42 protein-coding genes are annotated in these 47,424 nt (G+C 68.9%); 16 read left to right on the top strand and 26 right to left on the bottom strand.

Features of this window, described 5'->3' with window-relative positions; all coding sequences use genetic code 11:
- Positions 1–127 precede the first annotated feature (127 nt).
- From B0W80_RS23385 to B0W80_RS23360, 6 genes are all read right to left on the bottom strand, one after another.
- Positions 128–616: a tripartite tricarboxylate transporter TctB family protein gene (locus B0W80_RS23385; RefSeq protein WP_077001558.1), complete on the bottom strand. Its 489-nt coding sequence runs from the start codon at positions 614–616 to the stop codon at positions 128–130.
- A gap of 122 nt (positions 617–738) precedes the next feature.
- Positions 739–2,526, bottom strand: a complete 1,788-nt coding sequence (locus B0W80_RS23380) for a GspE/PulE family protein (protein WP_077001557.1) — start codon at positions 2,524–2,526, stop codon at positions 739–741.
- Between the two features lie 10 nt (positions 2,527–2,536).
- Positions 2,537–3,286, bottom strand: a complete 750-nt coding sequence (locus B0W80_RS23375) for a spermidine synthase (protein ID WP_077001556.1) — start codon at positions 3,284–3,286, stop codon at positions 2,537–2,539.
- Positions 3,283–3,864 (bottom strand): DNA-deoxyinosine glycosylase, encoded by a 582-nt coding sequence (locus tag B0W80_RS23370; RefSeq protein ID WP_077001555.1) that lies wholly within the window; start codon positions 3,862–3,864, stop codon positions 3,283–3,285. Before B0W80_RS23370 ends, B0W80_RS23375 begins: the two co-directional genes overlap by 4 nt.
- Before the next feature lie 73 nt (positions 3,865–3,937).
- Positions 3,938–4,417 carry a hypothetical protein gene (locus B0W80_RS23365; RefSeq protein ID WP_077001554.1) on the bottom strand — a complete coding sequence of 160 codons (480 nt, stop codon included), beginning with the start codon at positions 4,415–4,417 and terminating at the stop codon, positions 3,938–3,940.
- A 149-nt stretch (positions 4,418–4,566) separates the two neighbouring features.
- On the bottom strand, positions 4,567–5,403 hold the full coding sequence (locus tag B0W80_RS23360; RefSeq protein WP_077001565.1) for a TatD family hydrolase: 837 nt from the start codon (positions 5,401–5,403) through the stop codon (positions 4,567–4,569).
- An 87-nt stretch (positions 5,404–5,490) separates the two neighbouring features.
- Between B0W80_RS23360 and B0W80_RS23355 the strand changes: the two genes are divergently transcribed.
- The 4 genes from B0W80_RS23355 to B0W80_RS23340 are packed head-to-tail and all read left to right on the top strand — an operon-like array spanning position 5,491 to position 9,554.
- A complete protein-coding gene (locus B0W80_RS23355) occupies positions 5,491–6,477 on the top strand; it encodes a S1C family serine protease (RefSeq protein WP_077001553.1) in 987 nt (328 codons plus the stop codon).
- 29 nt (positions 6,478–6,506) lie between these two features.
- The gene (locus tag B0W80_RS23350) at positions 6,507–7,532 is read left to right on the top strand and encodes a MoxR family ATPase (RefSeq protein ID WP_077001564.1); all 1,026 of its coding nucleotides are present in this window, start codon (positions 6,507–6,509) and stop codon (positions 7,530–7,532) included.
- Positions 7,513–8,514 carry a DUF58 domain-containing protein gene (locus B0W80_RS23345; protein WP_077001552.1) on the top strand — a complete coding sequence of 334 codons (1,002 nt, stop codon included), beginning with the start codon at positions 7,513–7,515 and terminating at the stop codon, positions 8,512–8,514. The genes B0W80_RS23350 and B0W80_RS23345 overlap by 20 nt, the downstream gene beginning before the upstream one ends.
- A complete protein-coding gene (locus B0W80_RS23340; protein WP_077001551.1) occupies positions 8,511–9,554 on the top strand; it encodes a VWA domain-containing protein in 1,044 nt (347 codons plus the stop codon). The genes B0W80_RS23345 and B0W80_RS23340 overlap by 4 nt, the downstream gene beginning before the upstream one ends.
- A 69-nt stretch (positions 9,555–9,623) precedes the next feature.
- Here the strand turns inward: B0W80_RS23340 and B0W80_RS23335 are convergent, their stop codons facing one another.
- The gene (locus tag B0W80_RS23335; RefSeq protein ID WP_256856669.1) at positions 9,624–10,655 is read right to left on the bottom strand and encodes a DUF2272 domain-containing protein; all 1,032 of its coding nucleotides are present in this window, start codon (positions 10,653–10,655) and stop codon (positions 9,624–9,626) included.
- On the bottom strand, positions 10,652–10,864 hold the full coding sequence (locus tag B0W80_RS23330; RefSeq protein WP_077001550.1) for a molybdopterin-binding protein: 213 nt from the start codon (positions 10,862–10,864) through the stop codon (positions 10,652–10,654). Before B0W80_RS23330 ends, B0W80_RS23335 begins: the two co-directional genes overlap by 4 nt.
- Positions 10,865–11,049: 185 nt before the next feature.
- Here B0W80_RS23330 and B0W80_RS23325 point away from each other — a divergent pair, with 185 nt between their 5' ends.
- On the top strand, positions 11,050–12,111 hold the full coding sequence (locus B0W80_RS23325; RefSeq protein WP_077001562.1) for a YeiH family protein: 1,062 nt from the start codon (positions 11,050–11,052) through the stop codon (positions 12,109–12,111).
- A gap of 24 nt (positions 12,112–12,135) precedes the next feature.
- On the opposite strand, the gene B0W80_RS23320 is transcribed toward B0W80_RS23325, so the two are convergent.
- Positions 12,136–13,152: a molybdopterin-binding oxidoreductase gene (locus B0W80_RS23320; RefSeq protein ID WP_077001549.1), complete on the bottom strand. Its 1,017-nt coding sequence runs from the start codon at positions 13,150–13,152 to the stop codon at positions 12,136–12,138.
- A 179-nt stretch (positions 13,153–13,331) separates the two neighbouring features.
- Between B0W80_RS23320 and B0W80_RS23315 the strand changes: the two genes are divergently transcribed.
- Together B0W80_RS23315 and B0W80_RS23310 are read left to right on the top strand one after the other, a co-directional pair.
- A complete protein-coding gene (locus tag B0W80_RS23315) occupies positions 13,332–14,624 on the top strand; it encodes a DUF2325 domain-containing protein (RefSeq protein WP_077001548.1) in 1,293 nt (430 codons plus the stop codon).
- Positions 14,625–14,743: 119 nt separating this feature from the next.
- Positions 14,744–15,235 (top strand): molybdopterin-dependent oxidoreductase, encoded by a 492-nt coding sequence (locus B0W80_RS23310; protein ID WP_143684750.1) that lies wholly within the window; start codon positions 14,744–14,746, stop codon positions 15,233–15,235.
- Positions 15,236–15,276: 41 nt separating this feature from the next.
- Here B0W80_RS23310 and B0W80_RS23305 read toward each other — a convergent pair whose 3' ends face one another.
- The 8 genes from B0W80_RS23305 to B0W80_RS23270 all read right to left on the bottom strand — a co-directional run bounded on the left by B0W80_RS23305 (position 15,277) and on the right by B0W80_RS23270 (position 24,769).
- On the bottom strand, positions 15,277–16,815 hold the full coding sequence (locus tag B0W80_RS23305; protein ID WP_083745570.1) for an amidohydrolase family protein: 1,539 nt from the start codon (positions 16,813–16,815) through the stop codon (positions 15,277–15,279).
- Entirely contained in the window at positions 16,808–17,707 is a 900-nt protein-coding gene (locus B0W80_RS23300; protein WP_077001561.1) for a MurR/RpiR family transcriptional regulator, read from the bottom strand. Before B0W80_RS23300 ends, B0W80_RS23305 begins: the two co-directional genes overlap by 8 nt.
- 25 nt (positions 17,708–17,732) lie before the next feature.
- On the bottom strand, positions 17,733–19,031 hold the full coding sequence (locus B0W80_RS23295; RefSeq protein WP_077001545.1) for an amino acid deaminase: 1,299 nt from the start codon (positions 19,029–19,031) through the stop codon (positions 17,733–17,735).
- Positions 19,028–19,996, bottom strand: a complete 969-nt coding sequence (locus tag B0W80_RS23290; protein ID WP_077001544.1) for an ABC transporter ATP-binding protein — start codon at positions 19,994–19,996, stop codon at positions 19,028–19,030. The genes B0W80_RS23295 and B0W80_RS23290 overlap by 4 nt, the downstream gene beginning before the upstream one ends.
- 17 nt (positions 19,997–20,013) lie before the next feature.
- Positions 20,014–21,048, bottom strand: a complete 1,035-nt coding sequence (locus B0W80_RS23285) for an ABC transporter ATP-binding protein (RefSeq protein ID WP_077001543.1) — start codon at positions 21,046–21,048, stop codon at positions 20,014–20,016.
- Positions 21,049–21,266: 218 nt separating this feature from the next.
- A complete protein-coding gene (locus tag B0W80_RS23280) occupies positions 21,267–22,106 on the bottom strand; it encodes an ABC transporter permease (RefSeq protein ID WP_077001542.1) in 840 nt (279 codons plus the stop codon).
- Positions 22,107–22,110: 4 nt separating this feature from the next.
- Positions 22,111–23,052: an ABC transporter permease gene (locus B0W80_RS23275; protein ID WP_077001541.1), complete on the bottom strand. Its 942-nt coding sequence runs from the start codon at positions 23,050–23,052 to the stop codon at positions 22,111–22,113.
- A 139-nt stretch (positions 23,053–23,191) separates the two neighbouring features.
- A complete protein-coding gene (locus B0W80_RS23270) occupies positions 23,192–24,769 on the bottom strand; it encodes an ABC transporter substrate-binding protein (protein ID WP_077001540.1) in 1,578 nt (525 codons plus the stop codon).
- Between the two features lie 196 nt (positions 24,770–24,965).
- Between B0W80_RS23270 and B0W80_RS23265 the strand changes: the two genes are divergently transcribed.
- Positions 24,966–25,358, top strand: a complete 393-nt coding sequence (locus tag B0W80_RS23265) for a RidA family protein (protein ID WP_077001539.1) — start codon at positions 24,966–24,968, stop codon at positions 25,356–25,358.
- The gene (locus B0W80_RS23260) at positions 25,355–26,266 is read left to right on the top strand and encodes a M23 family metallopeptidase (RefSeq protein WP_077001538.1); all 912 of its coding nucleotides are present in this window, start codon (positions 25,355–25,357) and stop codon (positions 26,264–26,266) included. Before B0W80_RS23265 ends, B0W80_RS23260 begins: the two co-directional genes overlap by 4 nt.
- A 9-nt stretch (positions 26,267–26,275) precedes the next feature.
- Here B0W80_RS23260 and B0W80_RS23255 read toward each other — a convergent pair whose 3' ends face one another.
- Genes B0W80_RS23255 through B0W80_RS23245 form a run of 3 tightly spaced genes read right to left on the bottom strand, consistent with a single transcriptional unit; the run spans position 26,276 to position 30,053 of the window.
- Positions 26,276–27,511 carry an FAD-dependent oxidoreductase gene (locus tag B0W80_RS23255; protein WP_077001537.1) on the bottom strand — a complete coding sequence of 412 codons (1,236 nt, stop codon included), beginning with the start codon at positions 27,509–27,511 and terminating at the stop codon, positions 26,276–26,278.
- A gap of 4 nt (positions 27,512–27,515) precedes the next feature.
- Positions 27,516–29,033: an amidase gene (locus tag B0W80_RS23250; RefSeq protein WP_077001536.1), complete on the bottom strand. Its 1,518-nt coding sequence runs from the start codon at positions 29,031–29,033 to the stop codon at positions 27,516–27,518.
- 30 nt (positions 29,034–29,063) lie between these two features.
- Positions 29,064–30,053 (bottom strand): tripartite tricarboxylate transporter substrate binding protein, encoded by a 990-nt coding sequence (locus B0W80_RS23245; protein ID WP_083745569.1) that lies wholly within the window; start codon positions 30,051–30,053, stop codon positions 29,064–29,066.
- 74 nt (positions 30,054–30,127) lie between these two features.
- Between B0W80_RS23245 and B0W80_RS23240 the strand changes: the two genes are divergently transcribed.
- Positions 30,128–30,745, top strand: coding sequence for a helix-turn-helix domain-containing protein (locus tag B0W80_RS23240; RefSeq protein WP_077001535.1), 618 nt, complete (start codon positions 30,128–30,130; stop codon positions 30,743–30,745).
- A 345-nt stretch (positions 30,746–31,090) separates the two neighbouring features.
- Positions 31,091–31,927 carry a hypothetical protein gene (locus tag B0W80_RS35115; RefSeq protein ID WP_143684749.1) on the top strand — a complete coding sequence of 279 codons (837 nt, stop codon included), beginning with the start codon at positions 31,091–31,093 and terminating at the stop codon, positions 31,925–31,927.
- A gap of 34 nt (positions 31,928–31,961) precedes the next feature.
- Here B0W80_RS35115 and B0W80_RS23235 read toward each other — a convergent pair whose 3' ends face one another.
- Genes B0W80_RS23235 through B0W80_RS23225 form a run of 3 tightly spaced genes read right to left on the bottom strand, consistent with a single transcriptional unit; the run spans position 31,962 to position 36,820 of the window.
- Positions 31,962–34,784 carry an ATP-binding protein gene (locus tag B0W80_RS23235; protein ID WP_077001534.1) on the bottom strand — a complete coding sequence of 941 codons (2,823 nt, stop codon included), beginning with the start codon at positions 34,782–34,784 and terminating at the stop codon, positions 31,962–31,964.
- A gap of 49 nt (positions 34,785–34,833) precedes the next feature.
- On the bottom strand, positions 34,834–35,571 hold the full coding sequence (gene lolD, locus B0W80_RS23230; protein WP_083745567.1) for a lipoprotein-releasing ABC transporter ATP-binding protein LolD: 738 nt from the start codon (positions 35,569–35,571) through the stop codon (positions 34,834–34,836).
- A complete protein-coding gene (locus B0W80_RS23225) occupies positions 35,564–36,820 on the bottom strand; it encodes a lipoprotein-releasing ABC transporter permease subunit (RefSeq protein ID WP_077001532.1) in 1,257 nt (418 codons plus the stop codon). The genes lolD and B0W80_RS23225 overlap by 8 nt, the downstream gene beginning before the upstream one ends.
- Positions 36,821–36,942: 122 nt before the next feature.
- Here B0W80_RS23225 and B0W80_RS23220 point away from each other — a divergent pair, with 122 nt between their 5' ends.
- From B0W80_RS23220 to B0W80_RS23200, 5 genes are all read left to right on the top strand, one after another.
- The gene (locus tag B0W80_RS23220; protein ID WP_077001531.1) at positions 36,943–37,905 is read left to right on the top strand and encodes a hypothetical protein; all 963 of its coding nucleotides are present in this window, start codon (positions 36,943–36,945) and stop codon (positions 37,903–37,905) included.
- Positions 37,905–39,695, top strand: coding sequence for a single-stranded-DNA-specific exonuclease RecJ (gene recJ, locus B0W80_RS23215; RefSeq protein WP_077001530.1), 1,791 nt, complete (start codon positions 37,905–37,907; stop codon positions 39,693–39,695). The genes B0W80_RS23220 and recJ overlap by 1 nt, the downstream gene beginning before the upstream one ends.
- Before the next feature lie 2 nt (positions 39,696–39,697).
- Positions 39,698–40,594 (top strand): NUDIX domain-containing protein, encoded by an 897-nt coding sequence (locus B0W80_RS23210; RefSeq protein ID WP_077001529.1) that lies wholly within the window; start codon positions 39,698–39,700, stop codon positions 40,592–40,594.
- Between the two features lie 16 nt (positions 40,595–40,610).
- Positions 40,611–41,213, top strand: coding sequence for a hypothetical protein (locus tag B0W80_RS23205; protein WP_077001528.1), 603 nt, complete (start codon positions 40,611–40,613; stop codon positions 41,211–41,213).
- A gap of 605 nt (positions 41,214–41,818) precedes the next feature.
- The gene (locus tag B0W80_RS23200) at positions 41,819–42,106 is read left to right on the top strand and encodes a hypothetical protein (protein ID WP_077001527.1); all 288 of its coding nucleotides are present in this window, start codon (positions 41,819–41,821) and stop codon (positions 42,104–42,106) included.
- Between the two features lie 66 nt (positions 42,107–42,172).
- Here B0W80_RS23200 and B0W80_RS23195 read toward each other — a convergent pair whose 3' ends face one another.
- The 3 genes from B0W80_RS23195 to B0W80_RS23185 all read right to left on the bottom strand — a co-directional run.
- A complete protein-coding gene (locus B0W80_RS23195) occupies positions 42,173–42,844 on the bottom strand; it encodes a hypothetical protein (RefSeq protein WP_179107004.1) in 672 nt (223 codons plus the stop codon).
- 52 nt (positions 42,845–42,896) lie between these two features.
- A complete protein-coding gene (locus tag B0W80_RS23190; protein ID WP_077001526.1) occupies positions 42,897–43,928 on the bottom strand; it encodes a response regulator transcription factor in 1,032 nt (343 codons plus the stop codon).
- A partial coding sequence (locus B0W80_RS23185; RefSeq protein ID WP_077001525.1) for an ATP-binding protein occupies positions 43,925–47,424 on the bottom strand: 3,500 nt, incomplete at its 5' end. The genes B0W80_RS23190 and B0W80_RS23185, both read right to left, overlap by 4 nt.

Raw genomic sequence — 47,424 nt, 5'->3', positions numbered from 1 at the left:
GCCGGGGAGCACGCCGATCAGCGTGCCCAGCAGGCAGCCGACGAAGGCGTAGATGAGGTTCTGCACCGTGAAGGCCGCAGTGAACCCGATGGAAAGGTTGTTGATGAGTTCCATGGCGCGGTCGTTCTCAGCCGGTGATGAAGGTAGGCCAGACCTGGAACTGCAGCTTGAGCGCGACCACGAAGGCCCCGTAGCTGCCGACCGCCAGGATGGTGGCGAGGATCAGGCTCGACTTGAAGTTGTAGTGCTCGCCCGCGAGGCCCGCGATCAGCACCAGCGCGTAGATGGCGGCGATGAGGCCCATGGCCGGTAGGCCGATGCTGGGCAGGCCGCCCAGCAGGATGCCGAAGATCACGTTGGCGCCGATGATGAAGGCCAGCGGACGCCAGGCGATGCCGCCGACCGGTTCGCCGTCGACCGTCTCGATGCTGAGCGCCGTGAAGATCACGATCGCACCCAGGATGGCCAGCAGGATGCCGAGCATCAGCGGGAAGTAGCCGGGGCCCATGCGCGCGCCGGTACCCACGTTGTAGGCCGTTGCTCCCCAGCCGAAGGCGATGCCGACGACCGTGAACATCAGGCCCGCGAAAAAGTCCTTCTGACTTTTGATTTTCACGAACTGTCCCCTAGGAATTTAGAACAGCGGGATTGTGGGGTCAGCTTCCGGTCAGGTTCGATGTGGATACCACCTAGCGAGGGGCTAGGGTTTCCCCGAGGCGCGAAGGTGCGCGCGAGGCCTTATTCGAGCGGCGGCGTGGCGCTCAGGACTTCATCGACCGTGGTCAACCCTTCGGCCACGCGCAGGGCGCCGGCCAGCCGCAGCGGCCGCATGCCGTCCTGCACGCCCTGGCGTCGCAGCGCGCCCGCGTTGGGCTCTTTGTTGACGAGGGTCTTGAAGGACTCCGTGACGCTGAGCAGTTCGTAGAGGCCCATGCGGCCGCGGTAGCCCGTCATGCGGCAGTCGACGCAGCCCACCGGCTTGTAAGCGCGCACCGAGCCGGTGATGTTCCAGGGCTTGACGAACTCGCCGAGCTGCTCGCGCGTGACGGTGTCGTCGGGTGCCTTGCAATGCGGGCACAAGGTGCGCACCAGGCGCTGCGCCAGCACGCCCAGCATGACGGCGTTGATCAGGTAGTTGGGCACGCCGAGTTCCATCAGCCGCGTGATGGCGCTCGGCGCGTCGTTGGTGTGCAGGGTGCTGAACACCAGGTGGCCGGTAAGCGCGGCCTGCACCGCCATCTCGGCGGTGGCCAGGTCGCGGATTTCGCCGACCATGATGATGTCCGGGTCCTGCCGCATCAGCGCGCGCAGGCCCTCGGTGAAGCCGAAGTCGAGCTGGGGTTGCACCTGCGTCTGGTTGAAGGAAGGCTCGATCATTTCGATCGGGTCTTCGACCGTGCTGACGTTGACCTCTTCCGTCGCCACCCGCTTGAGGGTGGAATAGAGCGTGGTGGTCTTGCCCGAGCCGGTGGGCCCGGTCACGAGGATGATGCCGTGCGGCCGGGTCACCAGCCGCTCCCAGCGCTGCGCGTCGTGCTGCGCGAAGCCCAGCGCATCGAGGTCCTTGACTGCCGTGTCGGGGTCGAAGATGCGCATGACCATCTTCTCGCCGAAAGCCGTGGGCAAGGTCGACAGGCGCATCTCGACCTCGTCGCCGCGGATGTTGCGGGTCTTGATGCGGCCGTCGAGCGGACGGCGCTTCTCGACCACGTCCATGCGGCCCAGCAGCTTGATGCGCGACACCATCGCGTTCATCACGCCCATCGGCATCTGGTAGGCCGGGTGCAGCACGCCGTCGATGCGGAAGCGGATCACGCCCTGGTCGCGCCGCGGCTCCAGGTGGATGTCGCTGGCGCGCTGGTCGAAGGCGTACTGCCACAGCCAGTCGACCACCTGCACCACGCTCTGGTCGTTGGCGTCGAGCTGCTTGGTGCTCTTGCCGAGTTCGACCAGCTGCTCGAAGCTGGTGCCGCCGGCACTGCCGCCGGCCTTCTGCGCCGCGCGCACCGACTTGGCCAGCGAGAAGAATTCGGCCGTGTAGCGCTGGATGTCCAACGGGTTGGCCACCACGCGCCGCACCGAGCGACGGGCCTGGCGCTCCACCTCGGCCATCCAGTCGGTCAGGAAGGGCTCGGCCGTGGCCACCACCACTTCGGTGGGGGTGACCTGCACCGGCAGCACCTTGTGGCGCTCGGCGTAGGCGGCACTCATGGTGTCGGCCACCTTGCCCACGTCCACGCGCAAAGGGTCGATGCGCAAGTACGACAGGCCGGCCCGTCCGGCCAGCCATTCGGTGAGCATCTCCAGGTCGAGCGGCTTGCTGTCGGACTGGCGCGTCATGGCGACGTTGGCCAGGCGCACGAGCGGGGGCTGGCGGCTCTCGGCCTGCGCACAGCGCGCGAGGGTTCGCTTGGCTTCTTCGGGCGAGATCACGCCGTCGCGGGCGAGCCATTCGATCAACAGCCGCAACTGCAGCGGACCTTCGTGGCGTGGTGGCTTGGATGCGGGCGACGTGACTGCGCTCATGCGACTGCGCTCATGATTCTGCGAGGTACTTGAACACCCGCAGCCACTTCGGCGCAGGCAGGCTCCAGCGAGTCTGGATGCTTTGCGCCCGCTCGGCAAGCACGGCGCGCTTGGGCCGCGACGGGCTGCGCTGGGCCAGCACGATGGTGTTGCCCTCGCGCGTCGGACGGAAGGCCCACAGCGCGTCGCTGCCGAAAGCGGCGCCGATCTTTTCGAGGCTGCGCTCGAAGCTGGAGGAGCGGCCGAAGAGGTTGACCGTCATGCAACCGTCCTCGGTGAGCAGGCGCCGGCAGTCGGCGTAGAAGTCCTCGCTGTCGAGCACCGGTGCGGCAGCCTCGTGGTCGTACAGGTCGACCTGCAGCGCATCGACCGAGCCCTGCCACACGGGCTTGCGAATCTCGGCCTGCGCATCGGCGACGACCACGCGCAGCTTGGCATCGTCGGCCGGCAGCTTGAACCAGCCGCGGCAGGCCGCCACCACCTGCGGATTGAGCTCGATCGCGGTGGTGCGCATGCGCAGCGCCTTGCGGCTGAACTTGGTGAGGCTGGCCGCGCCGAGGCCCAACTGCATGGCGTGGCGCTTGGGCACCTCGGCGGGGTCGACGAAGAGCAGCCAGGCCATCATGCGCTGCACGTACTCCAGCTCGATCTCGAAGGGCGCGTCGAGCTTCATCGAGCCCTGGACCCATTCGGTGCCCAGGTGCAGGTAGCGCACGTCGCCGTAATCGGAGAAGTTGACCTCGGGCAAGCCAGGCTTCATGGCGCGGGCGGCTGCGCCGGCAGCTGTGCCGGCAACTGCACTGGCAGGTACTGCGCGATCACCTCGCGCCACGCAGCCGTCTTGCGTTCGAGGTTCCACGATGCGTGGGCCGGGCTGGTCGAGGGCAGGCGGTGCACCGGAACGCCCAGGCCGCGGGTGTGCTTCGCATGCTTGAAGCTTTCACCGCCGTTGTGGGCGACGGCGGCCAGGGCCGGCAGGTGCAGGCCGGCAATGTCGTTGGGCACCGCGTCGCGGATGGCCGAGTCCAGGCTGCCGGTACGCGTGCATCGCCCGTAGACGTCCCAAACTCCCAGGCCATGGGCCAGCAGCCATTCGCTCCGCTTTCGATAGCTGTCGGGCCCCGTGGGGAGCGGATCATGGGGCCAGAGTCTTTGCAAGATCTTCCAGAACTGGTTTTGCGGGTGCGCATAATACTGCCGCTCCGCGAGCGACCTCGCACCCGGAAAGCTGCCGAGGATCAGCACGACGGTGGCGCCGGACACCACGGGCGGCAGCCCGGTCAGCACGAGCGGCGGCTCGGCCCGCGTTGGTGATGATGATGCGTCGTCTCGTTCCATCCAGGGCGCGAATTCTGGCCTGAAAGAAAAAACCCGCCGGCGGCGGGTTTCCTCAAGGTCTGCAGCAATCTGATCAAGGCTTCTTCGCGGCTTCGTTCTGCGCGGTGCCGGGGATCTTCTCGCCGATCTTGTCGCCGACCTGGCGGGTCTTGTCGGCCGCTGCCGTGGCGGTGTTGCTCACCGCGCCGCCGGCCCTGCTCGCCACGTTCTCGGTCTTGTCGACGGCCGTGGCGGTGCCCTTCTTGGTGGAGTTCCAGGCCTTCTTGCTGGTGTTCTTGGTCGACTTCCACGCCTTCTTGCTGCCGTTCTCCGTGGCGTTCACGGCCTTTTTGGTGCCGCTCTTGGTGGCATCCCAGGCCTTCTCGCCAGCGTTCTCGGTCGCGTTCACCGCCTTCTTCGTGCCGCTCTTGGTGGCGTCCCAAGCCCGTTCGCCGGCGTTCTCGGCCTTCTGGGTCATGGTGGGCTCTGCGGGCTGGGTCTGGGCGGCTGCCGGCAGTGCGGCGGCGAATGCCAGGACGAGTGCGGCGGGGAGGATGCGAATGGATTTGTTCATGGATAAAGCTCCTTTGCGATGTTGGAGTGACGAACTTGCCACGAGGCCAGAACGGCCGTCCGGAGTGCAAGGATGACAGCAAACATGGCCTGCAGAGCACCCTCCGCGCATGTCGCGAACTCGGCCTACGCGGGCTGCAGCGTCCGCGACTACAGCGGCATCAGCGAAGACAGACGTGGCAGGGCCGCGACCGCATTTCGCGTGGTCGCCTCGGCCAAGGCCTCGACCGTGATGCCGCGCAGGTCGGCCACCACCTCGGCGATGCGGGGCAGTTCGCCCGGATCGTTGCGCCCCTGCGGCTCGCCCGCCGCTCGCTGCGCCTGGGTGCGATAGAGCCAGTGCGGCGGGATGTCGGGCGCGTCGGTTTCGAGCACGATCGCATCGAGCGGCAGTTCAGCCGCCAGACGGCGCAGTTGAAGCGCGCGATCGAAGGTCACCGCACCACCGAAGCCCAGCTTCAGGCCCAGGTCGAGGCAGGCCCGCGCCTGCTGCATGCTGCCGTTGAACGCATGGGCGATGCCGCGCCACCCATCGGCCGGCGCGGTGTCGCGCAGGTGCCGCAGCACCTTGTCCACCGAGCGGCGCACGTGGATGACCACGGGCAGGCCGTGCCGCCTCGCGAGTTGCAACTGGTTGCGAAACACGTGCGTCTGCTTCTCGTCGTCGAGGCCGTCCACGAAGTAGTCGAGCCCGATCTCGCCCACCGCCACGAGCCTCGGGTCGTCACGCCGGGCCTCGAGTTCGGCGTCGAGCACGGCCAGGTCGCCCTCGCCGGCGCCGGGCGTGCACAGTGGATGGATCCCCAGCGCATAGGCGTCGTCCTGCGCATGCGCGAGTTCGCGAACGATCGCGAAATTGCTGGTCGCCACGGCGGGAATCACGCAAAGCCCCACGCCGCGTCGGGCCGCCCGGGCCCGGATGGCGGGCATCTCGTCGCCGAACTCCGGGGCGTCGAGGTGACAGTGCGTATCGATCAAGGGCTTCATCGAAAGATGATGCCCGAACGCAAGCATTGGCGCGGAAAGCGTGCTACCGTGACTCCATCTCGCGTGGACTTTTTCGGAGGTGTCCCGATGCGCAGGCCTGCTTTCTACAGCCGCTCGCCCGGCACGCCGCTGCAGGCGGCCGCCGACGACGAGGCGCCTCAGGCGGCGCCTGGCGCGCCGACACCCGCGGCAGCCGAATCGACGTCGCCCAAGGCGCGCTGGCACCCCGGCCGCCGCAGCTTCGCGCTGCTGCTGGCCGTCGTCGTCGGAGCCTCGGCCACCGCCATCGCGACCTGGCCGCGCCAGAACTTCCGGCAGTACACGCAGAAGGACATCGACGCCGCCGTGCTGCGCACCTTGCAGACGGCCAGCATCCCCTCGCAATATGCCCGCGCCGCGGAGATCATCCGCCCCTCGGTGGTGCGCGTGGTCGGCTACGGCCCCGAGAAGAAGACCCCCGAAGCACAGACCCAGAAGCAGGGCCGCAACCTCGCCAAGGGCAAGGCGCCCGAGGCCGACGAGCCCCCGGGCGAGGTCGAACGCGGTGTCGGCACCGGCGTGGTGATCGTCGACAAGGGTGTCATCCTGACCAACCTGCACGTGGTCGCGGGCGCCGAGAAGATCAAGGTCACCTTCGCCGATGGCCTGGAAGCACCGGCCGTCATCACCGGCGTTCAGCCCGAGAACGACCTGGCCGTGCTGCAGGCCCAGAAGCTACCCGACGACCTGATCCCCGCCACCATGCGCTCCACCGCCGACCTGATGCCGGGCGACCAGGTGGCCGCGGTCGGCTTCCCGTTCGGCATCGGCCCCTCGGTGTCGGGCGGCGTGGTGTCGGGCCTCAAGCGCTCCTTCCGCTCGCCCGAGGGCAAGCAGGAGCTGGGCAACCTGATCCAGTTCGACGCGGCCGCCAACCCCGGCAATTCGGGCGGGCCGCTGGTCAACATGAACGGCGAGGTGCTCGGCATCGTCACCGCCATCCTCAACCCGACGCAGCAGCGCACCTTCATTGGCATCGGTTTTGCAGTGCCGATCGAGAACGCCGCCTCGGCCGCCGGTTCGCCACCCTTCTGACTCAACGACGACGAAAGCAACGCATGAGCATGGAACCCGAAGCGACACCCTCCGTCCCCTCTGCGCCCGCCGGCAGCACCGCCGAGCTGATGGAGCAGATCCTCTACCAGGTCAAGCGCGTGGTCGTCGGCCAGGACCGCTTCCTGGAACGGGTGATGGTGGCGGTGCTGGCGGGCGGCCACCTGCTGGTGGAAGGCGTGCCCGGACTGGCCAAGACGCTGACGGTGAAGACGCTGGCCGACGCGATCCGCGGACAGTTCAAGCGCATCCAGTTCACGCCCGACCTGGTGCCCGCCGACCTGGTCGGCACGCGCATCTACAACCAGAAGACCGGCGACTTCAGCACGTCCCTGGGCCCGGTGTTCGCCAACCTGCTGCTGGCCGACGAAATCAACCGCGCACCTGCCAAGGTGCAGAGCGCCCTGCTCGAAGTGATGCAGGAGCGCCAGGTCACCATCGCCGGCGAAACGCACCGCGTGCCGCGCCCCTTCCTGGTGATGGCGACGCAGAACCCGATCGAGACCGAAGGCACCTACCCGCTGCCCGAAGCCCAGGTCGACCGCTTCATGATGAAGGTGCTGGTCGACTACCCGACCGACGAGGAAGAGTTCGTGATCGTCCAGCGCGTCATCGGCCCGGCGCTCGAAGCCACGCCGGTCGCCACCATCGACCAGCTCGCCGCATTGCAGGCCGAGGCGCGGCAGGTGTACGTCGACCCGTCGCTCATCCAGTACGCGGTGCGGCTGGTGTCGGCCACGCGCACGCCCGACCGCCACGGGCTGAAGGACATGCGCCGATTCATCACCTACGGCGCCAGCCCGCGCGCCAGCATCAACCTGACCGAAGGCGCGCGCGCGCTGGCCCTGCTGCGCGGCCGCAGCTACGCGCTGCCGGAAGACATGACCGACCTGGTGCCCGACGTGCTGCGGCATCGTGTCACGCTCTCGTACGAAGGCCTGTCCGAGGGCCTGACCCCCGACAGCCTGGTCGAACGCATCATGCGGGCCGTGCCCCCGCCGGCCAAACCGCTCGAGCATGAAAAGCTGGTGGCCTAGCCGCCGCGCGGCGGCGAACGACGCGAAGCTCGCGGCCGTCGAGGCCGCGGCCGGCGGCGCCGAGCGTGCGCTGCGCCGGCTCGAATGGACGGTGATCCGCCGCCTCGACGGCCTGCTGCAGGGCGACTACCGCACGCTGATGCGCGGTACCGGCCTCGACTTGGCCGACCTGCGCGAGTACCAGCACCACGACGACGTGCGCCACATCGACTGGAACGTCACTGCCCGCCTGCAGACGCCGCACGTACGCGTGTTCACCGAAGACCGCGAGATGGCCGCCTGGTTCGTGCTCGACCTGAGCCGTTCGGTCGATTTCGGCTCCGGCGTGAAGGCCAAGCGCGAGATCTCGGCCGGCTTCGTCGGCGTGATCGCGCGCCTGCTCACGCGCCACGGCAACCGGGTCGGCGCGCTGGTCTACGGCAACGACGTCGAAGCCGTGATCCCGCCACGATCGGGCCGGCGCCACGTGCTGCACCTGCTCGACGCGATGGAACGGCGCTCCGACAAGAAGGAACGGCAGCCGGCGCAAAAAGGCATGACCCGCCTGGCCGACCTGCTGAAGTCGGCCGCGGTGCTGATGCCGCGCCGCTCCACCGTGTTCGTGGTGTCAGACTTCCTTTCCGAGCCCGGCTGGGACCGCCCGCTCGCCCAGCTCGTGCAGCGCCACGAGGTGGTGGCCGTGCGCCTGTTCGACCCGCTCGAACTGGAGATCCCCGACCTCGGCCTGGTACCGCTCACCGACGCCGAAACCGGCGAGCAGCTGTGGGTCGACACCCACGACGGCGGCTTCCGCAAGCGCTTCGCACGCCTCGCCGCGGAGCGCGAAACCACATTGCGCGAGACGCTGGCCAAGGCCGGCGTCGACACGCTCGAACTCTCCACTCAGGACGACCTGGTGCAAGCCATCGTGCGCTTCGCCGACATGCGCAAGCGCCGCGTGCGCGCCACCGGTGCGTCCCTTTCCAAGGCGGTGGCAGCATGACCTTTCTCTGGCCCCAGTTCCTGTGGTTCATGGCCGCGGTGCCCCTGCTGGTGCTGCTCTACGTGTGGCTCCTGCGCCGCAAGAAGAAGCTGGCGCTGCGCTATGCCAGCCTGTCGATCGTGCGCGAAGCCATGGGCGCGCGCCAGAGCGTGCGTCGCCATCTGCCGCCCTTCCTGTTCCTGCTGGCGATGGTGGCCATGCTGATCGCAGCCGCCCGGCCGATGGCGGTGGTGGTGCTGCCCTCCAACCAGCAGACCATCATCCTGGCGATGGACGTGTCGGGCAGCATGCGCGCGGCCGACGTGCTGCCCAACCGGCTGGTGGCGGCGCAGGACGCGGCCAAGGCCTTCCTGAAGGACCTGCCGCGCCATGTGAAGGTCGGCATCGTCGCCTTCGCCGGCAGCGCCAACGTGGCGCAACTGCCCACCACCAACCGCGAAGACCTGGTGCAGGCGATCGACTCGTTCCAGCTCCAGCGCGCCACCGCCACCGGCAACGCCATCGTGGTGTCGCTCGCCACGTTGTTCCCCGACCAGGGCATCGACGTCTCCAACTTCGGCCCGCAGGCGCCGCGCCAGCGCGGCGTGCCGCTGGACCAGGCCGGCAAGGCGGCCCCGAAGGAGTTCGTGCCGGTCGCGCCGGGCTCGTACACCTCGGCCGCGATCATCATGCTGACGGACGGCCAGCGCACCACCGGCGTCGACCCGCTGGACGCGGCCAAGGCGGCCTCGGAGCGCGGCGTGCGCGTGTACACGGTGGGCATCGGCACGGTCGACGGCGAGACCATCGGCTTCGAAGGCTGGTCGATGCGCGTGCGGCTGGACGAGGAAACGCTCAAGTCCATCGCCAACAAGACGCAGGCCGAGTACTACTACGCCGGCACCGCCGCCGACCTGACCAAGGTCTACAACACGTTGAGTTCGCGGCTCACCGTCGAGAAGAAGGAAACCGAGATCTCGGCGCTCTTCGCGCTCGGTGCCGCGGCGCTGGCGCTTCTGTCGGCGGGTCTGTCGCTGCTCTGGTTCAACCGCATCCTCTGAGATCGGCGCCGCTTCGACCGCCGGGTGCGCCCACCCCAGCCCTCCCCCAGCGGGGGAGGGAGCGAGAAGTCAGCGCCATTGGAGCAGCAGCGACCAGGGGGCGCGGCTCATGTGGCGATCGACGCAGCCGGCCGTGCCCGCTTCGCAGCCCACGTAGCTCGGGTCGATGCGCCGCGTGCCGGGCACGAAATCCAAGCGCCGCAAGGTGACCGACTGCAGCACGTTGCCGCCCACTGCGTCCAGACCGCCGTCGTCGACCGACACCACCACGTCGCAGTGCATGGGCAGCGCCGCACCGCCGGTGGCGCGCGAGGCCAGCAGGCGGCCGATGGATGCGAAGTCGGCCACCCGCGCGTCGTCGCTGCGGGCATGGCAGACGAGGTCGCCGACGCGCGGTGGCGTGCGCATCGCGTCGCAAGCGCGCATCGCATAGGCGGTGGCCTGGCCCGACGCTTCCGCGGCGCCGGCCTGCCAGGCAGCGCCGGCATAGTCGGCATGCGCCTCGGAGAACGCGAACTCGTCCGGTCCCAGCCCCGCTTCGCGCGCGAGCCAGCTCACGAAGGCGGCCGACCACGGCGTGTCGATCACCGCGACGCGGTCGACCGCGATGCGCAGGGCGCGCAGTTCCTGTGACGTCAGGCCCTGGTCCGGCCCGACACCGAGGCCTTGCAGATGCTCGGCGCTGGCCTGGTTGAGGGCTTGCTGGAGCAAGCTGCGATCGGCCGGCCGCCAGCCGCCGTAGGCCACCTGCGAAGGCAGCCGGCCGCCGTGGGTGCCCACGGCCTGCCAGTAGCCGATGACGCGCTGCCAGGGCGCCGGACGCAGCGAGGGACCTCGCAGCGCTTCGGCTTCGGACGCGCCCGACGCGGTGAGCCGGCCCTCGGCATCGAGCGTCTGGCCGCCGAAGGCCCGGTGCTCCTGCCGCGCGGCGCCCGCCAAGGCCAGGGCGCGTGGCGGTGACGGTGTGCCGGTGCCCGTCTGCAGGCAGACCGGGCCGGGCTGGGCATGGCCGGTGCCATGGACGATCGCACCGGCGAGCATCGCGGCCGCCACGACCGATCGCTGCAGCGCCCGCGGGATCGAGACCCCGTCGATCTTCAATCGTCGGTCGCGATCATCACGCTCGACGCCTTGATCACGCCGTAAACCTTGCCGCCTTCCTTGATGCCGAGCGACTGCGCGGATGCGCTGGTGATGGTGGAGGTGATCTGGACACCCGGCGCGATTTCGAGGGTGACTTCGGTCGTCACGGGGCCGCGGACGATGGCCGTGACCTTGCCTGGCAGGACGTTTCTGGCGCTGATTTTCATGGGATACCTTTCGAGTCGGTGCGATTGCCGGATGGCGCGGCCCGACGAAACCGCTGCAGCAGTATGCCAACGAAAAGCCGTCGTCAGGGATCGCTGGTCCACTACGGATGCTGACCCATTTTTTCGATCACTTCCTCCAGAACAATTCGTTGGACCGATCAGCGACCACTTCCTACGATCGCCGCATGACTTCTCCATCGGCCCCCTCGCTGTCATCGAAGGCTTCGCCCGCGGCATTGAACCGCGCGCTGACCCTGCTGCCCGGCTCCGCGCTGTCGGCCGTCGTCGCCGCCGCTGCGGCCCTGGTCGCGTCGCGGCACGGCGGCCCGGTGTTTCTCTATGCCTTGATGATCGGCGTCGCCCTGCACCATCTGAGCCACGAGCCGCGAAGCACGCCCGGCATCAAGTTCTGCGCGCGAGCCTGCCTGCGCCTGGGCGTGGGACTGCTGGGCGCACGGATCACCGCGCAGCAGGTCATGCACCTGGGATGGAGCACGGCGCTGCTGGTCGCCGCCGGGGTCGTGTCGACGATCGTGCTGGGCCTGGCGATCGGGCGGCGCCTGGGCTTCACGTCCGCGCAAGGCGTGCTGGCGGGCGGGGCCGTGGCGATCTGCGGCGCCTCCGCGGCGCTCGCCATTTCGGCGGTGCTGCCGCGCGACAAGAACGCAGAGCGGCACACGCTCATGGTCGTGGTGGCCGTCACGCTGCTGTCGACCGTGGCGATGGTGGCGTATCCGCTGATCGCGAGCGCCGTGGGCCTGCCGGCGCGGGAGGCGGGCATCTTCATCGGCGCCACCATCCACGACGTGGCGCAGGTGATCGGCGCCGGCTACACGCTGGGGCCGGAAGCCGGCGACATCGCGACCATCGTCAAGCTGTTCCGGGTGGCGATGCTGACCGTGGTCGTGTTCGCGATCTCGCTCGCGTTCAAGCGCGCGCGGGCGGCGGCGCAGCCGCACGCCGAGGGGGGTCGCGCCGTCCGCAGTGCGCCGCTCGTCCCCTGGTTCCTGGTGCTGTTCGTGGCGATGGTGGCCGTCAATTCGAGCGGCGTGCTGCCGCCGGCGGCCGTGCGCGGCCTGGGCGAGACCTCGCAGGTGTTGCTGGTGGTGGCGGTCGCGGCCCTGGGCATGAAGACCTCGTTCCGCGACCTGGCCAAGGCGGGCTGGCGGCCCGTGGCGCTCATCCTGGTCGAGACGGCGTGGCTCGCGGCGCTGGTGCTGGCCTGCCTGGTCGGCGCGCGGGCCTGAGCGCTGGCGAGCGCCGAACGGTCCTCAGGGGCCGGTCGCCGCAAGCACCTCGATCGCGATCAGGTTCGATACCAGCCGTCCCTGCTTCACCTCGCCCGGGATGACGAGCCGCGCCATGCCGTTGGCGCCGAGCCCCGCGCCGTTAATTTCATACGCCACCATCGCGCCGTTGTTGCCGAAGCCCGGGTCGATCTCGCCCAGCGACACCAGCGCGCGGTAACCGTCGCTGCCGGTGGCCACGGCGTACATCGCCAGCGTCGGGTTCTTGCCGGCCGGCGGCTTGAGGCCGATGGTGTTGAGCAGCGTCCACAGGCTGACGCCGGTATACGCAGTGCCGGCGACGGTCTGCGTGACGGCCGGCAGGCCCTTCAGCGCAGCGATGTCGTAGGTGGCGGCGGTGGCGACCTGGCCCGACACCCTGAACGAAGCGGAAGTGCCGCCGCCGACGCCTGCCGTGAGCGCCGCGGAAGGCTGGACCTGCAGCTTGACCAGGCTGGACACGTAGCGGCCGCCCTTGATGTCGGTGGGCGCGGTCACGCGGAAGGGGCCGTCGACCTCGTCGAGCGGCGCGCTGCTTCCGCCGGTGACCGCGGCGTAGGCGACGATGCTGGCGCGGTTGCCGAACTCGGGGTGGATCTCGCCGAGCGAGAAGATGGACCGGTACCCGTCTGCGCCGGTCGCGACCACGTAGCGGCCCAGCACGTCGTTCTTGCGCGAGGCGTCCAGCTGGATGCCGGCGTCGGCGAGCAGCGACCACAGGTTGGCGCCGGTGTAGATCTTCGTCTGGCTGCCGCTGCCGCTGCCGCTGGTATAGGTGACGGTCTGTGTCACCGGCGCACGGGCCGCGAGGTCGGCCGCGGTGTAGGACCGCGGCAGGTCGATCGAGCCTTCGAGCTTGAGCGACGTAGCCGGCGCGGGGGCAGGCGCCGGTGCGGGCGGAAGAACCGGCCAGCCGTTGCCGCCGCCTCCTCCGCCGCAGCCGGCGACCAGGAACGCGAGCAAGGCCGCGGCACGGGGCGGCAGGATGAAGGCTTCGGACATGGTTCGCCTCTTCGTTGTGTCGTAGACGACATAACGATATTCGAGAAACGAGCGATTCCAAGCTTCTCGACCCATACAATCTTCCTTATCAGGAGTAGACCCACATCCATCTCATGGATCGCGTCTTTGCGTGTTGCTATATTCACCCGTATATTTCGCGCAAACGTTCGGAACCCGTCATGACCTTGCCTACCGAGCCCGCGCCAGCCTTTCGGCTCAAGTACCCCACGGCACAGCAGGCGCCCTGGCCCGCAATGCCGGACGACGCTGCGCCGCCGCCCGGCGCAACGCGCGTGCGCCTCGGCGACCTCGAAACCCACCTGCATTGCTCGGTGGTCGGCACCTGCCTGACCGACGCCGAACTGCGCCGCGTGATCGCGCGCTTCGTCGACGTGCAAGGTGCGAGCGAACTCGACGTGCACCACGATGCCGTGCGCCTGTGCAGCAAGGAGCCGCTGGCGGCCAAGGCGCTGCACAAGGCACTGGACCGTCTGCACGACCCGGCGGTGCGGCGCTTTGCCAAGGCCCGCGACGCGGCCGAGGTCGAGGCGCTGTGGCGCGAGTTCGTGCAGCGCGGCGAAGTGCCAGGCGCCTACTGGGCCGTGCTCTCGCATCGACACACGCCGGAAGCCCTGCGCCAGCAGGTGTTCGGCGAAGTGCACATGCTGTCGCACCTGATGGGCGCCTCGACCCGCGCTGACCTGCGGCAGCGGGTGTTTTTGCAGGCGGAGAACGAGCAGCTCCGTGCCCAGCTCGCGCAGTTGCAGGACCGCCACCAACGCCTGGTCGAAACGCACGATCGAGCCGAGCAGGAGCACCGCCACACGGCCGCCCAGCTCAAGGCGACCCGCACGCAGGTCGAGCAAGCCAAACCGGCTCCCGCCACCGGCGAGCCGTTGCCCGCCGGCAAGGACGCCGACTGGGTGACCCTGCAGGTGCAGCGCCGCGAGCGTGCCGAGCTGCAGGCTCAGCGGGCGGTCGACGAGATCCGCCGCCTGCAGGAAGAAAGCGACGGCTTGCGCTCGAACCTGGGCGTGCTCGCGCGCGAACTGCATGCCGCGGAATCGCAGCTGCACCGATGGCTGGCCGACGACGAAGCATCGACGGCGGCCGACCTGGACACGCTGAAAGGCACACGGCTGCTCTATGTCGGCGGCCGCCCGAGTTCGTCGCAGGCCATTCGCGAATGGGTGGAGCGCGGCGGCGGGGAGCTGCGGCGGCACGACGGCGGGCTCGAAGACCGAAAGGGCCAGCTCGTCGCCTCGATCGGCTGGGCCGACCGCGTGCTGTTTCCGGTCGATTGCATCGACCACGACTCGGCCAACAGCATCAAGCGCCAATGCCTGCGCCTGGGCATTCCATTCCTGCCGCTGCGCACGGCCAGCCTGGCCAGCTTCGTGGCTGCGCTGTCGCAGGCCGATGCGCCGCCTCGACCCCAGCACGGCTCGCACCTCTGCCTGCGGCACGCGTAGGCGCTCGTCTCGTTTCGCTATATCCGCCTCGATATGGTGATCATCCATCCGCCGGCGTGCCGCGCTCCCGAAGGCTCACCACAATGAGTCATCCCCAGGCTGAACTTCGAGGCGAACCGATGCTGGATGCAACCCTAGAGATGGACCAGGCGCAAGCGCCGACGACCGAGGCGCCGGCGACGCTGACCGTGCGCGGCCACCTGCCCCATCCGCGCACGCTGGGCCTGGAAGCACTCGCCGCGCTGCCGCGGCGGGAGATGGGCCCGACGCAGATCAACTGCTTCACCGGCCGGCCGGTGACCCGCGTGCACAGCCTGGCCGGCGTGCGCCTCATCGACGTGCTGGACGCTTCGGGCTTTTCCACGCAGCCGCGATCGCAACTCAAGCGCTGCGTGATCGCAGCCCTCGGCGGGGACGGCTACCGGGCCTTGTTCAGCTGGTGCGAGCTGTACAACGCCGACATCGGCGGCGGCGTTCTGGTGCTCTACGAGCGTGACGGACGGCCGCTGCCGTCCGGCCTGGGGCCGCTGTCGCTGATCTCCGCCAACGACCGGCAGTTGGGCCCGCGCCATCTGCGGCACCTGCGCGGGATTCAGGTCGAGATGCTCTAGCGGCCGGCACGGCCCGCCGAGATCGCGGGCGAGCGCGCAGGCTACCCGCCCCGGTGCAGCATGCGCCCGGCGCGCGCGCGGACCGCCGGCTCCTGCTCGCCGCCAAGGTAGGCACACACGCCGTTGACGTACACACGTTCGATCCCAACGCTCGCGCTCTTCGGCCGGTCGTAGGTGGCGGTGTCGGCGACGGTGCGCGGGTCGAACACCACCACGTCAGCCATCGCGCCGGCGCGCAACAGGCCGCGGTCGGCGATGCGCATGTTGCGTGCGGTCATGCCGGTCATCTTGTGCACCGCCTGCTCCAGCGTGAAGAGCTGGCGGTCGCGCCAGTAGCGCGCGAACACGCGCGGAAAGGCGCCCCACAGGCGCGGATGCGGATGCCGGTCGTGCGGCAGGCCGTCGCTGCCGATCATCGTGCGCGGGTGCGCGATGACGCGTTCCACGTCTTCTTCCTGCATCTGGAAGTAGCAGGCGCCGCCGGGCTGCAGGCGGCGGCAGGCTTCGCGCTGGTCCACGCCCCACTCGCGCGCGATGTCGGCCAGCATGCGGCCGGTCGTGCCCGGATGTGGGTCCGACCAGGTGATGAGCACGTCGATCACGCCATCGATGAGGTCTTCGCGCAGCACGGTGGAGCCGGCCACGTAGGGGTACACGTCGAGCGCGATCTCCTGGCGCTCCGCCAACGTGTCGACCAGCGGCAGCGTCTGCTTCGTGCGGCCCCAGTTGGCCGGGCCGGCGCATTTGTGGTGCGAGATCACCAGCGGCGCGCCGGCCGTGAACGCGGTGTCGCCGGCCTCGTGCATGGCCTCGATGATGCTTTCCATCTCGCTGCGCAGATGCGTCGCGTAGACGCCGCCATGGCGCGCGACGACGCGCGCCAGCGCCGTCACTTCGTCGGCCGGCGCGGCGAAGGCCTGCTCGTAGAAGAGGCCCGAGGACAGGCCGTGCGCACCCTCGGCCATGCAGGCATCGAGCAGTGCGGCCATGCGCGCACGTTCGTCGTCGGTGGCCGCGCGGTCGAGCGCGTCCATGGTGGCGAAGCGCAGGGTGGTGTGGCCGACCAGCGCCGCGACGTTGAGCGCCGGTTGCGCCGCCTCGACGGCTGCGCGGTAGTCGGCCATGGTCGCGTGGCGGAAGGAATCGGCGCCCAGCAGCGTGAGCGGCGGCAGCGCCTCGGGCGTGCGGTAGGGCGCGAGCGAGATGCCGCAGTTGCCGGTGACGACGGTGGTGATGCCCTGCGACACCTTGGGCAGGCACAGCGGGTCGCGCAGCACGATCGCGTCGTCGTGCGTGTGCACGTCGATGAAGCCGGGCGAGACGACCTTGGCGCGGCAGTCGACGACATGGAGCGCCTCGGGCGCGATGCCATCGGGCAGACGATGGCGCAGGCCCTCGCCCAGGGCCAGGATGCGGTCGCCGACGAGCAGCACGTCGCCCATCCAGCCGGGGCCGCCGGAGCCGTCGACGATGAGGCCGGCTTCGAGCAAGGTGACGGTGTCGGCCTCACCTCCCGCTTTCTCCCGAGAGCGCGAGAGGGAGACGGAGTGGTTCGATGGATCGGATGTCTGTTCAGCCATGCTTCACTCCTCCACCATCCCAGCTCTGCAGCGGATGCGTGCTGGCATCGATGCCGTGGCGCTGAAAGGCCTCGCGCGCGCGCTGAAGCCGTTGAACTGCCGGTTCGCCGCGGCGCTGCGCCACCAGCACGGTCAGGATCTCGATCACCGTCAGGTGGGCGAGGTAGGCGTCGATGCCCACGTGCATCACCGCATCGTCGGGCACCGACAGGCCGATCAGGAAGTCGGCCTTCTCGGCCAAGGCCGTGCCGGGCCGCGTGATCGCCACCACCTGGGCGCCCTGCCCGCGTGCGATGTCGACGGCGTCGAGCAGCGAAGGCATGCCGCCCACGTGCGAGATGGCGATCACCACGCCACCGGGCCGCTGGGCCGCGCCGGCCACCTGCTGCAGGTGGTAGTCCGACCAGGCGTTGGCCGACAGGCCCAGGCGGAACAGCCGCGCCTGCAGGTCGTTGGCCATGAACCACGAGGTGGCGCCGGCGCCGTACAGGTCGACGTGCGGCGCGGCCGCGATGGCGGCTACTGCGGCATCGAGCACCGCCATGTCGAGCTGGTTGCGCACGCCCGACACCGACGCCGCGGCACTGCGAGCGATCTTGCCGACCACCTCGTCGGCCGCATCGGCGATGTTGACGCGCCGGTGCAGCGGCGAGCCGCCGAGCGCCAGCTCCTGCGCCAGTGCCAGCTTGAACTCGCGCAGGCCCGCGAAGCCCAGGTCGCGGCAGGTACGCATGATGGTGGGCACCGAGCTGCGCGAGCGCTCGGCCAGCGATTCGAAGCTTTCCTCGAGCACGCGGTCGGGGTCTTCGAGAATCAGGTCGAGGATGGCGCGGCGCGTGGTGGGCGCGCCGTCGCGCGTCGCGGCCATGCGCTGGAGCAGGGAACCGGTCATGGGCGGCATCGGTGGCACTTGGGCATCAGAAGTGCATGCACACCGCGTCGCTCACGCGGTAGTCGTCTTCCACCACCGGCATCCAGTGCCATTTGTCGAAGGTGGTACACGGGTGCGAGATGCCGAGGCCGATGCGCTCGCCGACCACCGGCGCCTGCGGCTCGTCGGCGGCATCCCAGCGCAGGTAGGCATGCTGGTCGTTGAGTGCCGAGATCGCCCAGCCCGGCGGCACCGCCGACGTCGACCGGCTGCCGAGCGCGGCGCGCGCGATGGGCACCGGCATGGAGAGGTCGAAGGAGATGTCGCGCTTGCCCACGGCCAGGATCGCCAGCCCGGGCTCCGGCCGCGACTGCACCAGGGCCCAGACCTCCATGGCCGGACGCAGGCTGTCGCCGCATTCGCAGTCCATGCGCTGGTCGATGGAAACTTGCAGGCGCTGGTAGTTGCCATGGTCGTGCGTGACGTAGCAGCCCGAGCGCAGCACGCCGCGCACTGGACGGCCGAGCTTCGGCTTCAGGCGCAGCGCGACCAGGTCGTAGAGCGCGGAACCGCCGGCCGAGACCAGCACCTCGTCGGCCGCGAACCATCCGTGCTCGTCGCAGTGCTGCGCCACGGCGACGACGCGGTCCATCAAGGTGTTGGTGTAGTCCGTGTCGGGGCCGCTGTCGCCGGTCGCGCCTTGTCCTTCGTAGCACTCGATGCCGACCAGGCGCACCGCTTCGCTCTCGTGCAACCGTGCGGCGAGCGCGATCGCTTCGTCGTGCGTGCGACAGCCGGTTCGCGCGCCCTGCACGCCGATTTCGAGCATCACGTCGAAGGGCACGCTGTCGACGTGGCGCACGGACCAGGCCTCGATCAATGCGAGCTGCGCGGGCGAGTCGACAAGGAAGGCCACGCGCAGGCCAGCGTGTTGCTCCAGCAGCTTCTGGATGCCGGCCAGGTCTTCGTCGCTGACGACCTGGTTGGCGATCAGCGTGTGCCGCGCGCCGGCCGCCACACCCACCGCGAGCTGCGTGACGGTCGCGAATGTCAGACCCCAGGCACCCGCATCGAGCTGGCGGCGGAAGAGCTGTGGCGACATGGTGGTCTTGCCGTGCGGCGCGAGGTCGATGCCCCAGCGGCGCACCTGCGTCTGCATCCAGGCGACGTTGTGCTCCAGCGCCTCGCGCTTGAGCACGGCCAGCGGCAGCGGCAGGTCGCCGGCCAGCACGTGCCAGCCGGCCTGCCCGATCTGGCTGCGGCGCCTGGGAGGCTGGGTGCGCGGATAGCCCTTGAAGCGGGTGTCGAGGAGCGGGTCGAAGATGTCTTTTTCCGTGGTGGTCATTGCGTCATCAGCTCCGTGCGGATGCAGGCCGAATGATGGCCCGGCGAGAGTTCGTTGAGCGGCGGCACCGTCTGGCTGCAGGCCTCGATGGCATGCGGGCAGCGGGTGCGAAATACACAGCCCGAGGGCGGCGCCACCGGGCTCGGGATGTCGCCCTTGAGCGGCACCCGATCGCTCGCCACCAGCGGATCGGGCTTGGGGCTGGCGGCCAGCAGCGCCCGGGTGTAGGGGTGCTGCGGGCGTTCGAAGAGTTCGCGGGTCTCGGCCACTTCCATCACCTTGCCCAGGTAGAGCACGACCACGCGGTCGCAGAGGTATTCCACCACGTCCAGGTCGTGCGAGATGAATAGCATGGTCAGCGACAGGCGTTCCCGCAGGTCGGCCAGCAGGTTGATGACCTGCGCCTGGATTGAAACGTCGAGCGCCGAGAGCGGCTCGTCGGCCACGATGAACTCGGGCTCGACCGCCAGCGCGCGCGCCACGCCGATGCGCTGGCGCTGGCCGCCGGAGAACTCGTGCGGAAAGCGGCTCGCATGCTCGGGGCGCAGGCCCACGGTTTCGAGCAGTTCGGCGATGCGGCGCTCGCGCTCGCCAGGCCCTTTGGCGAGGCCGTGCGTGGCCAGCGCCTCGCCGAGGATGGCGCTGATGCGCATCTTGGGGTTGAGGCTGGCGTAGGGGTCTTGAAAAATGATCTGCAGCTTGCTGCGCAGCCGGCGCATCGCACCGGCCGCGAGCTGTCCGATGTCGTCGCCGCGGTAGAGCACCTGGCCTTCGGTACGCTCGATGAGCCGCAGCACGGTGCGGCCGATGGTGCTCTTGCCGGAGCCGGACTCGCCGACCAGGCCCAGGGTCTCGCCGGGCCGGATGGCGAAGGACACGTCGTCGACGGCACGCACGGGGCGCTCGCCGGTGCCGAAGTATTTCTTGAGGTGGCGAACCTCGATGAGGGGTGTGGCGGTCGTCATTGGGCTGATCCTGAAATTCACGCGGCCTTCGCCAGCGGTGGGGCCACCGGCACGCGGATGCAGCGCGCCTGGCGGCCGCCGTGGGTGTCGAGCAAGGCCGGCATGGCCTGGCGGCAGGCATCGATGGCCAGATCGCAGCGCGGCTCGAAGGCGCAGCCGGGTGGCGGGGACAAGGGGCTGGAAACTTGCCCACGGATCGCGAAGAGGCGCTTGGGCCGGCCCTCCCCGCGCGCCTGTGCCTTGCCGGGCAGGCAGGCCAGCAGGCCTTGCGTGTAAGGATGCTCGGGCGATGCGAAGAGCGGCAGCACGGGAGCACGCTCGACCACGCGGCCCGCGTACATCACGACGACGTCGTCGGCATGGTGTGCGACGACGCCGAGGTTGTGGGTGATGAACAAAATGCTCATGCCGGTTTCGGCCTGCAGCTTGCGCATCAGTTCGAGGATTTGCGCCTGGATGGTGACGTCGAGCGCGGTGGTGGGCTCGTCCGCTATCAGCAGCGTGGGGTCGCAGGCCATGGCCAGCGCGATCATCCCGCGCTGGCGCATGCCGCCCGACAGTTGGTGCGGATACTCGTGCAACCGACGCGCCGCGGCCGGAATCTCGACCAGCTCGAGCATGCGCAGCGCGTGGGCCAGGGCGGCCTTGCGGTCCAGGCCCTTGTGCAGGCGCACGCTCTCGGCGATCTGTTCGCCGATGGTGAACACCGGGTTGAGGCTGGTCATCGGCTCCTGAAAAATCATCGCGAGCTCGTTGCCGCGCAAACGGCGCAGTTCGCGGTCGGGCAAGCCGAGCAGGTCGACGGTGCGGCCGTCGCGGGTGCAGAACGCGGTCTGGCCGCTGACCTGGGCGTTGGCGGTCTTGGGCAGCAGGCCCATCAGCGTGAGGCTCGTCACGGATTTGCCGGAGCCGGATTCGCCGACCAGGGCGGTGGTGTTGCCGGGCTGGATCGAGAAGCTCACGTCGGCTACGGAGCGGACCAGGCCGTCTTCTGTGGGGAAGGTGGTGCTCAGGTTTTTTACCGTGAGGCGGGGGGTTTTTGGTGTCGTCATGTCATTGGCTCCGCTTCGCGTTCGCTCTGGCTGTTTTTACGGGCGGGGGCGCGTGCCGAGGCCACGGGGTGTCCCCCTCCGCGAATGTCCCCCGGCTTCGCCTCCTCCTTTATTTCGCTGCGGGGGACACCCCATGCCCTCGGCACGGGAGCATGCGTGTTGTGCGGGCCGATCCGCGACCGACTTGATGGATCACGCCCCGAAAGGTCCACCTTCATTCAGCCCGCCTTCTTGAGCTTGGGATCGAGCAAGTCACGCACACCATCACCCAGCAATTGCAAAGACAGCGCCGTGAAGATGATCGCGAGACCGGGAAACAGCACGACCCAGAAGGCTCGATCCGCATACTGCTGACTGCTCGCGACCATCGTTCCCCAGGTAGGAATCTCAGGCGGCACACCGACACCGAGAAACGACAACCCCGCCTCAGCCAGGATTGCATAGGCGAAGATGAAAGACACCTGCACCAGGATCGGCGACATCAGGTTCGGCAGGATGTGGCGCCACAAGATGCGCGAGGTGCGCACGCCCAGCGCTCGCACGGCTTCGACGAAGAGCAGTTCTCGCACCACCAGCGTGGAGGCGCGCACCACCCGTGCCACACGCGGCGTGTAGACCAGCACCAGCGCCAACACCACGTTGACCAACGAAGGGCCGAGGATGGCCACCAGCGCGATGGCCAACAGGATGTCAGGGAAGGACATCATCGCGTCCACCACGCGCATCAGCGGCGCGTCGAGCCGGCGGAAGAAGCCGGCCACCAGGCCCAGGATGGTGCCGGCGATCACCGCGCCCAAGGCGGTCAGCGCGGCGATGGCCAGCGAATAGCGCGCGCCGTGGACGATGCGGGCATACATATCGCGGCCCAGTTCGTCGGTGCCCATCAGGTGGGCGGCGCTCGGAGGCTTGAGGCGATCGAGCACCGCGGTGTCGTTGGGGTCGGCCGAGGCGAACCAGGGCGCGCCCATTGCCAGCACTGCGATCACCAGCAGCACCAGGGCGGAGACCAGCACGATACGGCGATGCATCAGCTGGCGCAGCATGCGAGGCATTTGCACGATGTCAGACCTTCACGCGGGGATCGACCACTGCGTAGAGCAGGTCGATCGAAAAGTTGATGAGCACGTAGATCGCGGCGATCACGAGCAGAGCGCCCTGGATCACCGGGTAGTCGCGGCGCAGCACCGCGTTGACCACCAGGTTGCCGACACCCGGCAGGCCGAACACCGTTTCGGTGACGACGGCGCCGCCGATCATCAGCGCGATGGTCAGGCCCAGCACCGTGACGATGGGCACCAGCGCATTGCGCAACGCGTGCTTCAACACCACCGTGCCTTCGGACAGCCCCTTGGAACGTGCGGTGCGCACGTAGTCCTCGCCCAGCACGTCGAGCATCGAGGCACGGGTGAAGCGGATGATCAGCGCCGAGTTCAGCAGGCCCAGCACCGTGGCCGGCAACACCAGCGCGTGCAGGCGTTCTGCCAGCGGCGCGTCGGGTGCGCCGTAGCCTGACGCCGGAAACCAGCCCAGCGACACCGCGAAGAGCTGGATCAGCACGATGCCCAGCCAGAAGCTCGGGATGCTGGCGCCCAGCATCGCGATGCCGGTGAAAAGCTGGTCGACGACGCGCCCCCGGAACACGGCCGACACGATGCCGCAGGGCAGCCCGATCAGCGCCGCGATCGCGACCGCCATCAGCGCCAGCAGCGTGGTCGGCTCGGCACGTTCCCACAGCGCCTGCGTGACCGGGCGCTGCAGAAAGATCGACTGGCCCAGATTGCCCTGCACCACTTCGCGCAGCCAGTAACCGAACTGCACCGGCAGGGGCTTGTCGAGCCCGTACTCTTTCTGCACGCGGGCGATGTCGGCGGCAGTGGCCTGGTCGCCCAGCAGCACCGATACCGGATCGCCCGACGCGGCGCGCGTGAGTACGAAGACCAGCACCGCGACGATGGCGAGCACGACCAGCATCCCCGCCAGGCGGGATGAGAGATAGCGCAGCATCTGATTGGCTCCTTTGCAGCCGGCAAGGCGAACGACGGTGACCGATTCCAGAAACACCGCGGAACCGGCTCTGCCGGGCCGCTGGTGTTGCCCCCGGCAGGGGGGTGTGCGGCCACACGAAGTGGGCAAGCCTGGGGGGTTACTTGATTCGGGTGTTCCAGAAGTACGGCCAGGTCATGGGCGTGTAGTTGTCGAGCGCCGGGCTCTTCGCCGACAGCCCGTTGAACTTGCCGACGTTGACGTACGGCACCTCGTCGTACACCACCTGCTGCACCTTGCCCCAGAGCTGGCCGCGCTTGGCCGGATCGCTCTCGGTGTTGAAGGCCGCGAGCGCCGCCTTCTTTGCCGGCGTGTCCCACCAGCCCGGTGCGCCGTCGCCCAACTGCGGCGGCGAGAGCATGGGCTCGGGGAATTGGCCCGAGTGGGTGACGTAGATGTCCCACAGCTTCGGGTCGTTGCGGCGTTGCACCAGCGTGGCCCAGTCGACCACGTTCAGGTCGACCTTGAAGCCGGCGCGCTTGAGCTGCTCGGCCATCAGCAGCGACATGTTGTAGTGAAAGTCGTACTGCCGGCTGGTCAGCACGCGGATCGGGTCGCCCTTGTAGCCGGCCTTGGCCGCGGCCTCCTTGGACTTGGGCGCGTTGCGCTGGTTGTAGAGCTCGGCGCCGCCGGTGGCATAGAACGGCGAGCCCTTCGGGAAATGATTGCCCTCGGCCACGAAGAAGCGCGTGTCGCCGAAGCCGGCCGCGAGCATTTCGCCCTCACCCAGCGCCACCTGCACCGCCTGGCGCACGGGCTGGCTGGCCATCACGCCTTCCTTGGTGTTGAACACCAGGTAGGGGAAGCCGAAGGCCGGCGTCATGATCGGCTGCGTCTTGCCCGCCGCCTTCTCGAGCCGCGACAGTGCCTCGGTGGGCAGCAGGTCGGCAAAGTCGAACTGCCCGGCCAGGGCGCCTTCGACCCGCGTGTTGGCGTTGGGCACCGGCACGAAGCGCAACTCTTCGATGGCCGCCTCGCGCTTGCCGCCGTAGCCGTTGGGCGCTTCCTTGCGGGCGCTGTACTTGTCGAACTTCGTGAGCAGCACGTACTGGTCGGGCCGGCGCTCCTTGAACTTGTAGGGGCCGGTGCCGACGAAGTCCTTCAGCGGCTGCGCGATCGAGTCCTTGGCCATGATCGCGGCCATGCCGCTGGGCAGCGCGAACTGGGCCAGCAGCGGCGCGTACGGCTGCTTGAGCACGATCTCGATGGCCAGCGGGCCCTTTGCCTTCAGGCTCTCGATTTCCTTGCCCACCGCCTTTCCGCGCGGCGACTGGTCCATCCAGCGCTGCAGGCTCGCGATCACATCGTCGGAGTTCAGCTCGCGGCCGTTGTGCAGCATCACGCCCTTGCGCAGGGCGATGGCGTAGGTCTTGCCGTCGGCCGAGATCTTGGGCATGGCCTCGGCCAGCATCGGCACCACGTTCCACTTGGCGTCGAAGGTGTAGAGCGGCTCGTACACGTGCTGCATGATCGTGCCGACCAGGTCGGCGGTGGAGGCCATCGGATCCAGCGTCTGTGGCTCGGCCACCATCGCCAGCGTGGCGAAGTTGCGTGCGCCCTGGGCCTGCGCCGGTGGTGCGCCGAGCGTGGCCACGGTCACGGCCGCAAGCAGGCAGGTGCCGAGCAGGCTGCGCTTCGAGACGAGGGTCAGGCCGCTTCTGGATCCTGTGGTCTGCATGTGAAACTCCTTCGTGGGGTCGTTGGAATGAAAAAAACTTTCTGTTCGGCCCGCACTTTGAAGCAACACTACGGCTATTGCATGAGTGTTAACCCCAGAGATGCCCGACTGAAGTGAAATAGAATTTCAATCCTGCGGGCGACCTGCCCTTGCCCGCTTGCCTTCGCACCTTCTTCGTCAACCCACAGGAGCCCCCATGCCGCTCGAATTCCTCGGCGTCTCGCCCAATGCCTCGGACCGTCAGGTCCGCCCTCTTTCGCCGGCCGTGCGCGCAGGCGACTTCGTCTACGTGTCGGGCCAGGTGCCGGTCGATGCCAAGACGGGCGAACTGGTGGTCGGCGGCATCGAGGCCCAGACGCGGCAGGTGATGGAGAACGTCAAGTCGGCGCTGGCGCTGGCCGGCGCCACGCTGGCCGACGTGTGCAAGACCACCGTGTGGCTGCAGGACGCACGCGACTTCGGTGCGTTCAACCGCGTCTACATGGGCTTCTTCGAAGGCAACTTCCCGGCGCGCTCGACCACCGAGGCGCGGCTGATGATCGACGCGCGGGTCGAGATCGACGTGGTGGCGTATAAGCCCAAGGCGTGACACCCACTTCCAGACCTCGACTTCCCCTTTCCCTGCCACCGCACCCGCAGCCGCCCCTGCAACGCCGCAACGCCTTGCTGGGCGCGATCGCCCTGCTTGCCCTGCCCTCCGCGCGCGCCGCCCGGCCAGCGCCGGAGGCCTCCGTGCCGTGGCCCCATGCGTCGTCGGTGCCGGGCGGCATCGCGCGGCTCTCGCTGGGGCCGGCCGCACAGAGGCCCCAGGCGCGCACCGCCGACGACCTGCCGCTGCTGGTGGTCGGCGATCCCATCGAATGGACGGCGCTGGTCGGAATTCCGCTGGCCGCCGAACCCGGTGAAGCCCGCATCCGCGTGCTGCGCGACAACGGCCAGGCGCGCGAGCTGCCCTACGCCATAGAGGCCAAGCGCTATCAGGAGCAGCACCTCAAGGTGAAGCCCGGCCAGGTCGACCTCTCGGCCGAGGACATGGCGCGCTACGAGCGCGAGCGCGACCACCAGAAGCAGGTGGCCGCCACTTTCAGCGAACCCATCCCCCGCGGCGAACTGCGCATGCGGGTGCCGGTGCCGGGGCGGCGCTCCAGCTCCTTCGGCCTGCGCCGCGTGTTCAACGGCGAGAAGCGCAATCCCCACAGCGGCATGGACATCGCGGCCGCCACCGGCACGCCGGTCGTCGCGCCGCTGGCCGGCCGGGTCATCGACACGGGCGACTATTTCTTCAACGGCGGCACCGTATGGCTCGACCACGGCGGCGGGTTGCTCAGCATGTATTGCCACCTGAGCCGCATCGACGTGAAGACGGGCGACGTGCTGAAGCCCGGCGAGCGCTTCTGCGCCGTCGGCGCCACCGGCCGGGTGACCGGGCCGCACCTGCATTGGTCGGTGATGCTGAATCGTGCCATGGTCGACCCGGCACTCTTCATTGCAGGCTGAACGCCCCGTTCAGAACCGCGTGGCCGCGAATGGTGTTGGATCGACGTAGGGCGTGCGCCCGTCGATCAGGTCGGCGATGAGCCGCCCGCTCGCCGGGCCCAGCGTGAAGCCCTGGTGCGCGTGGCCGAAATCGAACCACAGGCCGGTATGCCGCGGCGCCGGGCCGATGACCGGCTTCATGTCGACCGTGCAGGGGCGGCAGCCCATCCAGGGCTGCGCCTCGACGGGCGTCGGCAGGTCGAGCAGTTCGCGCGCGATTCGCTCGGCCTTGTCCAGCTGCACCGGCGTGGGCGGTGCATCGTCCGCGGCGAACTCGGCGCCGGTGGTCAGGCGCATGCCTTGTGCCGCGGGCACGAGCACGTAGCCCCGCTCCGCATCGAGCATCGGCATCGACAGCGTCGGCCCGCCCGTGTAATGCCGGTGGTAGCCGCGCTTCACGAACAAGGGCAGCCGATAGCCCAGGGGCTCGATGAAGCGGCCGGCCCACGGCCCGAGTGCCACTACCACGTGCTGCGCGTCGATGGGCGCTTCGGCCGTGCGCACGCGCCAACCGCCGGCATGCGGCGCCAGCCCGCGCACCTCGCTGCGCAGCACGCGGCCACCGCGGCGCTGCAGGAGCCGGGCGTAGCGCGCGACCAGTTCGCCGGGATCGTCGACGCACCACGGGTCGAGCCAATGCAATGCGCCGGCCAGGCGTTGGCGCAAGGCCGGCTCGGCCTGCGCGAGGCCCGCGCCATCCAGCACGGCATGCCGCACGCCGTACTCGCGTTCGATGCGCTGTGCGCGCTGCACGTTGTCGTCGAGCGCCTCCTCGGTGCGAAACGCCAGGCGAAAGCCCTTCTTCGCCACCAGGTCCCAGGCGTCGGCCGCCTCGATCAGGCTCGCATGCTCGCTCAGGCAATGCGCGATGAGCCGGCTGTACTCGGCCGCGATGCGCGCATGGCTGGTTGGCGACGAGGCACGCCAATACGCGGCCAGCCGCGGTGCGACCGCCGGCATCGCGGCCAGGTGGTAGTTGACGTCGGCGCCGCGCTTGAGCGCCACGTCCAGCAGCACGCGCCAGTCGCGCGGAAAGGCATAGGGCTCGACCGCTTCGCGCTGGATGATGCCGGCATTGCCGTACGAGGTTTCGCGGCCCGGCGCGACGCGGTCGAGCAGCGTGACGGCGTGGCCGCGCTCCGCCAGATGCAGCGCGGCGCTGACGCCGACCATGCCGGCGCCGAGGACGACGATGTCGGACGCCACGGGCTCAGACGGCCGTCATGCCCGGTCCCGCGTCGGCCGCTGCCGCGCCGGGCGGGTGGGTGACGATTGACCTGAGCGCTTCGTTGGGCGTCGCGAGCCGCGACAGGTCCGGCCGCGTCCGGGCACCCTCGGCGGTGGCCGCGAAGGCGCGCTCCACCTCGGCCGCGATGCGCAGCAGTTCGGCATCGCCGCGCAGGCGTCCGATCATCTGCAGGCCGAAGGGCATGCCGTGCTCGTCGCTGCCGCAAGGCAGCGACAGCGCCGGGTTGGTGGCCAGCGTGACGACGTAGGTCAGCGCCAGCCAGTGGTAGTAGTTACGCATCGCCTGGCCGTCGATCTGCTGCGCGTAGAGCTCGGTCCACGGGAAGGGCGTGACGGGCGTCGTGGGCGCAATGATCAGGTCGAAGCGCTCGAAAGCCTGCGCGAACCTGCGGGCCACGCGGGTCTGCTCGAGGTGGGCCCAGGCCCGGTCGGCCAGCGTGATGGCGGCAGCCATCTCGACGTTGGCGCGCACGTTGGGGCCGAGCGTCTCCGGCGCATCGCGGTAGGTATCGGCGAAGGCGGCGACGAAGGCTTCGGCGCGCAGCACGTCGAAGGCGCGGTCGGCATCGCCGAGGCCCAGGTCGACCGGCTCGCACGAAGCGAGCAGCGGCCGCAGCATCTCGACGCGGTGCCGGAACACGCGGCGGATTTCGGGGTCGACGATGCACAGGCCGAAGTCCTCGGTGTAGCCCACGCGCACGGTCGACAGGTCGATGCCCGGGAGCGGCCAGAACGCACCACCGTCGACGGGGTACGACAGCGGATCGCGCGGGTCGTGCCCCACGCTCGCCGCGAGCTGCAGCGCCACGTCGTCGACGGTGCGGCCCATCGGCCCGAGCACCGAGATGGCCGACCAGCCCAGCGGCCGCGCATCGTTGGCCACCAGCCCCGGCGAGGGCCGCAGGCCGACCACACCGCACAGTGCAGCCGGAATGCGCAGCGAGCCGCCGGTGTCGGAGCCGGTCGCGATCGGCAGCATGTCGACTGCCAGCGCGGCCGCCGAGCCGCCCGACGATCCGCCCGCGTTGCGCGTGGTGTCGAAGGGGTTGCCGGTCGCGCCCCAGACGTTGTTGCGCGTGTTGGCGCCGGCGCCCATGTCGGGCACGTTGGTCTTGGCCGTGACGATGGCGCCGGCCGCCCGCAGGCGCGCGACCAGGCCGTTGTCGGCCTTGGGCACGTTGGCGCGCAGGCGCACGTTGCCGTAGGTGGTGAGCAGTCCGGCGGTGTCCTGCAGGTCCTTCACGCCCAGCGGCAGGCCATGGAGCAGGCCCAGCGATTCGCCGTGCATGACTTGCGCCTCGGCCCGGCGGGCGGCGTCGAGCGCACGCTCGAAGTCGGTGGCGGCGATGGCGTTGATGGCCGGATTCAGTCGCTCGATGCGGGCGATGCAGGCCTGCATCAACTCCACCGGCGACAGGCGACGGCTGCCGATGAGGCGGCGCAGCGCGACGGCGGATTGTTCGAGAAGCGAATCGTCCATGTGCTGTCTCTGGTGTGTTGGCGAGAACCGCTACTCTGCCTTGATCTGAGCCTGCTCGGCCACGGTGCGCATACGGCCGATTTCTGCCGAGACGACGCCCTTCCAGTCCTTGATGGGGTGGTAGTCGGGCTCGAAGCCGGCTGCCTTCATCTTGTCTTGCGTGTCGGGGAGCGCCATGGCGGCGGCCAGCGCCTTCTCGAGTTTGCTCTTCACATCGGCCGGCAGCCCGCGCGGCGCGACCAGCGCGATCCAGGCATTGAGCTCGTAGCTCGGGTAGCCGCTCTCGGCCATGGTCGGCACCTGCGGCAGCAGCGAGGAACGCTTGGCGGTCGAGACGGCCAGCACTTTGATCTTGCCCGTCTTGAGCTGCGGCGCCGCGGCGACCACCGTGTCGAAGGACAACGGCACCTGCCCGCCGATCAGGTCCGTCATCAGCGGCCCGCTGCCCTTGTACGGCACCTGGTTCAGCTTGAGTCCGGTGGCGGCGTTGAACATCGCGCCCGCGAAGTTGGAACTGGTGCCACTGCCGAAGCTGCCGTACACGAACTTGTCGGGATCGGCCTTGACCGCCGCGACCAGCGCCTGCACGTTGTCGGCGCGCACCGAGGGATGCGCGAGCACTGCCAGCGCCACCGAGCCCACCATGCCGATCGCCTCGAAGCCCCCGGCCGGGTCGTAGCTGAGCTTGGGCTGGATGGCCGGGTTGAGCGTGAAGGTCGAGCTGGAGCTGATCAGCAGCGTGTGCCCATCGGGCTTGGCGTTCGCCACGAAGGCCGCGCCGATGGCCGTGCCCGCACCGGGCTTGTTGTCGACGATGACCGGTTGGCCCAGTTGCTCCTCGAGCTTGCGGGCCAGCAGGCGCGACAGCACGTCGGCCGCGCCGCCTGCCGAATAAGGCGCGACCAGGGTGACGGGACGTTCGGGAAAGCCGGCCGCCATCGAAGGCATGGCGAGGCAGGCGGAAACGACGATGGGCAAGGCGCGCAGCACGCGCCGCAGGGCGAGAAACGGGAGGGACATGAAAATTTCTCCGATGTGAGAATTCTCACATGCGAGAATTGTGCCCACCTCAGGGATTACGCCAAGGAGGCGGTTTGGCCACCCATTCGACGAGCAACAAAGTTCCATCCCACGCCTTCGACCGCGTTCGCGTGGGGGCGCACCTGCGCCAGGCGCGCAAGGAACGCGGCCTGACCCTGCAGGCCTTGTCGAAGCGCTCGGGCGTGGCGCTGTCGACGCTGTCGAAGATCGAGCTGGGCCAGATCTCGGTCAGCTACGACAAGCTCGGCGCGGTGGCGCATGCGCTGGGGATCGACATTGCGCGGCTGTTCAATCCGGGGCTCGGCAGCAGTTCGTCCACCGGCCGAAAGGCGCCCGTCGTCGTGCGCTCGACGCTGGAGGATGCGCCGGGCTACGCGGGCCAGAACTACGACTACCTGATGCTCGCGACCGAGTTTCCGGACCGGCGGATGACGCCGCTGTACGGCCGGATCACCGCGCGCAAGGTGGCCGACTTCCCCGACTTCGTGCGCCACGCGGGGCAGGAGTTCGTGCTGGTGCTTGCCGGCAGCGTGCGCATCCATTTCGAAACGGGTGAGGAGATCGCGCTCAAGGCACAGGAGTCGGCGTACTTCGACAGCGGCGTGGGGCACGTGTATCTGTCAACGAGCCGGGTGGATGCGCGGGTGATGATCGTGATGAGCGAGGGGTAGCTTGAATCAGCGCCGTGACGCTGAAGCATTGTCAACATTTTGACTATTTCAAAGATTGCTGGAACTTGCGGATCGAGCCTGGCCACATAGCTTCGTGCAAAGCAACAGCGCAGATTCAAATCTACGTTGATGTGGTGACGCACATTTCAATCGCGACGTCCGAGCACTGGAAAATTGACATTATCGTGGCACTACGATCATGTTGATTAGCCATCGTCGCCGTTAAAAAACTTCAGATACCCATTCGTCATGATAAACCGCAATATTCCGTTGTACGACCGAGACCTATCGCCCCCCAATTCACTTTCAAAAATCGATGCAAACTCGAACGATAGGAAAAGCCCTTTGTCTCTGGCTCTTCCTCAAAAGCCGGCACAGTCGTCAAAGATTGCACGTGAGTCACCGCGATCTTCTGATTCGCCAACTTCTTCGGCCGAACTGAAGCAGGAAGGTAACGTGTTGAAAGCGGATTCGGGCGTTCCTCAAAACAATATCGATCGCGCGCCTACGTTTTCATATCTGGATGGCTTGCACAACCAGATCACCAAAAAATGGGACTATGTGGCATCTGGAGCGAAGCACGAGCGCGAACAGGAGCAACGCATACACGACAAAGCTTTGCGCGCGAAGTCGAGCCGTCAAACAAACCGCATACTCAAGAAAGCACAAGCAAAATCTGATCTCCGAGAACTGATTCCGCGGAGAACCTCGACCGCCGAAAAACAAACGCTAGAGAAAATTTACACACCTCAGAAAATCCACAAAAACTACAAAAACCACAATAACAAACTATTTCAAAAAACAAAAACAATTTATAGCAATTTATTTCCCCAGCTTTTCGAAGGTGCATCAAAGATTCATCTGGAAAACCTCAACGACGACTACGAGAAACTCAGGTTTCCTGCTGGCCCAGACACCAGTGAAGTTCAATGCGAGGCGGAAGATGTCGAATACATGTTCAGAAAATTCTGCATTTCAAGCGTAGTTCAATCAGAGGGCAAACACCAAGCGATCGACCCGACCCTTTGGCCGGCGATTCTCGCTTCGACGCAAGACGTTTTCAAAGGCTACTACGAATTGATGCAATTGGCCAGAACTCAACATTCCAAGGAAGACCTAATGATGGCACCACGACTGTTCGAATATGAAATCAACAAGGCAGTGAACGGCATCACTCTTTGATGCCTCCCGCTTGGAATTTGGCCGAGCGCTAGCATCACTGTTCAGTGCCAAGACGCTCGACTCGGTGCTGTCTGCATGCGTCGGTGAGACGTTCGAGAAGAATCTCCACCTGCGCGGGCTTCGCGAAGTGATCGTCGAAGCCCGCCTCCAGTGCTTTTTGTCGATCCGCATCGCGGCCATAGCCGGTGAGCGCGATCAACGCCATTCGACACGTGGCCTCGTCACTGCGCAATCGGGTGGCCAGCTCGTAGCCATTCATCCCCGGCAAGCCGATGTCGATCACCGCGCCATCGCAGGGCTTGTCGCTCAACAGGTCCAGCGCTTGCTCGGCCGACAGCGCCACCCGCACCGTGTGTCCTTCCAGCTCCAGCCAGCTCGCCAGCCCCTCCGCGGCGTCGCGGTTGTCGTCCACGACCAGCAGTGAAAGCGGTTGGGCGACGGCCGCGGTAGGCGCCACGGCGCTCGCGGGCTCATGCGGCGCTTCGACGTTCAGCGGCAGCCGCACTTCGAAACTCGTGCCCTGCCCCGGCCCGTCGCTGTCCACCGTGATGCCGCCGCCGTGCAACTTCGCCAGGCTCTGCGCAATCGGCAAGCCCAGCCCCAGCCCGCCGGCTGCGCGGTGCAATGCCTGCTCGCCCTGCACGAAGCGCTCGAACACGCGCGGCAGCAGCTCGGGGGTGATGCCGATGCCATCGTCCTCCACGCGAAGCACCGCCTGCGGCGCAGCCGCCGCGGCATCGGAAGTGGTCAGCACGACGCGGATCGAACCCTCGGGCGTCGTGAATTTGGCCGCGTTGCTCAACAGGTTGCCGACGATCTGCGCCAGGCGCAGCGGGTCGCCGCGCACCGGCACCGGCGTCGAGGGCATCTGCACGTCCGGCATGCGCTCGCGCTGCTGAAGCGCCGGCAGCGTGAGCTCGAGGGCGCGGGCCACCACGTCGCGCAGGTCCACCGGCTCGGCTTTCAGCGCGATCTTTCCGGTGACGATGCGGGAGACATCCAGCAGGTCGTCGACCAGCCGCGACAGGTGCTTGACCTGCCGCTCGATGATCTGGCGCTCGCGCGCGAAGGCCTGCGGGTCGCGCCGCGCGATGAGCTGCAGCGCCAGCGAGATCGGCGCGAGCGGGTTGCGCAGCTCGTGCCCGAGCATCGCGAGGAACTCGTCCTTGGACTGGTTGGCCTGCTCGGCCAGTTGCTGGGCGCTGCGCGCTTCCTGCAGCAGCCGGACGTTGTCGAGCGCCAATGCGACGCGCTGCGCCAGCTCGACGATCAACGCACCGTCCTCGGCGCTGAAGCGGCGCTGCGACTCGGCCTGCAGCACCGCCATCACGCCGATGGTGCGGCCGCGGGCGACCAGCGGCACGATGCAGCCCGCCGTCAGGCCGAGTACGCGCGCGAATTCCTGCAGCTCGGGGTTGAGGCCGGCGACGGTCTCGACATCGTCGAGGTTGAGCAGGAAGACCTTTCCGCTCGAAATCGCGTAGGGAAAGGAGCCCGGCGCGTCGCTGGGCGCCGTGCGGTTGCTCACCATCTGCGCGATGAAGGCGCTGCGCGCGGGGTCGGAATGGTGCGTGAGCTTGCGCTGCAGCACGCCGTTCTCGTCGAGCAGGTCGATGCGGCACAGGTCGGCGATGGCGGGCACGATCACCTGGGCGATGGCCGCCAGCGTCGATGACTCCTCGAGCGACTGAGACAGGGCGGTGCTGGCATCGCCAAGGCGGGCCAGCCGCTGCTGCGCCGCCTGCGCGGTTGCATGCGCCAGGCGTTCGGCCTCCAGCAATTCCTGGCGCTCGGCCTCGCTGCGGCGCCGCTGCTCGGACGCGGTGGCCAACGCCTCGGCGACCGCATCCACTTCGGTCACGCCCGACTTCTGCGCCGGCAGGGTGTCGCCGCGCCCCATGGCGTCGGCCTGGGCGCGCAGCAGCGCCATGGGCCGCGTCACGCCGCGCGAGATCCACCAGGCGGCCAGCCCGCCGAACAGCAGCGAGATCAGCAGGCCGCCGCCATAGGCGAGGAACAGGCGGCGCGATGCGGCTTCTGACGAAGCGACCGAGGCGCCGACCACGACCATCCACGGCGCCGCGTCCATGCGCGCGATGGCTGTCTGCGAGCGCACGCCCTCCACGTTGGTGGTGGCGCCCACGCCTTCGCGCCGCGGGCCCAGCTTCGTCAACAAATTGAGCAGGGTCTGGCTCGGCAAGGTGCCGCGCAGGCGGTCGTCGTCCACGTTGCGTGCGACGCGGCGCTGACGGCCGTCGAACACCGAGACGGTCCAGCCCTGCGGCACGCTTTGCCGCTGCAGCACGGCCGTGATGGCTTCGGGATCGACGGCCGCGGTCAGCACGTGCCGCACCTCGCCGTCGCGCAGGATCGGCACGCGCACCGGAAAAGCCATGCGACCGTTCGGGCCGGGCGTCATCGGGCCGATGACGGGCTCGCGCGCCTGCACCGTCTCGGCCAGGCTCGCAGCCTCGATCACTTTGGCGTCACCCAGGTCGAGCCCGCGCTCGGTGCTGAAGCGGATGGTGCCGTCCGCGGCAGCCAGCAGCAGGTCGCGCCATTCCGGGTGCGAGACGCGCACCGCAGCCGCGAGCTCGTAGGCTTCGGCCAGGCCCTCCGGCGTGGTCGCGCCCAGGGGCTCGGTGAGCGACAGCGCTTGCAGGGCGGCGACGGTCATGCGCAGTTCGCTGTCGACCGTGGTGGCCACCGCCCGGGCCACGCCCAGGATGGACGCCTGGGTCTGCACGCGCTGGGCGTGCAGCAGCGCATCGAGCGCGAGGCCGCAGACGATCGCGAGCGGCAGGATCGCGGCCGTGACGATCAGCAACAAGCGCCGTTGCAGCTTGATGGTGCGCATGCGTCCGGTCTTCGGTCCTTCTTGGTCGTCGCTGCCAGCCAGCCTCGCCTCAGCCCAGCCGCCCGGCGGCCAGGCGCAGCACGCGGTCGCAACGCTTGGCCAGCCCGTCGTCGTGCGTGACCACCACGAAGGCGGTGCGACGCTCGTGCGCGAGCTTGAGCATCAGCGCGAACACGCCGTCGGCGGTGCCGCGGTCGAGGTTGCCGGTGGGCTCGTCGGCCAGCACGCAGTCGGGCTGCGTGACCAGGGCCCGCGCAATGGCGACGCGCTGCCGCTCGCCACCGGACAGTTCGGCCGGACGATGGTGCACGCGCTCGGCCAGCCCCACCGATGCCAGCATGTGTGCGGCGGCCTCGGCGGCCTGCTGCGGCGGCATGCGGCGGATCTTGAGCGGCATGGCGACGTTGTCGAGCGCGCTGAATTCCGGCAGCAGGTGATGAAACTGGTAGACGAAGCCCAGGTGCGCATTGCGCAGCCGGCCCTGCTCGGCGGGGTCGGAATGGGCGATGTTCTTGCCGTGCAGTTCGACGCTGCCACCCGTGGGCGCATCCAGGCCGCCCATCAGGTGCAGCAGCGTGCTCTTGCCCGAGCCCGAGGCGCCGACGATGGCCAGCGTTTCGCCGGCGCGCACGTCGAGGTCGACGCCGTGCAGGATGGTCAGGTCGATGCGGCCTTCGTGGAAGCGCTTGGTCAGGCCCCTGACCTTCAGCACCACGCCGTTGGCCTGAGGGACTGCTCTGTCGGCTGGCTGGGCCGCCGCGTCGACCGGTAACACGGTGCTATTCATAACGCAGCGCCTCCGCCGGGTTCACGCGGCTCGCGCGCCAGCTCGGATACAGCGTGGCCACGAAAGACAGCGCCAGCGAAATCAGCGTGATCGGCACGATGTCGCCCTGCTGCGGATCGCTCGGCATGCGGCTGATGAGGTAGATGTCCTGCGGCAGGAAGCGCGCATTGAAGAGCCGCTCGAGCGCCGGCACGATCACGTCGATGTTGTAGGCGATGCCCAGCCCCAGCAGCAGCCCGCCGAGCGTGCCAATGACGCCCACCATCGCGCCCTGCACCACGAAGATGCCCATGATGCTCTTGGGACTCGAACCCAGGGTGCGCAGGATCGCGATGTCGGCGCGCTTGTCGGTCACCGTCATCACCAGCGTGGACACCAGGTTGAAGGCAGCGACCGCCACGATCAGCGTGAGGATGATGAACATCATGCGTTTCTCGACCTGCACGGCCGCGAACCAGGTGCGGTTCTGGCGCGTCCAGTCGCGGATCAGGAACGAGCCCGGCAGCGTGACGGCCAGTTCCTCGGCCACCTCGCGCGCCTGGTGCAGGTCCTTGAGCTTGATGCGCAGGCCGCTCGGGCCTTCGAGGCGGAACACGCGTGCCGCGTCCTGCTCGTGGATCATGGCCAGCGCGGAGTCGTACTCGTAGTGGCCCGAATCGAAGGTGCCGACCACGGTGAACTGCTTGAGCCGCGGCACCACGCCGGCCGGCGTGACCTGGCCGCCCGGCGCGATCAGCGTGACCTGGTCGCCCGGCCGCACGAAGAGCGAGCGCGCCAGCTCCACGCCCAGCACGATGCCGAATTCGCCGGGCACGAGCTTCTCGAGCGCGCCCTTCTGAGCGGTCGTGGAGATATCGGTGACCTGCGGCTCCAGCGAGGGCTCGATGCCGCGCACCAGCGTGCCCTTCATGTCCTCGCCGCGCGCGACGAGCGCCTGCGCGGCGATGAAGGGGGCGACGCCGATCACGTTGGGGTTCTTGCGCGCGGCCGCCGCGATGGCGTCGATGTCGCCCAGCGCCTGGCCGTCGCGCGACAGGATCTCGATGTGCGAGATCACGGCGAGCATGCGGTCGGTGACTTCTTTCTGGAAGCCGTTCATGACCGACAGCACGATGATGAGCGCCGCCACGCCCAGCGCGATGCCGAGCATCGAGACGCCGGAGATGAAGTTGATGAAGCCGTTGCGCCGCGTCGCCCGGCCTGCGCGCGTGTAGCGCCAGCCCAGCTGCAGTTCATAGGGGAATCGCATCAGGCCTCCCGCCGGGCCGCCCCGTGGGGGGCCTGCTTCCCCTCGGGGGTCAGCGGATGCGCGAAGTGATGGGCGTGGGGGTCCTGCATGCCGGGGATTGTGGCATCCCGGACAATAGGCCCATGCCTGTGCCGCCCTCTCCGTCCCACCTGTTGATTCCCTTTGCCGGCCGTGGCACGCCGGCTTGCCGCGAGGCGATGAAATCGCTGCGCCTGCCCAAACTCGAAAGCCTGCTTTCGCGACTGGCACAAGTCGGCGAAGACATGCAGGACGACGGCACCCTGTCCCCGCCCCATGAACGCGCCCTGGCCGCGGCCCTGGGTATCGCCGCCGGCGACGGGCAGATCCCGTGGGCCGCGATGGAAGCACGACGCGCCGGCCTCGACGGCACGGCCGTCGGCTGGGGGATCGCCACCCTGTGCCACTGGCAGGTGGGCATCGACGACGTGGTGCTCGGCGACCCGGGCGCGATCGGCATCGACACGGCCGAGTCGGATGCGCTGCTCGCCATCGCCAAGCCTTATTTCGAGGAAGACGGGATCGCGCTGCATGCGTCCTCGGTGCCGGGACGTTGGCTGGCGCAGGGCGCGCTGTTCGACGGGCTCGCCACCGCCTCGCTCGACCGCGCGATCGGCCATCCGATCGCCCAATGGTCGCCCCTCACCGACGCCGCGCGGCCCTTGCGCCGGCTGCAGAACGAGATGCAGATGCTGCTCTACACCGAACGGGTGAACGACGAGCGCACCGCGCGCGGCGTGCCGCCCATCAATTCCTTCTGGCTCAGCGGCACGGGCCGCCTGGCCGCGGGCGCTTCGGCGCAGGAGGCAGGCCCCACCGTGGCCGATGGGCTTCGCGAGGCCGCCTTGCGCGACGACGGCCCCGCCTGGGCGCAGGCCTGGGCCGCACTCGACGCGGGCGCGGTCGCCGAACTGCTGGCGTCGTACCACGCGGGCGCGCAGGTGACGCTCACGCTCTGCGGCGACCGCTGCGCGCGGCGCTTCGGCGTGCAGCCGCGCGGCTTCACGGCCTGGGCCAGATCGCTGGTGCAGCGCGTGAATGCGCCGGCCGTGCTGGAGGCGCTCTGATGAAGATCGTCGCCCGCGCCATTCCGCCGCGCAGCGCCTGGGCGCTGGAGCAGGCCGGCATCCACCCGCTGCTGGCGCGCCTTTATGCCGCACGCGGCGTGCAGAACCGCGACGAGCTTGACGACGGTCTGGCGCGGCTGCTGGCGCCCGACGGCCTGCGCGGCGTGCGCGAGGCCGCCGTGCTGCTGGCCGATGCGATACGCGACCACAAGCGCCTGTGCATCGTGGCCGACTACGACTGCGACGGCGCCACCGCATGCGCCGTGGCCGTGCGCGGGCTGCGCCTGCTGGGCGCCGAGCACGTGAGCTACCTGGTGCCCGATCGCGTGGTCGACGGCTACGGCCTGACGCCGCCGATCGCCGAGCGCGTGGCCGCCAGCGGCGCCGACATGCTGATCACGGTGGACAACGGCATCGCCAGCGTCGAGGGCGTGGCCGCCGCCAAGGCACGCGGCCTGGCGGTGCTGGTAACGGACCACCACCTGCCCGGCCCGGCGCTGCCGGCGGCCGACGTGCTGGTGAACCCCAATCAGCCTGAATGCGGCTTCGGCAGCAAGTGCATCGCAGGTGTGGGGGTGATGTTCTACGTGCTGCTCGCGCTGCGCTCGGAGCTTCGCACGCGCGGGGTGTTCGACGCCCCGCCTGCCGCCGGGTCGCTTCCGGGCGATCAATCCTCAAATGAAGCGGCCCACCTGGCGGCCAGCAAGCGACAACCAAAACTGGACGTTCTGCTCCCCCTGGTCGCCCTCGGCACCGTGGCCGACGTCGTCAAGCTCGACGCCAACAACCGCCGCCTGGTCGCGCAGGGCCTGCGCCGCATCCGCGCCGGTGCCATGCCCGTGGGCCTGTCCGCGCTGTTCAAGGCCGCTGGCCGCAACGCGCTGGCCGCTACCACCTTCGACTTCGGCTTCGCGCTGGGGCCGCGCATCAACGCCGCCGGGCGCCTGGCCGACATGACATTGGGCATCGAATGCCTGCTCACCGACGACAGCGCACGTGCCGAAGAACTCGCGCGCCTGCTCGACGGCATCAACCGCGAGCGACGCGACATCGAAGGCGGCATGCGCGAGCAGGCACTGCTGCTGGCCGAGTCGCTGTTCGATGCCCCCGGCGACGGCAGCGAGGGCGTGCCCGCCGCCATCAGCGTGTTCGACCCGGACTTCCACGAAGGCGTGGTCGGCATCGTGGCCTCGCGCATCAAGGACCGCTACCACCGCCCGACTTTCGTCTTCGCCGCCAGCGGCGCGCCCGGCAAGGAGCACGAGCTCAAGGGCTCGGGCCGCTCCATTCCGGGCTTTCACCTGCGCGATGCGCTGGACCTGGTGGCCAAGCGGCACCCCGGCGTGCTGCTGCGCTTCGGCGGCCATGCGATGGCGGCCGGCTGCACGGTCGCCAGGGAACAGTCCCAAACCTTCGAGCGCGCACTGGCCCAGGTCGCGGCCGAGTGGCTCGATGCCGCCTCGCTCACCCGCCGGCTCGACACCGACGGCCCGCTGGCGCCCGAGTACCTGCGCGTCGAGCTGGTCGACACGCTGCACCGCGAGGTGTGGGGCCAGGGTTTCGCGCCGCCCACCTTCAGCGAGGAGGTCGAAGTGGTGTCGCAACGGCTGGTGGGTGAAAAGCACCTGTCGCTCAAACTCAAGCACCAGGGCAAGCCGGTGGACGGCATCTGGTTCGGCCACACCGAGCCGCTGCCGCCGCGCGTGCTGATCGCCTTTCGCCTCGATGCCGACGAATGGCAGGGCGTGCGGCGCGTGCGCTTTCTGGTCGAAGGCGCGGAGACTCGATAACCATGCAGTACGCTCATCCCGAATCGACGCCTGAACCCTCGCCCCCCGTACCGATCCGTCACGCCGCCACCGTACTGGTGTGCCGCGACAGCGACGCCGGGCCCGAGGTGCTGATGATCCAGCGCCACGCGCTGTCGGACGTTCATGCCGGCTCCTACGTCTTCCCCGGCGGCAAGCTCGATGCGGCCGATGCCCGGCTCGACGCCGGCCTGCACCTGGACCAGGAACACGCGCAGCTCCATGCGCTGCTGCACGAGCCCGAGACCGATGCCGCCACCGCCGCGGCCCTGCACGTGGCGGCGGTGCGCGAAGCCTTCGAGGAAAGCGGACTGCTGCTCGCGCAAGGGCTCGATGCCGAAGGCGCGCGCCGCGCCTCGGCGCTGGCGGCGGAGCGCGTGCCTTTCAACGACATGCTCGGGCAGATGGGCCTGCGCCTCGACACGCAGGCGATGCGCCCTTGGTCGCGCTGGATCACGCCGCCGCAGCCGCTGCATTCGCCGGGCAAGCGCTTCGACACGCGCTTCTTCGTCGCCCAGGCGCCCGAAGGCCAGGAGGCTTGCCACGACGACCACGAGGCCGTGCTTTGCGCCTGGCTGCGGCCGCGCGCAGCGCTGGAGCGCTACTGGGCCGGCGAGATCGCGCTGGCCGGGCCGCAGGTGATGAGCCTGGCGCACCTCGCGCGGCATGCCAGCGTCGAATCGATCCTCGCCGAGGCGCAGGGACGCGCGCCCTGCCTGGTGCGGCCGGTCACCTTCGACGTCGACGGCGGACGCGCCGCGGCCTACCCTGGCGACGAGCGTCACCCCGAGCGACAACGCGTGATGCCGGGGCCGCTGCGCCTGGTGCTGCGCGGTCGCCGGCTCGAACCGCCCGGCGGCTTCGACGAGTTCTGGGCTTGAAGCACCGCGGTTCGACATGGACACCCTCATCCTGGCCGCACTGGTCTTCCTGGCCGCCTACCTGTTCAAGGCCCATGCGCAGAAGAAGCGCATCGCCCTCCTCGCCAGCCACCTGGTGCGCTACGACATCGAGAAGCTGATGGAGAACCTGACCAGCGGCTACCTGCGCTGCCTGGGGGAGGACGACGCGGAACGCCGCCAGCAGATCTGGAACCTGCTCGACGACACCGCGAGCCGGCTCGCAGGCCAGTTCGAGCGCTTCGCCGCCGAATTCGCACGCGTCGACGAATCGGAAGCGCGCGTGAGCAAGCTGCCGCTCGCCCTGCCGCTGGCGCAGGCGCTGCCGGGTGCCAGCTTCGACATGCGCCGCGCGCTGGCGATCCATGCACGCGGCATTGCCGACGCGGCCGCCAACACGCAGCAGCTCACGGCCAAGAGCAAGGCCTACCTGATGTCGGCCGAGCTGTTCCTGATGCAGCACACCTGCCACTGGTATTGCCGCTCGAAGGCGGTCGCCTCGGCACGCATGCTGGCGCGCCACAAGACCTCGTACGCGCAGCTGATCGATTCGGTGGCGCCGAAGACACGGAACGACTACCTGGCACTGGTCGGTTCCTGAGCCGGGCGCCATTCAGCCGCCTGCTTCGTGCATTTGTTTGCGACTGCCGCGTTGGCGGTTGAGTTAACCCATTGGTTCTCATCCGCTTGCCTTCCAAAATCTCGCAAAACAACTCGGAAGGCCTGTGCGCCATGGAAGCATCACTTTTTTTCGGCACGCTTCGACGTCTGCGCTTCGGCCTGTTCGGCCTGTTCGGTGGACGGCATCGCGCGCATCCTGCACGCCCTGCGCGCGCTGCACATACCCGGCCCTTCGAGCAGAGCACCCCACCGTCTGCGCCTCGCAGCGTGATCGCGGCATTCGAGGGGCCTCGCACGCTGGCGCCGATGCACGCGCCAGTGCACGCGGCTCCCCAGGCCCCGGTTCGGGTTGCGTCGCAGCGACCCGAGATGGTCGAACCGGCGATTGCGACGTCGCCGAGACCGGTGGCCCGGGTTGCACCGGCCGTTCCGGCGGCACCGGTGACACCGGTGACACCCGTGGCTCCTGTGATTCCAACGACTCCCGCGACATCGAAGGCGCAGCCCGCACCAGCTGCACAGGTCGCTCGCGTCGCACCGGCGGCACAGGTCACGCCGCTGGCTCGTGCCGCTCAGGCAGCGCCGATGGAAACGAAGGCGCCGAGCGCACCCGCCAAGACGATGCGCTCGCTCGAAGAGGTGCGAGCCGACCTCGCCCGCCTGCGCGCCAACGCCAAGGAACGGCACGCCCAACTGCAGGCCCAAGCCCTGGCCGAAGCCGCGCGCCGCGAGATCGCCTTCGCACCCACCGACTTCCTGGACTTCGAGCCGCCCAAGCCGCCGCAAGAGCCCGCGATGCGCGAGAGCGCCTCGTCCTCGAGCTTCGCGCCCACGGCGTTCTTCGATCTGGCGAGTCTGAAGACGGTCAACTGAAGGCGAGTTTTTATACTGCGGCGGATCCAAAGCGCAGTACAAACATCGCTCCCGACCCGGGCCTTCTCACCGCCCGAACTCGTGATTCAGCCCCACCGTCACGACACGCACCCCACCGGGGTTCACCCGCGCCGTGCTGACATCGATGCTGATCAGCGGCGTGATGGAGTAGCGGGCGCCGACGCGCGAAGTCCAGAAACCGAAGGCGCGGTTGCGTTCTGCGATCAACGACACGCTGCTGTTGAGCGCCCATTCGCCCGCCAGCCCGCCGCGGTCGGTGCGGGCGCCGGTGCCCGGGGCCCAGTCGGTGCCGAGGTTGGCATGCACCGTCAGGCTGTCGGTGGCGCGCCAGCTCACGGGCACCACGAACTGGCCGCCCGTGCGGCCGTCGGCGTGGCGCGGCCGTTGTACGCCGACGCTCACCGACATCGCCGCGCTCCAGCGCGCATCGGGCGCCTGGCCCAGGAAGGTCCACTTGACCTGCGGCCCGACCACATGGCTGTGCGCCCCGGCCACCGAGAAGCGATCGATGTTGAGGCCCACCTCGAAGGGCCCGATCCTGCAGGCCGGCCCGAGGTGCCATATGGTGGTTTGCGTCTGTCGGAAGCGCTGGCCCCAGAGCTCGTACTGGCACTGTCCCGGATCGAGGGTGCCCGCGTCGTCGACGTCGAAATGCCCGCCGGCCTGGGCTGCGGCGGCAGCCAGGCACAACGGCAATAGGCAGGCGCGTCGGATCATGGCCGCGCCATTCTAGGAGCGGCCTGTGTCAGTTCATGGGTTCACGGTGTCGTCACAACTCGAACTGCGGCTGCAGCTCGCGGATGCGCTTGATGGCCACGCCGGCAGCTGCAGTGCGCGTCTCCACGCCGAGCTTGACGTACACGCGCTCGAGGTGCTTCTTCGCCGTGGCCGGGCTCGCTCCGAGGATCTCGCCGATGTCCTTGTTGGTCTTGCCCTTGACCACCCAATACAGCACCTCGGCCTCGCGCGCGGTGAGCTTCAAGCTCAGGCTCATCGCCTCGATGACGGCGACGTCGGACACCTCTCGCATGATGATGAGCCAGTCGTCGCCGCCCTCGTCCTGGCCGGCCTGCTGGTGCAGGCGCAGGTTGAGCGACGCAGCGCCCTGGGCGATGGCGAGCACGGGCGGCTCGATCTGGCGCTGCTGTGCGTCGGGCAGGTGCTTCTGCAGCCATTCGAGCACGGCCGGCGGCGTGGCCGGCGCGCTGCTGCCGCAGTAGCGCAGCAGCAGCTCGCGCGCGAGCGCGGTCTGCCAGACCAGCCGGCCTTCGGGCATGCGCACCATGAAGCTGGCGTAGCCGAAGGCATCGAGCGCGTTGCGCGCCTGGCCGGCCTGCTGCTGGGCCTGGCGCGCGCGGCGCGCGCCCTGCAGGTGCACGTTCATGCGCGCGAGTACTTCCTTGGGCTTGATCGGTTTGGTGACGTAGTCGACGCCGCCGGCGTCGAGGGCGGCGACGAGGTGCTCGGTTTCGGTCAGCCCGGTCATGAAGACGATGGGGATGTGCGCCGTGGCGGCGTCGGCCTTCAGGCGGCGCGCAACCTCGAAGCCGTCGAGGCCCGGCATCATCGCGTCGAGCAGCACGATGTCGGGCCGGGCCTGGGCGGCGCGCTGCAGCGCCTGCTCGCCGCTGGTGGCCACCAGCACGGCATAGCCCGATTCGTCGAGCGCATCGTGCAGCACGGCAAGGTTGTCGGGCACGTCGTCGACGATGAGCACCAAGTCGCCGGTGCCGGCCTCCTCGCGCAGGCTGCGCACGAGCGGCGGGGTGTCGTCTTCGTGGCGTGGATCGGCGGCGCTCATGACACACCCGCCGCCGTCAGGGCCCGGCTCATGGCCTCGAACTGAAACTGGCGCGCCAGGCCACGTTGCGTCGTGGTCCAGGCCGCGCACTCGGGCTGCGCGGCGTCGATGGCGTCGAGGGCATTCATGATGCCGCGGAAGTATCCCAGGCTCACGGCCTCGCCCAAGGCGCGCAGGCGGCGTGCTTCGGGCAGCACTGCGGCGGGCTCGGCCGCTGTCGGCCGCGGCGGCTCGGCGCTGTCGGTCCATTGCAGGCCGAGCCGCCGCTCGAGCCAGTCGAGCAGTTCGGTGTGGCGCACCGGCTTGACGAAGAAGTCCTCCGGCGCGATGCCGACGTCGTTGTCGAGCCGCTTGTCGAAGGCGTTGGCCGAGACGATGGCGAACTGCGCCTCCGCACCGCCCAGCGCTCGGGCGCGGCGCAGCGTCTCCCAGCCGTCGATGCCGGGCATGGCGAGGTCGACGAACATCGCATCGGGGCGCCAGCCGGCCGCCAGCAAGTCGAGCGCGTCGTGGCCGCTGGCCGCGGTGCGCAACTCGAAGCCCAGCGGCGCGAGCAGTTGCACCAGCAGCTCGCGGTCGGCCTCTTCGTTGTCGACCACCAGCAGGCGCCGGCGTGCACCGGCATAGCCTCGGCGCACGAGCGGCGCGGGCACTGCCGGCTCGCGTCGCCGGCGCAGGCCGGGCGCCTCGTGCACGCGCGGCAGGAACAGGCGCACGCGGAACACCGAGCCCGCGCCGGGCGTGCTCTGCACCTTCATCTCGCCGCCCATCAGGTCGATCAGCATCTTGGCGATGGTCAGGCCCAGGCCTGCGCCCGGCCCCGAAGCGCTGGCGCCGCGCGCGAAGGGCTCGAAGATGCGGCCCAGCTCTTCGGGCGACATGCCGGGGCCGGTGTCTTCCACTTCGATGGCCGCGAACTCGCGGGCATAGCGCACACGCAGCGTGACCCGCCCGCCGGCCGTGAACTTGATCGCGTTGCCCAGCAGGTTGATGAGGATCTGCCGCACGCGCTTCTCGTCGGCCCGCACCAGCGCGGGCAACTCGCCTTCGGGCCCGAAGCGGAAGGCCAGGCCCTTTTCGGCCGCCTGCAGCTCGAACATGTCGGCCAGCTCGCTCATCACCTCGGCGAACTGCATGGGCTTGGCCTGCAGCGTGAGCTTGCCGGCCTCGATGTGGGCGATGTCGAGCGTGCCTTCGATCAGCGACAGCAGGTGTTCGCCGCCGCGCTTGATCACCGCCACCGCCTGCTGCCGGTGCGGCGGCACGGCCGCGTCTTCGCCCATCAGCTGCGCATAGCCCAGGATGCTGTTGAGCGGCGTGCGCAGTTCGTGGCTGATGGCGCTGATGTAGCGGCTCTTGGCCTGGTTGGCCTGCTCGGCGCTGCGCTTGGCGGCCTGCAGCGCATGGTCGGTTTCGCGGTGCAGCTCGATCTCGCGCATCAGCAGGCGGGTCTGCCGGTTGGATTCCTCCTGCGCCACCTTGCGGCTCTGGTGCGCGAGCACCAGCCACCAGGCGACGATGCCCGCGATCAGCAGCAGCGCCATGTAGGCCTTGAGAAAGCCGGCACGCAGCGCGGCCGGCGCCTGGGCCGCATCCGCCGCCAGTCCCTCGGCCAGGCTGCGCAGCTCTTGCTGGTAGAGCACGCCGAACACCGCGGCCAGCAGCGGCACCACGATCAGCATGAGCAGCAGGAAGTGGCCGAGGCCGGTGTCGAGGTAGGGCCAGACGCGGCGTGGCAGCAGCCAGCGCAGCGCGGCCGACCACTGCGACGCCAAGCTCGCGTGCGGCTTGCACAGGTCGCCGCAGCGCGCGTCGAGCGTGCAGCACAGCGAGCAGATCGCGCCCTGATAGGCGGGGCAGTGGGCCATGTCCGGCCCTTCGTAGTCGCGCTCGCAGATCACGCATCGCTGCGTGACCAGCCGCGTGGCGCTGCCGGCCTGCGATTCGACGCGGGCCCAGCGCACGGCGCGCGCGCCCGGCGCCGGCACGAAGGGCGCGGCCTCGCTCGCCTCCGACACCCGCGCGATGTAGTACCTGCCGCGCGTCGCCCAGGCGATGAGCGGCGCGGCGATGAAGGCGGTGCCCAGCGCGATGACCGCCGAGAAGGCCTGCGCCATCGGCCCGAACACGCCCAGGTGCGCGGTGATCGACAGCGCCGAGGCCAGCGCCATCGCGCCCACGCCCACCGGGTTGATGTCCCACAGGTGGGCGCGCTTGAACTCGATGCCGGGCGGCGACAGGCCCAGCGGCTTGTTGATGACCAGATCGGCCACCACGGCCATCATCCAGGCGATGGCGATGTTGGCATACAGGCCCAGCACGTCGCCCAGGGCCTCGAAGACGTTCATCTCCATCAGCATGAAGGCGATGAGGGCGTTGAACACCACCCACACCACACGCCCCGGGTGGCTGTGGGTCACACGCGAGAAGAAATTGCTCCAGGCCAGCGAGCCGGCATAGGCGTTGGTGACGTTGATCTTGAGCTGCGAGATCACCACGAACAGCGCGGTGGCCGCCACCGCCAGGCCGTACTGCGGAAACACGTACTCGTAGGCGGCCAGGTACATCTGGTTCGGGTCAACCGCGCGCTCGGGCGGCACCATGTGGCCGATGGCCAGGTAGGCCAGCAGCGCCCCGCCCAGCATCTTGAGCACGCCCATCACGACCCAGCCCGGCCCGCCGGCCAGCACGGCGGCCCACCAGCGCCCGCGGTTGGCCGCCGTGCGCACCGGCATGAATCGCAGGTAGTCGGCCTGCTCCCCCATCTGGGTGATCAAGGCGATGCCGACGGTCAGGGCGGCACCGAAGAGGTGCAGATCGAAGCCCATCAGCCCGGGCTTGAGCCCGTTGTAGTGCACGATGCCGCCGAACGCACCAGGATCGCGCGCCAGCACGTAGCCGAAGGGCACCACCAGCATCAACAGCCAGATCGGCTGCGTCCACACCTGCAGCCGGCTGATGGCCGAGATGCCGTGCGTGACCAGCGGAATCACCACCAGCGCGCAGACCAGGTAGCCCCACACCACCGGGATGCCGAGCGCCAGGTCGAGCGCATAGGCCATCACCGCCGCCTCGAGCGCGAAGAAGATGAAGGTGAAGCAGGCGTAGATCAGCGAGGTCAGCGTGGAGCCGATGTAGCCGAAGCCGGCGCCGCGCGTGAGGAGGTCCATGTCGACGCCATAGCGGGCGGCATAGACGCTGATCGGCAGGCCGGCCAGGAAGATGATGAGCCCGGTGACCAGGATGGCCCAGGCCGCGTTGACGAAGCCGTACTGCACCAGCAGGGTGGCACCCACCGCTTCCAGGATCAGGAACGAGGCCGCGCCACCGAAGGCCGTGCTGGCCACCCGCCATTCGGACATGCGGCGAAAGCGCTGTGGCGTGTAGCGCAGCGCATAGTCCTCGAGCGTTTCGCGGGCGACCCAGCTGTTGTAGTCGCGCCGGACCTTGACGATGCGCTGGGGTGCTTCGTCGCTGTCGGGCGGGGCGGGGGCGG

Source organism: Variovorax sp. KK3, from assembly GCF_001984055.1.
Classification (GTDB): domain Bacteria; phylum Pseudomonadota; class Gammaproteobacteria; order Burkholderiales; family Burkholderiaceae_C; genus Variovorax.
The sequence above is the reverse complement of the archived record's forward strand: the minus strand, read 5'-3'. Positions and strand labels throughout refer to the sequence as shown.

Coding starts and splice junctions, on each gene's coding strand:
- B0W80_RS23210 (WP_077001529.1), top strand. CDS start 39,698: ATGCAGTACGCTCATCCCGAATCGACGCCTGAACCCTCGCCCCCCGTA.
- B0W80_RS23205 (WP_077001528.1), top strand. CDS start 40,611: ATGGACACCCTCATCCTGGCCGCACTGGTCTTCCTGGCCGCCTACCTG.
- B0W80_RS23345 (WP_077001552.1), top strand. CDS start 7,513: ATGAAAAGCTGGTGGCCTAGCCGCCGCGCGGCGGCGAACGACGCGAAG.
- B0W80_RS23350 (WP_077001564.1), top strand. CDS start 6,507: ATGGAACCCGAAGCGACACCCTCCGTCCCCTCTGCGCCCGCCGGCAGC.
- B0W80_RS23250 (WP_077001536.1), bottom strand. CDS start 29,033: ATGGACGATTCGCTTCTCGAACAATCCGCCGTCGCGCTGCGCCGCCTC.
- B0W80_RS23195 (WP_179107004.1), bottom strand. CDS start 42,844: ATGATCCGACGCGCCTGCCTATTGCCGTTGTGCCTGGCTGCCGCCGCA.
- B0W80_RS23320 (WP_077001549.1), bottom strand. CDS start 13,152: ATGTCCGAAGCCTTCATCCTGCCGCCCCGTGCCGCGGCCTTGCTCGCG.
- B0W80_RS23340 (WP_077001551.1), top strand. CDS start 8,511: ATGACCTTTCTCTGGCCCCAGTTCCTGTGGTTCATGGCCGCGGTGCCC.
- B0W80_RS23315 (WP_077001548.1), top strand. CDS start 13,332: ATGACCTTGCCTACCGAGCCCGCGCCAGCCTTTCGGCTCAAGTACCCC.
- B0W80_RS23370 (WP_077001555.1), bottom strand. CDS start 3,864: ATGGAACGAGACGACGCATCATCATCACCAACGCGGGCCGAGCCGCCG.
- B0W80_RS23190 (WP_077001526.1), bottom strand. CDS start 43,928: ATGAGCGCCGCCGATCCACGCCACGAAGACGACACCCCGCCGCTCGTG.
- B0W80_RS23225 (WP_077001532.1), bottom strand. CDS start 36,820: ATGCGATTCCCCTATGAACTGCAGCTGGGCTGGCGCTACACGCGCGCA.
- B0W80_RS23310 (WP_143684750.1), top strand. CDS start 14,744: ATGCTGGATGCAACCCTAGAGATGGACCAGGCGCAAGCGCCGACGACC.
- B0W80_RS23300 (WP_077001561.1), bottom strand. CDS start 17,707: ATGACCGGTTCCCTGCTCCAGCGCATGGCCGCGACGCGCGACGGCGCG.
- B0W80_RS23275 (WP_077001541.1), bottom strand. CDS start 23,052: ATGCTGCGCTATCTCTCATCCCGCCTGGCGGGGATGCTGGTCGTGCTC.
- B0W80_RS23360 (WP_077001565.1), bottom strand. CDS start 5,403: ATGAAGCCCTTGATCGATACGCACTGTCACCTCGACGCCCCGGAGTTC.
- B0W80_RS23285 (WP_077001543.1), bottom strand. CDS start 21,048: ATGACGACACCAAAAACCCCCCGCCTCACGGTAAAAAACCTGAGCACC.
- B0W80_RS23220 (WP_077001531.1), top strand. CDS start 36,943: ATGCCTGTGCCGCCCTCTCCGTCCCACCTGTTGATTCCCTTTGCCGGC.
- B0W80_RS23245 (WP_083745569.1), bottom strand. CDS start 30,053: ATGTCCCTCCCGTTTCTCGCCCTGCGGCGCGTGCTGCGCGCCTTGCCC.
- B0W80_RS23330 (WP_077001550.1), bottom strand. CDS start 10,864: ATGAAAATCAGCGCCAGAAACGTCCTGCCAGGCAAGGTCACGGCCATC.
- B0W80_RS23200 (WP_077001527.1), top strand. CDS start 41,819: ATGGAAACGAAGGCGCCGAGCGCACCCGCCAAGACGATGCGCTCGCTC.
- B0W80_RS23290 (WP_077001544.1), bottom strand. CDS start 19,996: ATGACGACCGCCACACCCCTCATCGAGGTTCGCCACCTCAAGAAATAC.
- B0W80_RS23295 (WP_077001545.1), bottom strand. CDS start 19,031: ATGACCACCACGGAAAAAGACATCTTCGACCCGCTCCTCGACACCCGC.
- B0W80_RS23305 (WP_083745570.1), bottom strand. CDS start 16,815: ATGGCTGAACAGACATCCGATCCATCGAACCACTCCGTCTCCCTCTCG.
- B0W80_RS23375 (WP_077001556.1), bottom strand. CDS start 3,286: ATGAAGCCTGGCTTGCCCGAGGTCAACTTCTCCGATTACGGCGACGTG.
- B0W80_RS23270 (WP_077001540.1), bottom strand. CDS start 24,769: ATGCAGACCACAGGATCCAGAAGCGGCCTGACCCTCGTCTCGAAGCGC.
- recJ (WP_077001530.1), top strand. CDS start 37,905: ATGAAGATCGTCGCCCGCGCCATTCCGCCGCGCAGCGCCTGGGCGCTG.
- lolD (WP_083745567.1), bottom strand. CDS start 35,571: ATGAATAGCACCGTGTTACCGGTCGACGCGGCGGCCCAGCCAGCCGAC.
- B0W80_RS23265 (WP_077001539.1), top strand. CDS start 24,966: ATGCCGCTCGAATTCCTCGGCGTCTCGCCCAATGCCTCGGACCGTCAG.
- B0W80_RS23325 (WP_077001562.1), top strand. CDS start 11,050: ATGACTTCTCCATCGGCCCCCTCGCTGTCATCGAAGGCTTCGCCCGCG.
- B0W80_RS23380 (WP_077001557.1), bottom strand. CDS start 2,526: ATGAGCGCAGTCACGTCGCCCGCATCCAAGCCACCACGCCACGAAGGT.
- B0W80_RS23355 (WP_077001553.1), top strand. CDS start 5,491: ATGCGCAGGCCTGCTTTCTACAGCCGCTCGCCCGGCACGCCGCTGCAG.
- B0W80_RS23235 (WP_077001534.1), bottom strand. CDS start 34,784: ATGCGCACCATCAAGCTGCAACGGCGCTTGTTGCTGATCGTCACGGCC.
- B0W80_RS23365 (WP_077001554.1), bottom strand. CDS start 4,417: ATGAACAAATCCATTCGCATCCTCCCCGCCGCACTCGTCCTGGCATTC.